Origin of the sequence: Aquabacterium sp. (genome assembly GCF_036273115.1) — a bacterium.
Taxonomy (GTDB): domain Bacteria; phylum Pseudomonadota; class Gammaproteobacteria; order Burkholderiales; family Burkholderiaceae_C; genus Aquabacterium.
This window is the reverse complement of sequence record NZ_DASUIN010000019.1, coordinates 57,031-114,701: the sequence shown is the minus strand read 5'-3', so window position 1 is coordinate 114,701 and position 57,671 is coordinate 57,031. Positions and strand designations below refer to the sequence as shown.

Sequence of the window (57,671 nt, the reverse complement as noted above, 5' to 3'; positions counted from 1 at the left end):
GATGATCTTGGTTTCCGAGTCGTTCAACTCCGCCAGGGCCGCGTACAACGTGGTGGTCTTGCCCGAGCCCGTCGGGCCTGTGACCAGGATGAGGCCCGATGGGGCGCTCAAGGCCAGTTTCAGGCGCGACAGGATGGCCTGCGGCATCTTCAGCGCGTCCAGCGACGCTTTCTGGTTGCTTTGAATCAGCAAGCGCATCACCACCGATTCGCCGTACTGCGTAGGCAGTGTCGAAATACGAATGTCGATGGGCGAGTTGTTGATGGCCGTCTGGAAGCGGCCGTCTTGGGGCAAACGCTTTTCCGAGATGTCCAGGTTGGACATCAGCTTCAAGCGCTGAATGAGGGCCGTACTGACCTTGGGATCGTAGGTGGAGTGCTGGTGCAGCACACCGTCGATCCGGAAACGGATGATGGTCTGGCGCTCTTGGGGTTCGATGTGGATGTCGGACACCGCTTGCGCGACCGCCGTCTCAAAGATCGATGCAATCAGCTTGACGATCGGCGCGTCTTCGGTGCCAGCCAGCATGTCCAGGGAGGCCACAGCCGGCCCCAGGTCGGCAGCCACTTCGTCGGCCAGGCCAGACACCTGCTCGCGGCGCTGGTAGATGCGGTCGACCACATCCATCAGAGACTTTTCTGTGACCACAACCGGATGGATGGTGCTGTGCAGCGCGCGAGCCACCTCGTCTTGCGCGAAGGTGTCCATGGGGTCGGAAAAAGCCACCAACAGGCCATCGTCCTGCTGCCCGATGACCAAGGCGCGATGTCGACGCGCCAGCGACTCGGGCAGTCGCATCACCAGTTCCGGACTCAGCTCACGACGGGCCAGATCCAGAAAAGGCAGCTTCATCTGCTCGGCAATCGTCAGGCCGATGGCCTGATCCGTCACCAGATTCATGTCAGACAGAACGCGCCCCAACTTACGCCCGGTGCGCTTTTGCTCGGCCAGAGCCTGCTCCAGCTGGTGCAAGCTCAGCAAGCCTTGCTGAACCAGCACTTCACCGAGACGGAATTTGCGAACTTGGTTCACGATCGCTCCTCGCGCATCACAATTGTTGTTCCAACCAGGCCTGTACATCGGGGCTCAACTGCCCCAGTCGATAGGCTCTGTAGAAAGCTTCTTTGGCTTGGGCCCCCTGCCCTTGAGCCTGCCAGGCCACGCCCAACCCCAGCCACCAAGTGGCGTTGTCTGGTCGGGTACGGAGAGCCTGCTCGTAGGCCTGTGCCGCGGGGCCATACTGGCCGCTTCGAGCCAACAAGCCCGCCTTCAGGCCGAGGGCTTCGCCAGTCGGGCGCTCCATGCCTTGCAGTACCTTCAAAGCCTGATCGGCCGCTCCCCCGCTCATCAGGCGACGCGCCTGCAAGAACTGCAAGTCTGGGTCGCGCGGGTCGACCTTGAGCCCTTCGTCCACGAGCCTGGAAGCCAGTTCGGCTTGCTTCGCGTCGAGCGCCAAAGTCACGGCCAGGCGGCGTGCCTGACTGTGTGTCGGGTCGAGCCGCAAGGTGCTCTGCAAGGCCTCCAGCGCTTGCCCATCCCGGCCCTGGTCCAGCAAGTCCAGGGCATGTCGGTAAGACTCTACAGCCTGCATTGCCGAGGTCTGTGCACGACCTGCGGCAGGTGGATCGATCATGAGTGGTGCAACACTGCTGGCCCCAGCCAGCGGGCGCTGCTGCAAGCCTGCCGCAGGCGTAGACGATGCCACCGCCAACGCTTGCGGCTGCTCATCAGTGGGGTGGCCGGCAGCATCAGACACCGCTTCGTCGCTTGGATCGAAAGGGGAAGACAAGCTGACCCGCGTCGCAGCCAGGTCACTCTCGCCAGGGAGAATGGGTTTGAGCAAACTCAAGGACAAGCGTGTGTCCATTTGCCAAACGCGCCATGCCGATTCCTGGACCGCCCTGCTTTGCGCCACGCCCTGAGTGGTCGCCACTGCGGCCTTGGCCAAAGCAGAGGGTCGCAATTCCTGAACACGCACGTTGGCAGTCTGAAGTGCCATGCCAGCAGCCAAGGACGCCAGCATGCCGGTAGACAGCAAAGCCCCCCGAATCCAGGGTGAAGCCCACATGGGCGATATCGGCCCCAAGTCACGAATGACACTCATGTCCTGTCTCCTTGCCAGACGCCAGCCAGATTCGGGCGCAGCAGATTTCCCACCAGACGCCAGCGCTCCAACCCAACGGTCAGGGCATCCTTGAACCACACACGGTGGGTACCTCGGCGGCACGCCTGCACCAAGCACTGATGGGCCAAGGCATTGGCTTGCCGAGGCACACCGCCGCTCATGCGCCACAAAAGCCAGCAAGCCCCTTCGGAAAACACCCGGGGGCCATGCCATCCTGCAACCGACATGCGGTGCTTGAGATAGCGTCTGAAATCGGCCAGAGGCAAGCCCTCCAGGCGCACCCCGCAACCCAATCGGCTGCGCAGTGATCGCAACTCGGGTTGCCCCAGCAATCGATCCAGCTCAGGTTGCCCGAAGAGGACAATCTGCATCAGCTTGCGCTTGTCGGTTTCGATGTTGGAAAGCAAGCGCAAGGCCTCCAGGCTGGCTGACGACATGGCATGGGCTTCATCAATGCAGCACACCACACGGTGCCCATGGGCCGCCAAGTCTTGCAAAGCCGATTCGATCAGACGATACAAGGCCTGTTCATCGTCCTGCTCGGGCGGCACGCACCCCAACTCCACAGCCAGTTCACGCAACAACCCTACCGGCTCCAGCCGTGGATTGAAGAGGCAAGCGGTCACCACACTGGCGGGCAAATGCGCCATCAATCGACGGCACAACAAGGTCTTGCCCGTGCCCACCTCGCCTGTCACTTTGACAAAGCCTTCACCTTGCGCCAAGGCTTGCACCAAGGTTTCCAGCGCAGCCTGATGCTGCTGATCCACATACACAAAGTCGGGATCAGGTGTCAGATTGAAGGGCTGCTCGAACAAGCCAAAGTGAGCTGCGTACATGCCGCATCACTCCCCTGCTCGTTCGCGCACGCTGTGTGAAGGCAAAACCATGCCTTCCAGCCGCGCCCCCACATCGGCCAGGTCCTGGCGCCAGTCGGCGTCTGACTTGATGACCGTGGGCTTGATCAGGAACACCAGCTCGCTCTTCTTCATATTGCGGTTGTTTTGCTTGAAGAGGTTGCCCACCACAGGCAGGTCGCCCAGGAAGGGCACCTGGCTCTTCGTGTTGTCCTGCTCTTGATGCATCAGGCCGCCAATGGCCACGATGTAGCCGTCTTGCACACGCACGATGGTGTCGGTTTCGTTGACACTGCTGGAGGCAAGCGGCAGGCTGAAGCTGCCCAGGGTGCCCAGGTTGATCACGTGAGCGCGCTCTGACACATTGCTGACCGAGGGCCGCACATGCATGGTCACCATGCCTTCGGCGTCAATCTGCGGTGTCACATCCAGAGAAATACCCGAGAAGAAGGGCTGCGCGGTGATGGTCGGTGTCGTCACCGTACCTGAAGCGCTGGTGGTGGTCGTCGTCGCAATGTTGGTAACGAAGAAGTCATCGGTTCCCACACGCAACACCGCCTTCTGATTGTTGATGGCGGCGACCCGTGGCGAAGACAGAACCTGCACCGAGCCCTGGGTTTCCAGGAAGCTCAGCAGGCCGTAGAAGCTGTCTGTCGAAAAGGCCAGGCCCAACACACCATTGGTCGCCTGGCTCAACGGTGTGGCCACCAGATCGGCCATGGACGTCGGTATCACCGTTGGCGGCGTGGTCGACGGATCCACAATGGTCTTGATTGCGCCATCAGGTACGCCATATTTACGTCCCAAGGCCCCAGGCACCCAGACACGGCTGGGGTCACTGCCAACCGAGATGCGGTGGTTGCCCTCGCCATTGAGCTGTGTCCAGTTGATGCCGGATTGGTAGCCGTCCTTGAGGGTGACTTCCACGATCTTGGCTTCCAACATGACCTGACGCTCGATCGACAGCTTCGACGACTTCAGAAACGACTCCACCTCGCGCAGTTGGCGTGGCATGCCACGCACCACCACCACACCGGTGTGCTGCGACAGCACGATCTGGCGCCCTTCGGCATCACCCACAATGGCCTTCAGCGCCGCATCGAGTTCCTTCCAGAAGTCGGTGTCGATCGATGTGGACACCTGACTGCCTTCGTTGGCCGTGGTGCTGCCCCCAGCCGAGCCACCACCTGAGCCACTGCTGTTGAGGTTGTTGGTGATCGACCCGGAGCTCACACGGGTGTCGCTGCGCCCCGAGCGCTTCGAGCTGGGGTAAGCCACCTGGAAAATACGGGTCTGCAAAGTAGGCGGTTCAACAAAGACCCGATTTCCCGACACCCGGTATTCGAATCCGTAGACCTCGCGCAGCACTTCCAGGGCCTCAATGGCCGTGACATCCTTGAGGTTCACCGCCACCGTGTTGGTGAAACCCGGCTGCACCACAAAGCTGTAACGAGAGCCCGCAGCAATCGCTTCAAAGACCTGGTTGATCGAGGCGTTGTTGAACACCAGATCAAATCGAGACTCTCGCTTGGCCACGCGCGGACGCTCGACCGTCGGCGGCACCAGGGCAGACATCACGTTGTCGGGCGTTTTGGCCACCGGGCGCTTTGCGGCTGCCGCCTTCATGGCCTCATCAATCGCCTCCTGTGTGACTGTGGGTGCCGGTGGCTTGCTTGCGCAGGCCGACAGCAGCACAGCGACCGCAGCCACCAGGGTCAGACGCCAGGTCTGGCGATGTTTCTGGGATGGGGTTTGCATCGGCTTCATGGTTTGACCGCCTCAGTTGATGCAGGTGCCGAAGCACCTGCTTGTCCGCCTTGTGGCGGATACATCTCGATGATTTCCTTGTGCCCGTCAGGATGCTTGAGCACAACCTTGCTCCGCTGCACGCTGACGAGCCGGGCGCCTCGAACCTGCGCCCCCAGGCGTACCCATTGGCCGTCGATCACAGCGCCGCCCTGACGCCCCAGCCGGACACCGGTCAGGCCACTGGCGGCCGCTCCGTTGGCCCCGGCGGATGCGCCATCGGCCCCCTGAGACAAACTGATCGGGTCGAGCATCGGGGGCACGAACGGTGCCCCCGGCCCAGCCGCCCAAGCAGTGCACACCGTGCCCAGCAGGACCAGGCACACAGGCAGCACCGTGGCGCGATAGCCCCCAACGATTGAAGCAATCACATGGCCAGCCATGTCGCCTCCTGACTGATCAACACCAGAGACAGCGTGGCCTCAACTTGCCGGGCATCGCCTTCCGCTGGCACCAGCTTGACTTTTTCGAGCTGCATCAGCTGCCCGCTCGATTCAAATTGCTTCAGCACCAGATTGACCTGCGCCAGACTTCCAGCCACACGGAGCTCTGCTCGATGCCGATACACCTTTGCTTCCGGAACCGGAGCGGGTGGCGGCACCACTTGCCCGGCATCGCTGGCGGCTTCGGCAGGCACATCCACCACCTCCGCGGTACTGGCTGCAGCCGCAGCCACCGGAGGCTTGATCGGGGCATCATCGGGCAAGGCCTTCAGGCTCACCACCTCGACCTCTTGCAAGGCCATGGCCTTGCGCAAGGCCGCAAACACCTCGCGCGGAGACCCCCCTTGAGTCGAGACGGCCTGGGCTGGCGTGCGTTTGGCCAACACCTGTTGCAGCCGCATCAATTCGGCCTGTTTCTGCTGCAAGGCCATGGCATCGGTCTGCTGCTGCAGTGGATCAATGCCTGGCTGAGTCAACAGCAGCGCGACACGGCGGTCGTGCACCGGCATCGTGACCTGAAAAACAAAGCCAACCACCAGAGCCAGGCCACCGGCCAACAAAGCCATGCGGTCGCGTTGCGGCAAGGCGTTGACACGACCCACCCAGCGCTTCCATGGCACCTTGGCGAGCCAATCGCGCGACAACTGTGCGAGACGCTGCTTCATGGCTGAACCTCCTGGGCTGGCAGGTTTTCCTGCCCCGAGAGCTCAAACACGTAATACGGCACCGCCTTGCGTGCAGCTTGGTCATCCACTTGAGAAGCTGGCTCCTGCATCAGCTTGCGCTCCACACTGAGGATGGCAATGGGCAAGCCCTCGAAGGCCTGACTGGCACTCAAGCCATCGGCGTAGCGCGCCAGATCAGCCTGGCGCAAGCCGCTGACGGTCAAATGCACCCCGCGCGCGCCCGAGAACTCCACGCTCTGCAGCCACATGGAAGAAGACAGCCCTCCCACGAGGCGATCGAAACGCGCCACCACCTCACGAGGTGGATCGATCATGGCAGCCGCGGCTTTGCGAATTTGCTCATCAGCATCCAACTGAGCCTGCAACTCGGCCACCTGAGCCGAGACTTGCTGCATCACCTGCCCGCTGGCCTCTTTGGCCGCTTCCGCAGCGGCCACATCCTGACTCGCGCGCTGCCAGAGCCACTGTTCATAGGCCCAGTGCCCCCCCGCAGCCAAGGCCGCCAAGGTCAAGGTCGAGATCACCACCACGCCATTGGCCCAGTCGCGCCCTTGCTTGAGGGTCTCGTCAATCAGATTGATTTGCTGAGTCATGCGGCGCCCCCGTCACGCGAGACGATGACCCGGCGCAGCGCCGCCCCTATGGCGACCAGACTCGGCCGAGGCGGCTTGCTGCGATTCATGGTGGCTGCGGCACGATGGCCCAGTTCCATTTGTTCAGGCAACTCGTAAGCGTGCAGTCGCATGCTCACATGGGGTGCCAGTTGCTGAACCAGATCCAGATCGGGTACGGACTGCTCAACCCAAACGCGCTCGATCGACGTGCCATAGAACTGGCGCTCGAAAGCATCGGCGGTGCGCTGCATTTCCAGCGCCAGACGCTCCAGCAGCGACTGGCGGGTCATCAGATCGGCCGCGGCGAAGTGGGCGATGTTGAGGTCGTTGAAGCGACGGAATGAACACAACTCGCCACGCCAAGCCACGATCAGCGCGCCCCCTGTGGAACTCAGTCGCAACAGCGCGGTGGCCTGGCTTTGAGGTGCCAAGACCAGCAAGTTACGCAACGCCAACTCAGGGATGTCGATCGAATCAAGCGGCAAACGGGCTTTCCGAGCCCGGCTCATCCACTCACCCACACGCTCTCGGCGCGCCACCACCGCCCAGGCGTGCGACCCCTCACCTTCGCCATCAGGCGAAGGCAAGACCAGGCAGTCAACGCAAGCGTCGTCAACCGGGAAGTCGATCATGTCCTTGACGCGCCAGCGCATGGCGTCGGCGCGCTCGGCCGCAGGCACCGATGGGGTGTCCATCGACAGCATCTGATAGTCGTCACCCGGCAATGTCAAATTGACCGACTCGATGCTCAAGCCTTCCCGCTTGAGCCATTTGCCGACTTCGGACAAGCTCGGATCATCAACAAACGACTCGTATGCCACCAGGATGGGCTTGCCCTGCGAGCCTTCGCGCACAACCGCCACTGCCAACCGCCCGGGGCTGAACACCACCCCCAGGTGGTTAGGCTCGCGCTTCTTGCGGGAAGCGGGCCATTTCGGCAAAGACAAGCGCAGCGGCATGGACGTATCTCCAGACAGTTAGCCACAGTCTAGGAGTCACGCCACCTCGATAATTGCGTGAAGTGAAACGCCCAAAGGCGCTATTTCTTCACACTAAGCGAGCCGCTTCACCTCGCCACATTCACCCCGAATCGACATGAAAAAGGGCCCCGAAGGGCCCTGCTGGCAAACACAGTGCGGCCCTGTGCCGCCTGCGATTGAGGTTCACCGCATCAAACGCGCTCGGCCACCCAAGCTTGCACGCTGGCCAGGGCCGCGGGCAAACCGGAGGCATCGGTGCCACCGGCCATGGCCATGTCGGGCTTGCCGCCGCCCTTGCCACCCACTTGCTGGGCCACAAAGTTCACCAGCTCGCCGGCCTTGACCTTGCCGGTGCTGTCGGCGGTCACGCCTGCAGCCAGTTGCACCTTGCCACCGTCCACGGCGGCCAGCACGATGGCAGCGGTCTTGAGCTTGTCCTTGAGCTTGTCCATGGTCTCGCGCAGGGTCTTGGCGTCCGCGCCTTCCAGCGTGGCAGCCAGCACCTTGATGCCGTTCACGTCCACAGCCTTGGCCATGAGCTCGTCGCCCTGGCTGGAAGCCAGCTTGCCCTTGAGGGCGGCGATTTCCTTTTCCAGTGCGCGGATCTGGTCCATCGCCGCGGCCACACGAGCGGGCACTTCCTGCGTGGTGGACTTGATCAGGGCGGCCACGCCGTTGAGCGTGGTTTCCAGGTTCTGGGTGTAGGCCAGCGCCGCGGAGCCCGTGATGGCTTCGACACGGCGCACGCCAGCGGCCACGCCGCCTTCGGCCACGATCTTGAACAGACCGATGTCACCGGTGCGCTTGACGTGGGTACCACCGCACAGTTCCTTGGATGACCCGATGGTCTGCACGCGCACGGTTTCGCCGTACTTCTCACCGAACAGCATCATCGCGCCCGACTTCTGCGCGTCTTCCAGTGCCATGACTTGGGCCAGGGCATCGGCGTTGGCCAGGATTTCAGCGTTGACGATTTCTTCCACTTCGCGGATTTCCTCGTCGGTCATCGGGGCGTTGTGGGCAAAGTCGAAACGGGTACGGTCAGCGGTGACTTGCGAGCCCTTTTGCTGCACGTGATCGCCCAGCACTTCGCGCAGGGCCTTGTGCATCAAGTGGGTGGCGCTGTGGTTGCGCACGGTCTTGGCGCGCAGGTCGCCATTGACCTTGGCAGCGAGGGTATCGCCCACCTTGATGGCGCCTTCGACCACGCGACCATGGTGACCAAACACATCGGCTTGGATCTTCTGGGTGTCTTCCACCAGGAAGCGGCTGGTGTTGTTGCGCAGTTCACCGGCATCGCCACATTGGCCGCCGGACTCGGCGTAGAACGGGGTGTTGTCCAGCACGATGACGGCATCGTCGCCCGCATTGGCTTGTTCCACCGCAGCGCCGTCCACGTACACGGCGGTGACCTTGGCGCCTTCCACGCTCAGGTGCTCGTAGCCGTGGAAGGTGGTGGCCGTGCCGGTGTATTCCAGGCCTGCGGCCATCTTGAACTTGCCTGCGGCACGGGCTTGCTCGCGCTGGCGTGCCATGGCGGCGTCAAAGCCAGCCTGGTCCACGGTCACGTCACGCTCGCGGCATACGTCGGCAGTCAGGTCAACAGGGAAGCCGTAGGTGTCGTGCAGCTTGAAGGCGGTTTCGCCGTCCACCTGCTTGGTACCCGAAGCCAAAGCACCTTCCAGGATTTCCATGCCGTTGGCGATGGTCTGGAAGAAGCGTTCTTCTTCGGTCTTCAGCACATCGGTGATGCGCTTTTCGTTCTGGCGCAGTTCAGGATAGGCGTCGCCCATCTCGGCCACCAGTGCGGTCACCAGCTTGTGGAAGAACGGGGTGCGTGCGCCCAGCTTGTAGCCGTGGCGGATGGCTCGACGGGTGATGCGACGCAGTACATAGCCACGGCCTTCGTTGCTGGGGATGACGCCGTCGGCGACGGTGAAAGAGCAGGCGCGGATGTGGTCGGCGATGACCTTCATCGATGGAACGACCTGCGAGCGGTCCGTGATCACAGCCAAGAACTCGTCGTTTGCCGCGACCTTGAAGAGTTCATTACGAACCGCCTCAATCAGGTTGGCGAACATGTCGATTTCGTAATTGCTGTGCTTGCCTTGCAGCACCGTGGCAATGCGCTCCAGGCCCATGCCGGTGTCCACCGAAGGCTTGGGCAGCGGGTGCATCACGCCGTCTTCCGTGCGGTTGAACTGCATGAAGACGTTGTTCCAGATTTCGATGTAGCGATCGCCGTCTTCATCGGGGCTGCCGGGAGGGCCGCCAGGAATTTCTGGGCCGTGGTCGTAGAAGATTTCGGTACAGGGGCCGCAAGGACCAGTGTCGCCCATCATCCAGAAGTTGTCGGACATGTAGCGGCCGCCCTTGTTGTCGCCAATGCGCACAATGCGCTCAGCGGGCACGCCCACGATCTTGTTCCAGATCTCGTACGCCTCGTCGTCTTCCTGATAGACAGTGACCCACAGCTTTTCCTTCGGCAGCTTGAACTGGGTGGTCAGCAACTCCCAGGCGTACTGGATGGCGTCGTGCTTGAAATAGTCACCGAAGCTGAAGTTGCCCAGCATTTCGAAAAAGGTGTGGTGACGCGCGGTGTAGCCCACGTTGTCCAGGTCGTTGTGCTTGCCGCCCGCGCGAATGCACTTTTGCGAGGTGGTGGCACGGGTGTAGGGGCGCTTGTCGAAGCCCAGGAACACGTCCTTGAACTGGTTCATGCCCGCGTTGGTGAACAGCAGCGTGGGGTCGTCGCCCGGCACCACGGGGCTGGACGCCACGATGGTGTGGCCCTTGGACTGGAAGAATTCCAGGAAGGTCTTGCGGATGTCTGCGGCTTTCATGAATGTTTCCGAAACTGGGGCTCGACGCACAACGCGTCAGGCGAAGCCTGCGATTATAGGATTGGCCTCTATCATTGACGCCTCTGTGATGCCCTGATCTGCGTGCCCAATATGAACTGGCTTTCTGCACTACCCCACCTGGAGACCCGCCACTGGGTGCTGATGATTTTCGTTGCCTCGGCACTGCACGCCCACTTGCGGGGCAAAGTGCGCTTCGGCTGGGTTCGCGCACTGACCGATTTCACGGTGCTGATTGCCCCTTTCAACTCCCTGATGGTGTTGTTTTCGAAGGTCGGCAGCCAGCCCTACCTGAACCCGAAAGACTTTCCCGAGCTGAAAGTGCTTCAGGAAAACTGGCAGGTCATTCGGGAAGAAGCCCTTCAGCTCGATGGCCACGGCCGCATCAAGGCCGCCGATGGCTACACCGACATGGGCTTCAACTCGTTCTTCCGCACTGGCTGGAAGCGCTTTTACCTGAAGTGGTACGGCACCGACATGCCCTCTGCTCAGCAGATGTGTCCCAAAACCGTGGCCTTGCTCAACCAGATTCCCGGCATCAAAGCGGCCATGTTTGCCTCGCTGCCCCCTGGCGCCACCCTGGTTCGCCACCGCGATCCCTATGCGGGCTCGTTGCGCTACCACCTGGGCCTGATCACCCCGAACAGCCCAGCCTGCTACATCGAGGTAGACGGCCAGCGCTATCACTGGAAAGACGGTGAAGTGGTGATGTTTGACGAAACCTACATCCACCACGCCGAAAACGCCACCCAGGCGCCACGCATCATCTTGTTTGCCGACGTGGAGCGCCCGGTTTACACCCCTGTGGTGCGCTGGATCAACCGCCTGTTCGCCCGCTTGGTGATGACGGCTTCGGCCACGCAGAACGTGGAAGGCGAGCGCATTGGGGCTCTGAACAAGCTGTTTGGCTATTTCTACGCCGTGCGCCTGAAAGCCAAGGCGCTCAAGCAGACCAACCGCACCGCCTATTACGTGGGCAAATGGGTGCTGATTGGTGGTCTGCTGGCCTGGCTGTTCGTCTGAAGGCTGTTGCTGAAAATCAAGAGGCCTTGCCGGCCAGTTTCAGAATTTCATTGCCGTCAAAGGTGCGGTTGCTGAACACCAGTTCGTCAATCGCACCCGGGAACACATAACCGAGCCCGGTTTTCGACTTCACCGCATTGGTGGTGCCAGAGGTAAAACCGTAGGTGGTGATGCCGCCCAGGAAGTACGGCAGACACGACTCATTGATTGCCGAGCGCTTGATCTTGTCATCCGGCTGTTGGCGATCGGCTTGTGCCACCACCAACCCGTCCACATACACCATGGCGTGAATGTCGTTGTAGGTCACGGCAATGTGGTGCCATTCACCCGCCGAAATGGCATTGGGCGCCTGAACGACAAAATCGGGTTCCCAACCAAAACCGCTGTCCGGATACATCGACAGGGTGGGCTTGCCATCGACCAAGCGCACATGGAACGAGGCGTCTCGCCCCTCGTAAACAGGCTCTTGCGTACCAAACAGGTGGTACACCGATGTCGTGTCAATCTTGTCTGCTCGCACCCACATGGCCACGGTCATGCGCGAGTCGGCGCGACCGGCTGCATTGAAGTATCCAAAGGGGTTGAACTGCAGCACGTTTCCCGAGCAAACGGCGGTCGACGACCCGCCCGCCAACCAGGCATAACTTTGCTCAGCAGCAGGGTCGAAATGCAGCGCCGTCCCGACTTTGCCCGGCACTTCCTGCACTTGGCAGGTAGGCGATGTGCTGATGCAAGTCGTCAGAGTACGAACCGCTTCGGCGCCCGGCGTGGGCAAGAACGTCCGCCCGGGGGCCACGTTGGCGCCGTTATCAAAACCCCAGGTGTAAGCCACGCGTCCGCTGCTGTCCGCGCCGGTGTAGTTGGTCGGCGAAGCCGGCGAACTCTTGTCTCCGCCACCGCCGCCACAGGCAGACAGCATCGCAGCCAGCAACAAACCAGCGCCAGCAAGGGCAGAGACTTTGAAGGAGGGTGAAAAAGCGTTCAGCGAGGCCATGGTCTGTCAGGAATCAAATGGCGCTCTGCAGCCCCTGGGTGCCGACATCAGAGGAGACATCAGCCGGGGGAACTGTGGAGCGGGTGATGGGAATCGAACCCACGTATCAAGCTTGGGAAGCTGGCGTTCTACCATTGAACTACACCCGCTCTGAGGGTGAAGCCGAGTTCGTCGTGAACTCAACCTCGGCGCATTCTAGCGTGTTCCAGCCACCCGACTCAGTTCGCAATCTTCCTGCGTGCCGCGCACGCCACGCCCACCAGGCCCAAGGCCATCATGGCCCAGGTGGAAGGCTCAGGCACCGCAGGCATATTCGCCACAGTGAAAGGCTTGTCGCTCACGGGCCAGCGCAGTGCACCTTGAATGTCGATGTTGATGGTGCCGAAATCCAGCGTTTTCAGCGGAGCCTGCAGCACCTTGTTCAGGTTCAGTGCCGACGCCATCGCAGTCAAGGCATCAGAGGTCAGCACCAGATGGTTCAACTGCTCCTTCATGGTCAGGGTCAAACCGTTGAGGCCGATGGTCAGGGGTGTGGCCACATCGAAGTCATAGATGGAGACCCCTTTGGTGACGATGCCGTTGGAGATGATGTCGGCATTGACCTTCTCCGCTGCAAAGTCGATCTGGAAATTGGCCAAGGCCATGCTGCGACTGCCCCGACTGATCAGCAATGCCGAGCCCGTCGCCTCGCCAGACAAGGGCTTGAGCGAGGGAGGAAACAGGCCTACCGACACGTCAACGTGGGTCACCGGCAAATCGAAGGCCTGCGTTGCACTGGCAACCCCGAAAGCATTCCCCAAAGGGGAAATGGTTGAACCCGATGCGGCCAACGCATCCACAGCCAGTTCCGACAACTGAAAAACCGAATCAGCCTTGACGAAGGTCGTGGGCAGCGACACCGTCAGTGCGGAAGCAGACGAAGCGGCCCCTGCTGCGACAAGCACCACCGCTGCAGCCCGCGCCCTGAACAGGAAAGACACCATCCACCCACCTCGAAAGAATTGTCATGTGTTCCCTTGATGATGCCGACATCACGAGAAATTCGGCACACAAAACACCCGGGATTGACCCTAGGGTGGAGTCAAAAAGGAATTTGGCACGACATATCACGACCCCCGTTTACGGGGGCGTGATACAGGGATGTTCCGCCCCTGCATACAAGGGGGCAGCTGATGAGACAATCTCTCCCCATGTCGACCTCTGAATCCCTTGACCCCTCTCTGCCCGGCGATACCACCTCTGGCGAAGCCGGCTTGCCTGAGCACCCCCGCACCATTCGCAGCTACGTGATGCGGGCTGGCCGCACCACCGAGGGCCAGGCGCGCGCCCTGGCGGAACTTGGCCCACGTTTCCGCCTGCCCTACCAAAACACCCTGCTTGACACCCAAGCGGTGTTTGGCCGCCAGGCTCCCGTGGTACTCGAAATCGGCTTCGGCATGGGCGATGCCACGGCCAAGATTGCCCAAACCCTGCCCGACACCGATTTCATCGGCTGTGAAGTACACGAACCCGGCGTGGGTGCGCTACTCAAGCACATTGGTGAAAAGGGCCTGACCAATCTGCGCATCGTCCAGCACGACGCCGTCGAGGTTCTGGACAACATGATCTCGCCCGCATCTCTGGCTGGCGTCCACATCTTTTTCCCCGACCCCTGGCACAAGAAGCGCCATCACAAACGCCGCCTGATTCAGGCACCCCTGGTGGCCAAATTGGTAGAGCGACTGGCCCCTGGCGGCTACATTCACTGCGCCACCGACTGGGAGCCCTACGCTCACCAAATTCTGGAGGTGCTCAGTGCCAACCCAGATTTGGTCAACACGGCCGAAGGGTTTGCTGAAAAACCCGCTTACCGGCCCTTGACCAAGTTCGAGAACCGCGGCCTGAAGCTCGGCCACGGCGTGTGGGATCTGGTTTTCAAGAAGCGCTGACCCCCAGGGCCTGAGGCAGACGGCCGCGACACTGCGCGGTTTGACACAGTCTGCCGCCCTCTCCCCGCATTTCTCTGGTGGACTTGGCCGCCGCAAGGCGCTAGGCTGTCTTCAGTCACTGACTGGAGCCCACCGTGAATGCGCCGCACCCGGAAATCCACCAGATTGATGACAGCGACCGTCTTCCCCTGCCTTGGGACGACGAAGACGAGGTCGTAGCCCAACTGGCCGCTCAAGGCTTGCACGAAGGCGATTGGCCACTGATCCGCACCCGATGTGCCCACTGGGTACAAGCCGTGCGGCAATCGCCGCCAGCGTTCTGGGCCATGGAGTCGCTCCTACAGGCCTTCCCGCTATCCAGCCAGGAGGGCTTGGCCTTGATGCGGCTGGCCGAAGCGCTGCTCAGGGTTCCGGATCAGGACACGATGGCCTTGCTGCTCTCCGATCAGCTCAAGCAGGCTGACTTCAGCCAGCACGCCAGTGAGGCCAACCACACCACTCACCCCCTGCTGGAAGGCTTCAGCGCTCGCCTGCTGCATCTGGCCAGCCAGATCATGCAAGGAGACCAGACCCAGTTCCTGCAGCGCCTGAGCCAACGCACCGTGGTGTCTGCCACCCTGCATGCCTTGCAAACGCTAGGGCAACAGTTCGTGCTGGGGCAAACCATTGAAGAGGCCACCGACCTGGCCTTGAAACAGTCTCGCATCGACCGCGAAGAGCGGCATCTGACCACCTGGAGTTTCGACATGCTGGGCGAAGGCGCCCGCACCTGGGCCGATGCCGACCGCTACCTTCAGGCCTACCAAGACGCCCTGAAACAAATCAGTCAGGTCGACTGGCCCGCATCCGACTCGCCTGCGCTACGCGAACGCCCCGGCTTGTCGATCAAACTCTCAGCGCTGCACCCACGCTTTGAGGCACCTCGGCGGCACCAGGTTCTACAAGAACTCATGCCACGCCTGCTGCCACTGGTCACCGAGGCGGCACGCCGAAACATCATGCTCACGATTGATGCGGAAGAATCGCATCGCCTCGAGCTGCAACTGGCGGTGCTGAGTGCCCTGGAGACCTCGCTGGAGCACGACACCACCTTGCGCGAATGGTCTGGCCTGGGAGTGGCTATCCAAGCCTACCAGTTGCGCGCCAGCGCCATGATCCAGGCAGTGGTGCACCTGGCTCAACGTCATCAGCGTCGACTCACCATTCGACTGGTCAAGGGCGCCTACTGGGACTCAGAAATCAAGCGAGCCCAGGAGCTGGGTCTACCCGGCTATCCCGTGTTCACCCGCAAGGCCCACACCGACCTGTCCTACCTGGCTTGCGCGCATCAACTACTGGCTCACACCGACCTCATCTACCCGCAATTCGCCACCCACAACGCGGCCACCATCGGCGCCGTGTTGCACCTGAGCGAGCAAGCGCAAGTTCCCCCAGACGCGTTCGAATTCCAACGGCTGCACGGCATGGGCGAGCGCATTTACCAGGCCATGCGCCTCAACGAAGCCCATGCCCCTGCGCTGAGGGTCTACGCCCCTGTAGGAGCTCACCGAGACCTCTTGGCCTACCTGGTCAGACGCCTGCTGGAAAACGGCGCCAACGCCTCCTTCGTACACCAATTGGCCGACCCGGCTGTCTCGATCGACATGCTGCTGATGTCGCCCTCGCACATGGCGCACATGCACAAGCAAGCCCAGGCTGAGTCGCTGCCCAGCCCCCATCGCCTGTACGGCCCGACCCGCCAGAATGCCGCCGGACTGGACCTGTCCACGCATCTTCATCGAAGTGCGGTGGAACACGCTTTGGCTCACCATCAGGCCTTGGGTACCAGCCACCCTGCCCCGATGACGTCTGGCGCTCAGGCGAGTGCCATCATGGCTGAACTGCATGCCGCCTGGCCGCAATGGGAATCCACCCCACTGGAGGCCCGATGCCAGATTCTCGAGCGAACGGCGCAAGCCATGGAACAGGATCTGGTGTCGTGGATGGCCGACCTCATGGTGGAAGGCAAAAAAACGGCAGCCGACGCGCTCGCAGAGGTACGCGAGACAATTGACTACGCCCGCTACTACGCTGAGCAAGCCCGCCTCAGCCTGAACGACACCGAACTCCCCGGCCCGACCGGTGAGCGCAACACCTGGCGCGCACGCGGCCGTGGTGTGTTCGTGTGCATTGCCCCCTGGAACTTCCCCCTGGCCATTTTTGGAGGACAAGTGATGGCCGCACTGGTGGCGGGCAACACGGTGGCCGCCAAGCCGGCCGAAGTCACACCTCGCATTGGCCTGCGTTTCGTCAGGTTGCTACATGCCTGCGGCGTGCCAGCACATGCAGTTCAGGCCGTGGCGGGAACCGGCGCCGAAGCAGGCGCCGCCTTGATTGACAGCCCGCATTGTGCGGGCGTGGCCTTCACCGGTTCGGTGGCCACAGCCAAGCGCATTCAGCGTCAACTGGCGCTGGCAGACCGCCCCATTCTGCCGCTGATTGCGGAAACCGGCGGACTCAACGCCATGGTGATCGACAGCACCGCATTACCCGAACAGGTGATCGATTCCGTCCTGTCCAGTGCGTTCGGCAGTGCCGGCCAGCGCTGCTCCGCACTGCGGCTGCTGTGCGTGCACTCGGCCATCGCCGACACGGTCGAACAATTGCTGGCAGGCTCGCTGGCCACACTGCACGTGGGCCCCGCCTGCGACTGGCACACCGATGTCGGCCCGGTCATTGACCAGGCGGCACAAGCTCGCCTGCATGCGCATCTGGATGAGCTCAATCACCTCGCGCATGCCCCCAACAGTGGCGTGCACCAGATCGCCCACGCAGCCGTGCCCGCGGGCGACTCCGAGACCTACATCCCGCCATGCGCCTACACCCTGCGCGAGGTCTCTCAACTGAAAGCCGAGCACTTCGGGCCGATCTTGCATGTGGTGCGCTGGGGCCCACACACCGCAGCGCCCGACCTGGACAGCCTGATGGCGCAAATCAATGCAAGCGGCTTTGGTCTGACATTTGGCGTGCACACGCGCATGGACGAACGCGCAGCCAATCTGGCCTCGCAATCTCGCGCAGGCAATGTGTACGTGAACCGGGGAATGACAGGCGCCGTGGTGGGCGTACAGCCCTTTGGCGGATCAGGGTGGAGCGGCACCGGGCCCAAGGCCGGAGGCCCCCACTACCTGCTGCGGTTCATCACCGAGCAGGTGGTATCAGTCAACACCACAGCTGCCGGAGGCAATGCCGCGCTGTTGACAGAAGGGGCCAGCTGAGAGCCGGCCCCTATCAAGATCAGTTGGCGCTGAACTTGTAGTCGGTCTTGGCCTTGTTCTTCAGATCTTCACGGAACTTCTGCAGCTTGGCCTGATTCTGGTGCTGCATGATCTGAGCCTTGACTTCGTCAAACGAGGGGAACTGAGCCGAGCGCACGTCTTCCAGCTCGATGATGTGATAGCCGAACTGCGACTTCACTGGCTCGGTGGTGTACTTGCCCTTTTCCAACTGAGTCAGCGCCTTGGAGAACTCTGGCACGTAGTTCTCGGGGTTGGCCCAGTCCAGATCGCCACCGTTTTCAGCGGAGCCGGGGTCCTTGGAGTGCTTGCGAGCCAGGTCGTCGAACTTGGCGCCCTTGTTCAGTTGGGCGATCAGATCCTTGGCCTGCTCTTCGGTTTCCACCAGGATGTGACGAGCGCGGTATTCCTTGTCACCCTTGCCGGCCTTGAACTTTTCATATTCAGCACGGGCTTCGTCTTCGGTGGTGCCATTCTTCTTTTCGAAGTCAGCGAACAGCGAGCGAATCAGGATGGACTGGCGAGCAAATTCCATCTGGGTGCGGTAGTCAGCCGAGGTCTGCAGACCACGCTTTTCCGCTTCCTGCACGTAGATTTCGCGCAGCACGACTTCGTCCTTGACCTTCTGAACCAGATCCGGGGTCTTTTCCTGAATCTGACCCTGTCCCTTGGTTTGCTTCAGGATCTGGTCAACCATGGCGTCCACACGGGCCTTCGGCACACCCTTGCCGTTGACCACAGCCACGTTTTGAGCCAGCACCAGGGGGGCAGTCAGCGACAGCGAGGCGGCCAGCACAGCAGCCTTGGCGATACGGGAAGTCTTCATGATGAGCGAAAAAACTTTCTAATGATTAAGTCAGACAGACTCTGCTTTGATGGCCAGAGCGTGAATGCCCTGTGGAATCAAATCGCGCAGAGCATCATACACAAGGCGATGTCGCTGAACGTGTGACAGCCCAGCGAAACATTCGGCACGAACGGTGACACTGAAGTGCCGACCATACTTGGCCCCCTCGTGGCCAGCATGCAGATGGCTGTCGTCTTCCACCACCAGCGAGGCTGGCTTGAGGGCGGCTTCCAGGGCAGACTGAATCTGCTGGGCGGTCACAAAAGAACTGGACATGGCGCGATGAGGTTGTGTGCGGTGACGATCAGGACTGGCTCTCGGCGGCCGGTTGCATGTGACGACTCAGGTAAAGCCCCTGCAGCAAGGCAAACACCAGCAGCAAAGCCATGGTGCCCCACATCTTGAAGGTCACCCAGGTGTCGGTGGAGAAGTTGAATGCCACGTAGAGGTTGAGAACGCCCATGGCCAGGAAGAAGGTCACCCAAGCCCAGGTCAGGCGCCGCCAGACTGCCTCGGGCACCTCGATCTGCCCCCCCATCATCTGGGACAACACATCTCGCTTCATGAAGACTTCGCCGATCAGCAAGCCTCCGCCCATCATCCAATAGACGATCGTGGGCTTCCACTTGATGAAGGTCTCGCTGTGGAACCACAGGGTCAAGCCCCCGAGAATGACCACCACGGCCAAACTGGCCCACAGCATCTTGTCGATGTGCTTGCGCATCGACTTCATGATGATGATCTGCAGCAACGTGCCCAATACGACCACGGTGGAGGCCAGCAACACCGGCGCTTCAGTGACGCCGACCACGCCTCCGGAAACCAGGAAGCCAAGGTGCTGGGTCATCCAATCGGCCACGGGGGCTTTGTGCCCTTCTGCCCATTTGAAGCTGACGAAAAACAGGAAAACGGGCAGCAGGTCAAGCAGGAATTTCATGTTGAGGGCCGAAAGGCTCAGGTTTCTTCCGGCGTGAAGTCTAGCGCGGCGGAGTTGATGCAGTAGCGTTCCCCCGTGGGCAGGGGGCCATCATCGAACACATGCCCCAGGTGGGCCCCGCATTGCTTGCAGCGCACTTCGACTCGAATCATGCCGTGGCTGGTGTCGCGCAGGCGCTCGATGCAATCCGGGTCCAGCGACTCCCAGAAGCTGGGCCAGCCACAGCCGGCGTCGAACTTGGTGTCCGACTGGAACAGATCCATCCCGCAGCACACACAGCGGTAGCGCCCCTTCTCGAAGTGATCCCAGTAACGCCCAGAGAACGGATGCTCGGTGGCGGCCTGTCGGGTGACTTGGTAATCGAGTGGTGCCAGTTGGGCACGCCACTCGGCGTCGGTCTTCTTGAAGGGGTAATCGCTCATGATGAACAAGACACCTCAATGGCTTGTGCCCAGTCGGGCGGGAAACCGGCATCGGCCTCGGCACCCGCTTGCTCGACAAACGGTTGTCTCAGCAAACGCTCGAGCCGGTGAACCTCGGAGTAGTCGCCCGATTGTGCCCGGCGAATGGCCGTTTCGGCCATGTGGTTGCGCAAGACATAGACCGGATTGACAGCTCGCATGCGATCTCGTCGTTCAGAATCAGAGCTGTTTTCCTGGCCCAGGCGCTGGGCATATCGCTGGGCCCAGGCGTCAAACTCGGCGCGGTCGAGGAACAGGTCACGCAGGGGGGCATTGTCCTCATGCTGTGCAGGCGCATCGGATCGGAAATCACACAGGCGGCGAAACGCGATGGTGAAGTCGGTCTGGTGCTTGGCCAGCATCTGCAGGAAGTCGATCGCCAGCGCGCCGTCGCCCTCCTGCTCGCTTTGCAAGCCCAATTTCGCTCGCCAGCGTGCGCGCATGGCATCAGGGAATCGGGTTTCGTAGCGCTGCAGCACTTCGAGCACTGGCGCTGGATCCTCCTTGACCTCAGGCAAGAGCGGCACGAGGGCATTGGCCAAGGCGCGCAGGTTCCAGTACCCGATCTGCGGCTGGTTGTTCCAGCTGTAGCGCCCCTGGGAATCAGAATGGTTGCAGATGTGATCAGGGTTGAACCCATCCAGGAAGCCGAAGGGGCCGTAGTCGATCGTCAAGCCCAGAATCGACATGTTGTCGGTATTCATGACGCCATGACAGAACCCGACGGCCTGCCAGGCTGCCATCAAATCAGCCGTTCGATCTACCACCGCGCCGAGCAAGGCCAATGGGCGGTTGGGTGCATCGATCAACTCGGGGTAATGGTGTGTGACCACAAAGTCAACCAGCGCCTGCAAAGTGGCCTCAGCCCCCTCGTCGCCGCAGTAGGCAAAGTGCTCGAAGTGGCCAAAGCGAATGAAGCTGGGGGCCACCCGCGTCACCACCGCAGCAGTTTCCATGGTTTCGCGACGCACGGGCAGCGGCGAAGCCGTCAGCGCCAGCGCCCGCGTGGTGGGAATCCCCAGGCCGTGCATGGCTTCGCTGCACAGGTATTCTCGAATGGAGGAACGCAACACCGCGCGGCCATCACCTCGGCGCGAGTACGGCGTGGCACCTGCCCCTTTGAGTTGCAGTTCGAGGGGCCCCAAATCGGTTTGCACCTCGCCCAACAGCAGCGCGCGGCCATCGCCTAACTGTCCTGCCCAGACGCCAAACTGGTGGCCGCTGTACACCGTCGCCATGGGCAGCATTCCCGGCCAGAGCCCATTGCCCGACCAGACCCGTACCGACTCCTGGCCCTCGTGTGACTGGCTATGCCAATCGTCTGGCCATCCCATTTCGCGGGCCAAGGCAGCGTTGTACGCCACCCAGTGGGGGGCAGGCACAGGGTCACCCTGCCAGGGCTGCCCCAGGCCCGGCAGCCCTCTCTGCACCAGTTGCTGGTGCAGATGGGCCAATCGGTTGGGCCATGAACCCGGTTTGCGGCTTTCGTTCAGCCGCGCTTGCTCGGTGCGTACATCCAACATGCGACGCAGTGTAGTCAGCCCCCTGCGGCTGAGGGGGCCTGCGCCAAATTGCCCCTGCTGAAAGCTGGCCTAAGATGCCGACTTCCGAGTTAACCCTGGATCAACACCGTGGACCTTGTGCTGTTCATCAAAGCCGCCCTGATGGGCATCGTGGAAGGCCTGACCGAATTCCTGCCTATTTCCAGCACGGGTCACCTGATCTTGGCCGGGTCACTGCTCGATTTTTCAAGCAACATCGGGGCCGACAAGGCCAAGGTGTTTGACATTGCCATTCAAACGGGCGCGATCTTCGCTGTCATTCTGGTCTACATGCAACGCATCCGCGAAACGCTCAGCGGGCTGACCAGTGAACCCAAGTCTCAGCGCTTCGCCCTGAACGTGATCGTGGGCTTCCTGCCTGCCGTGGTGATGGGCCTGCTGTTCGGCAAAGCCATCAAGGCGCACCTGTTTACCCCGGTGGTCGTGGCCACGACCTTCATTCTGGGCGGGTTCATCATCATCTGGGCCGAGCGCATGGCCAGCCGGGTGCAACGCTACCGCGTAGAAACAGTAGATGACATGACCGTGCTCGACGCATTGAAGGTAGGCCTGGTTCAATGCCTGGCCCTGGTGCCAGGCACCAGCCGATCGGGCGCCACCATCATCGGCGGCATGATGCTGGGCCTGTCACGCCAAGCGGCCACTGAGTTCAGTTTCTTCCTGGCCATTCCCACCCTGATTGGTGCGGGCGCCTACAGCCTCTACAAGGAACGCGCGCTGCTGTCGATGGCCGATGTGCCCTTGTTCAGCGTGGGCCTGGTGCTGTCCTTCCTGTCGGCATGGGTGTGCGTGCGCTGGCTGATTCGCTATGTATCCAGTCACAACTTCCTGCCTTTTGCCTGGTACCGCCTGGCCTTCGGCGCGCTGATTCTGGTCACCTGGTACACCGGCGCGATCACCTGGGCGGAATGATGGTCAGCGCCGCTCAGCACGGGCACCAAGATCTGCGGCATGAGGCCCTACGCATTTTGCTGGAAGCAGAGCCGGGCGCCAAAGCTGCGGCTGCGCTGGCCCTACCCGAGCCTGGGGCTGCCTATGGTGAACTCGACACCGAAGCGCACATCACGCTGACAGCCGACCAGCTGGCCCGACTGCCTGGCCGGCCTGAACGCCCTCGCCTCGTTGAGGCCAAGCAGGTACCGACCCGCTCGCCGTTCACGCTGGAGGGGCGTGCAGCCTTGTTGCATGCCATCTGTCACATCGAGTTCAATGCCATCAATCTGGCGCTGGATGCGGTCTGGCGATTTGCAGAAATGCCCGCCGCCTTCTATCTGGACTGGATTCAAGTGGCGCGGGAGGAAGCCTTGCATTTCAACCTGCTGCGCGGTCACTTGCAGACATTGGGACATGACTACGGCGACTTCGAGGCCCACAACGGGCTGTGGTCCATGTGCGAAAAAACGCAGGAGGACATCCTGGCTCGCATGGCACTGGTGCCACGCACCCTCGAAGCACGTGGCCTCGATGCAACCCCGCTGATTCAAAACAAGCTGACACGAGCCGGCGACACCGCTGCGGTCGAGATTCTGGACATCATCTTGCGCGAGGAAGTCGGCCATGTCGCCATTGGCAACCGCTGGTTTCACCACCTGTGTCAGCAACGCGGACTCGACGCCCGCACGCTGTATCCGGAACTGGTAAAGCGTTATGAAGCGCCGCGATTGAAGCCTCCGTTCAACGAAGCCGCGCGTCTGGCCGCAGGCTTCACCGAAGACGAACTCGCCTTCCTGCTCGGAACCGACTGAGGCCTCCCCCCCGTCAAGCTCGCGGGTGATGCCTTTCGTGCAACTGCCGCAAGCGCTCTCGCGCCACATGGGTGTACACCTGCGTGGTCGAAATATCAGAGTGCCCCAACAGCATCTGCACCACACGCAAATCGGCACCGTGGTTGAGCAAGTGCGTGGCAAATGCGTGACGCAAGGTGTGCGGCGACAAGGGTTGGGTGATACCCGCCTTGATCGCGTACTTCTTGATGAGCTTCCAGAACATCTGGCGTGTCATGGGTCCGCCGCGCGAGGTCACAAACAAAGCATCGCTGCTCTGGCCATCGAGAATGTCGCCACGTGCGTAAGCGGTGTAGCGGGTCAACCATTCGGCTGCCTGGGCACCAAAGGGCACCAGACGTTCCTTCGAGCCTTTGCCGATGATGCGAAGCACCCCGTCTGACAGGCTGACGAATACCGACTTGAGCGAAACCAGTTCGCTCACGCGCAAGCCGCTGGCATAGATCAACTCCAGCATGGCCCGATCCCGAAGGCCAATGGGCTCGTCCACGTCGGGTGCTTCCAGCAAGGCTTCGACCTGCTGCTCGGTCAGCGAATGAGGCAAACGCTGGCGCTGCCGGGGCGCATCCATACGCACGGTGGGGTCAGCCTGAATGCGGCCTTCACGAACCGCCCAGCGATAGAACCGCCGGAACACACTGAGCCGGCGCCCAACAGACGAGGGCTGAGAGCTCCCATGCCGGTGGACCATGTAGCCCTGCAAATGCAGTTCGGTGGCATCAATCAACCCTGGTTCGCCCGGCTGAGCATGCAACCACACCGCCAACCCGTTCAAGTCGCGACGATAGGCAGCCAAGGTATTCTGGCTAAGCCCATCTTCCAGCCAAACCGCATCGAGAAATCGATCCAGATCCGGATCGTTGGACGCTTCACTCGCCTGCACCGTGCACTCCTTTCGCTCGGTTCAACGCAGCAAGTCTCGTTCCCGCCGACAGGATTTGTCGCAATCGCACACCAAACTCAGCCAAAGAGGGCAACCGTAACACATCGTTACCAGAGATCGGGGAACGTTGGATTGACGTCATTCATCCCGCTTCCTAAGCTGTCCGGAACTACAAACGCATCAATTCAGGGAACGCTCTCATGCGCGCAGCCAAACTCTCCGCCTCAGTACTACTGGTTTTGTCTCCGCTGGCCTCCATGGCTGCCAACGAGGTGCCAATCGACAAAGCCTTGGTGGGTGAATGGCGCGGCCAGCATGACGCCAAGCCTGGCTGCAAATTTGAATCGCACACGATCAAGCGCTTGCCTGATGGCCGATTCGTGATCAGCTATTTCAGCGACGCGGCCCAAACTCGGCAGGTCAGCGAAATCAAGGGGCTGTGGTGGGCTGCCGACCAGACTTTGTTCATGCAAACGCCTGGCTCAGGCAACAAACCCGAGACCTATCGGTATTACATGGTCGACCGCAACACGGTGCGCATGGAAAACGTCGACGTGGACCTGAGTGCCGAATGTCCTGACGACAGCACCCAGGTCGACACCCGGGTGGTCATGCAACAGGATTGATCTGACGTCTGCCCAGGCCGCTGCCCCACACGGCCAGCAGCCCGGCCAACATCAACGACAGGGTTGCTGGCTCTGGAACGGCCTGCACCTGCAGCCCCAGGTCTTTCGCGATGGCCAGGTCGAGCGGCGAGATGTTGTAGCGCACACCGCGTGCGAACGACACCCCATTCATCACGTCGTCAAGCAAGTCAGCGCCTGCGCCCCATCCATTACCGATGTGGTAGTTGTTGCCGATGGTGACGGGCACGTCATCACCGTAAATAGACCGCGCGTTGGCCCCGGTGAAAAACAGCTCGCTGCCATCGAAGCGAGTCTGGATGTCCCACGTCGACGCGTAGTTGGCCGGCAGAGCACCGTCCACATGCCCGCCCCAGCCATTGAAGCCCAAAGCATGACCGATCTCGTGAATGAAGAGGGACATGGCATCGGTCTTGTCCTGCGGAACCAAAGCCTGACGCAGGTAGGGATCAGGATCAAACCAGAGCTCGTTGCGCAAATAGTTCGGGTTGAACAGGATCTCCACATCGGGCGTGCTGCCGTTCACGTCTAGACCCTGATTGATCTTCACGGCCATGCCGGCTTCATAAACGTACACGCTGCCGACTTGCCCCACATAGCTGCTGGCGCGCGATGACGCCGCTGCAGCGGGCACGGAATCGGTGACTTGAACTTCAACGTCGATGTGGGCATCGCCTACGAGATAGCGCCCCCAAGTGGCCATGGCGGCATCAACGTGCTGGGCGATTTCGTCATACAACCCCAAGGCCAGACTGGCGCCATCCACAAACTGAACCGAAGAATCGAGTGCCGCTTGCGCGGGACTGGCAGCAACCGAGGCCGCAGCCACCAACACCGCGGCACGACAACCGTGCAGGCAGCGAGAATATCGAGTTGGCAAGAAACGAGGCAGCACAGTCGGACCTGTTTACGGTGGGTTCACGAAGCCGCACAGCATCTCGTAAATCAAGCGGAATGACAATCCCACATATTAGGAATTTGACAACAGACGATCTCTCAACGGTATGTGAGATCCAGTCTGCGTGCTATGGCCCTGCCTGGCTGGAACCGATTGAAGCTTTTACGCGCAAGCTGGAAGCGGCGCCGGGCTGGAGTTGGATGGCTTGGGTGAACGACGTCCCGGCGGGCTACTTGATCGGCTTGCCAATCGAAGAGATCGCGTCCCCTCGCCTTCCCGCGCTCGGCTCGACCGAGCCGATTGCCGCCGTCCACCGCGCCACTGGCTTCTATTTGCATGATCTGGCCATTGCGCCCCAGCACCGAGGCTGTGGCGTTGCCCCGGCCTTGTTCGCCACCGCCCAGCAATTCGCTCAATCCATTCAATTGCGGCAGATGGCATTGGTGGCCGTGCAGGATTCGGTCCCGTTCTGGCAACGCTTCGGTTTTACGCTGACCCCAGCGGATTCCCCCGCACTGAAGGCAAAACTCCTGACATTCGGAACGGACGCCGAGTTCATGATGCGCCGAGTTCAGGAATGATTGCGGCTAGCTTGAGTCAGATCAATTCATACGATTGACTGAATTAAAAAGGCGCGGCATGCTCGGTCCCATCGCCCGTTGTGAGCCCCACCGTGAACGCCGCAGCCCTACCCACAGATCTGGACACATCCGACCACAGCAAAGGCGCCCTGGCGCGCGAAAAAATGTTGCAGGCGGCCCTGGAGGTCTTCGGCCAACATGGCTTTGACGGCGCCACGACCCGCATGCTGGCGCAAGCCGCCAACATGAATCTGGGAGCCATTCCTTACTACTTCGGCTCCAAGGAAGACCTGTACACACAAGCGGCTGACTATCTTGCTGGCTTCATCGAGGCAAGGCAGGCCGAACGGCTGACGGCACTACGTCAGGCTGCCTCTCAAACACAAGATCGTGTCGCACTGTGCGACCTGGTGATCGACTTCCTGATGGGACAAGCGCAAACGGTGCTGACAGAAAACATCCCTACGAGCTGGATGCACTTCTTTCTGAAGGCTCAAGCGGAACAAGGCGCGGCCTTTGACTGCCTGTATCGTCGGGTGATCGAGCCCAGCCAGTCGGTGCTGACCGAGATCGTGGGCCGCATCATCGGCCGCCCCAGTGACGATGCGGTGACACACGCACTGGCCTTCCTGGGTATTCATCAAGCTTTGTACATTCGTCTGGCCGACTCGATGCTTTTGCATCGCATGGGGTGGAATCAGATCACCTCAGAGAACATGACCGCATTGCTGCAGACGATTGGCCAGGCCATTCGGGCTCAGTTGTTGCATTACCCCGCACCATGAACGCCAAGAAACTTGCATGGCCCCTGGCTGGGCTGACCCTATTGATCGCAGCCGGCTGGCTGATGTGGAACCAATCTCATCGCCAAGACACTCCGGAAGGCTTGGTGCGTGGAAATGGGCGCCTGGAAGTGGAACGCATTGAAATTGCGGCCAAGTACCCCGGTCGCATTGTTGAACTGCCGGTCCAAGAGGGAGACCTTGTCAAAGCCGGGGACCTGATCGCCCGCCAGGACAGCACCGAGCTGACCGCCCAGAAAGCCGCCGTAGCCGCCGCCATGGAGCGCGCCCAACAAGCGATTGCCCGCGCCAAGGCGGAAACCCAGGTGCGGCAGGTACAAGCCCGACTCGCGCAACTCGAGCTGGACCACACTGTGAAACTGCGGCAAGACACCTTGGTATCTCGTGCCGAGGTCGAACGGCGCGAGGCCCAACGCGATGGCGAGCGAGCTGGCGTGTCGGTGGCACAAGCTGCGATTGGCGAGGCCACTGCAGCCCGCTCCGAGGCGCAAGCCCAGATTCAGCGCCTGGATGTGGCCATTGCCGACATGAGCTTGCGCGCCCCGGTCAGTGGGCGAATTGAATACCGTGTGGTGGAACCGGGCTCGGTCATCCCCTCAGGTGGGCGGGTGGCCACACTGCTCAACACCTCCAGCGTGTACATGACCGTGTTTCTGCCCACCTCCGCCGCGGGTCGTTTGAAGGTCGGCGACGAGGCGCGTCTGGTGTTAGACGCTGCGCCACAGTTCGTCATCCCTGCGCACGTTTCCTTCGTCGCTGCCGAAGCTCAGTTCACCCCTAAATACGTGGAAACCGCAACTGAACGTGACAAGCTGGTTTACCGCGTGAAGCTGCAAGTGCCCACCGAAGTTGCCAGCCGGTATGCGCAATACGTGAAGGCTGGCCTGACGGGCAACGGCTATGTGCGCAGCGACACACAGAAGCCCTGGCCTGCCGCCTTCGACATCAAGCTACCCAAACTGTGACGCACGCGGTCGAGATCCAGTCACTCAACCACCGCTACGGCGAGGTGGTGGCTGTGCGCGATGTTCATTTGCAGCTCCCTGCGGGTCGCACCATTGGCCTAGTGGGGCCTGATGGCGTGGGCAAATCCACCCTGCTGGCCTTGATTGCCGGCGTCAAGCGACTGCAAAGTGGACGCATCAAGGTACTGGGCTGCGATGTGGCCGAGGCCGACATGCGCCAGCAGTTGGCACCACGCGTGGCCTTCATGCCCCAGGGCCTGGGCAAGAACCTCTACCCCACTCTGTCGGTGTTTGAAAACATCGACTTCTTTGCACGCCTGTTCGGTCAAGCCGCGCACGAACGCGAGCAACGCATTGACCGCTTGCTGCTGGCTACGGGGCTGGCGCCCTTTCGCGATCGCCCCGCGGGCAAGCTGTCTGGCGGGATGAAACAGAAGCTGGGCCTGTGCTGCTCTCTGGTACACGACCCTGACCTGCTGATCCTCGACGAGCCCACGACTGGGGTGGACCCGCTATCGCGTCGGCAGTTCTGGTCGCTGGTTGAAACGCTGATGGCCGAACGCCCCAACATGACGGTGATTGTGGCCACGGCTTACATGGAAGAAGCCCAACGCTTCGACTACCTCGTGGCCATGGACGAGGGGCGTGTGCTGGTCTATGACGAGACGCGATCGGTCTTGGCACGCACACCCAGCGGATTGCTGGAAGACGCATACATCGCGTTGCTGCCCCCGGACAAACGCGGCAGCGGCGATGCGCTGACCATCCCCCCGTTTCAGCCCAGCACCGGGCCGGCTGCCATCGAAGCCAAAGGACTGACACGCCGCTTTGGCGACTTCGTGGCAGTGCAAGACGTGAGCTTCCGCATCGAGCGCGGTGAAATCTTCGGCTTTCTGGGCTCGAATGGCTGCGGTAAGACCACCACCATGAAGATGCTGACTGGCTTGCTCGACATCAGCGAAGGCGAAGCCTTCCTGCTTGGGCAGCCCATCGACGCGCGGGACCTGACCACACGCATGCGTGTGGGCTACATGTCTCAAGCGTTTTCCCTGTACGACGAGCTCAGCGTCAGACAGAACCTTGACCTGCATGCCAAGCTGTACCGACTGGAAGGCCAATCAGCCCGTACCGCCATTGACGATGCACTGACACGATTTGATCTGCTCGACCATGCCGAGGCCAAGCCTTCCGAGCTGTCTGTGGGCATACGCCAGCGTTTGCAGTTGGCCGCTGCGTGCTTGCACAAGCCAGAAGTCCTGATCCTCGATGAGCCGACCTCGGGTGTCGACCCGGCTGCACGCGATCTGTTCTGGCGCCAGTTGATCCGACTGTCTCGGCAGGAACAGGTCACCATTTTCGTGTCAACTCACTTCATGAACGAGGCCGAGCGCTGCGATCGCATCTCGCTCATGCACCGCGGTCAGGTGCTGGCCGTCGGTGCACCCCGCGCCTTGCGGGAAAGCCAGCGAGCCGACTCATTGGAAACCGCCTTCATCGCCTACCTGGAAGCGGCCGATGACACCGTCGAAGCGGCGCGTCAGGCCAGCTCTGCAGCACCCCGTCAGGGCCCCTCGGCAGCCAGTCAGCCATCCCACACGCCAAGCCAGTCGGGCTGGATGGACTGGGCCTCGCGCATGTGGGCGTTCGCACGGCGCGAAGCGATTGAATTGAAGCGTGACCGCATTCGACTGACCTTTGCTCTGCTGGGCCCCATCATCTTGCTGCTGACTGCCGCCCTGGCGATTTCCTTTGACATTCAGCGCATTCACTTCGCCGTGTTGGACCACGACCAAACGTTCGACAGCCGACAGTTGATCGAACATTTCAACGGTTCGCGCTACTTCAAGCAAAAAGCCGAACTGAGAGACACCACGGACATTCAAGCCCGCTTGCGCACGAAAGACGTGAGCCTCGTCATCGAAATTCCGTCTGGCTTCGGACGCCAGTTGATTGCTGGCCAACGGCCTGAAGTGGCCCTGTTCATCGATGGCGCACAACCTTTCACCGCCGAGAACATTCGGGGCTATGCCCGCGGCATCTTGCTTGAACACGCCATGCGTTTTGCGCGCGAGCAACCCGGATTGAGCCTGCCCAAACTGCCGGCCACACTCGAACCCCGCTTCACCTACAACCAGGACTTCCGCAGCATCTACGCCTTCACACCAGGCTTGATCATGCTGGCACTCATCATCATTCCCACCATGCTCACCGCCCTGGGCGTGGTGCGAGAGAAAGAGATGGGCTCGATCATCAATCTGTATGCCTCGCCCGCCAGCGTGGGGCAGTTTCTGATCGGCAAACAATTGCCTTACATCGGACTGGCCATGCTGAGTTACCTCACGCTGGTCTTCCTCAGTGTGGTGGCTTTGGGTGTGCCTTTGAAAGGCAGCTTTCTGGCCCTGTCCATCGGGGCTCTGGCCTTCGTGTTCGCTGGCACCGCCTTGGGCCTGCTGATTTCCGCTTTCCTGAACTCCCAGGTAGCCGCGACGTTTGCAACCGCCATCATCTGCCTGATTCCTTCCATCAATTTCTCGGGCCTGCTGTACCCCGTGTCCACCTTGAGTGGCGCCGCCTTGTGGGTTGGGAAGGGCTTTCCATCGTCGTGGTTTCAGCTCATCAGCCTGGGTGCCTTCACCAAAGGCCTGGGGGTGGAGAGCTTTGGCCCCATGTACGCCGCCTTGGTGAGCTTCGGGGTGGTGTACCTGATGGGCGCACGCTGGCTGGTGCGCAAGCAGGAGGGCTGAAGCATGCGGCAATGGTTGGCCAATGTGATGCGACTGTCCATGAAAGAGTTGCGCAGCCTCTTTGGCGACGTGCCTTTGATGGCGCTGATTCTGTTTGCCTTTTCGGTGGCCATTTACAGCACGGCCAAAGGGGTCAAGGCAGAGGTAGCCCATGCCTCCGTAGCCATCATCGATGCCGACCATTCCGCGCTGTCTCGGCGCTTGCGCGATGGCATTCAACCGCCCTATTTCACCCCCCCGGTTGACATCGACCGGCGCGACGCCCGAGCAGCCCTGGACCGGGGCGAGTTCATCTTCATCATTGAAATCCCTCCACGCTTCGAAGCCAGCGTGCTGGCCGGCACCACACCAGCCTTGTCGCTCACGGTCGATGCCACGGCCATGACCCAAGCGGGGTTGGGCGTGCTGTATCTCAATGACATCTTCACGCGTGAACTGCTCGACTTCTTCCATGCCAAGGGCATTGAATCGTGGTTGCCCACGCGCCCTGTCATCCACATTCTGTTCAATCCCAATAACCAGGGGCACTGGTTCACCGCGGTGATGCAGATCATCACCAATGTCACTGTGCTGGCCATCATCCTCGTGGGGGCCGCCGTGATCCGCGAGCGCGAGCACGGCACCATTGAGCACTTGCTGGTCATGCCCGTGCGCCCCAGCGAAATCGCCATGGCCAAGATTCTGGCCAATGGGGGCGTGATCCTGGTGGCCGTAGCCTTGTCGTTGTGGTTGGTGGTGCACCTCATTTTGCAAGTGCCGCTGGCGGGATCGGTAGGCTTGTTCCTGCTGGGCACCGCGCTGTATTTGTTTGCGGCCACCGCATTGGGCATTTTCCTGGCCACCATGGCCTCGTCCATGCCACAGTTCGGTTTACTGGCGGCGCCGGTGTATGTGGTGCTATACCTCTTGTCTGGTGCAGCCACCCCGGTCGAAAGCATGCCCCTGGGCATTCAGAATGTGGTTCAAATTTCACCCACCACACAGTTCGTCAAACTGACTCAAGCCGTGTTGTACCGGGGCGCTGGCATCGACATCGTCTGGCCTCAGTTGTTGGCTGTGGCAGCCGCTGGTGCTTTCTTTCTCGTCATCGCCCTGGCTCGATTCCGAGCCATGCTCGCCCGTCAGGGCTGACACCAGGAGACTCGTTTCATGGATACACCGACCCCATCCCCTTCGGAACCGCAAGCCGACCTGGTGTCGGAATTGCTGCGCAATGTGGACCGCACCGTTCACGCGCAAATCGGTCAGATGTTCAAGGGACTGTCGCCTGTGCAGGCTGCCCTGGTGTACCTCGATTGGGCCGCGCACCTGACCCTCTCGCCGGGCAAGCAAATGGATGTCATGTGGAAGATGCTGCAAGACATGATGCAAGTCTGCCCGGATCTCGCCACCCACGCTCTGCCCTTCCAGGCCGCACATCACGATGGCACCACAGGTCCGATTTCCTGTCACCCCGGCGATAAACGCTTCCAGGCGCCCGCCTGGTCGCAGTGGCCATTCAACCTGTACGCCCAGAACTTCCTTGTTCTGGAGCGCGCCTGGGAACGTGCCACCCATGATGTCCCGGGCATGAGCCATAAGACCGAAGATGTCGCCTCCTTTGCCGCTCGAAACTGGCTGGACATCATGGCTCCGTCGAACATTCCGTGGATGAATCCGGAAGTGCTCAATGCCACCATGCAGGAAGGCGGTCTCAACTGGGTGCGCGGCGCCATGAATTTTGCCGACGACTACCAGCGGCTGATTCGAGGTTTGCCTGAAGCCGGTGTGGACCGATTCAAAGTGGGCGAGAACGTCGCCATCACGCCAGGCAAGGTGGTGTTCCAGAACGACCTGATCGAGCTGATCCAGTACACGCCCACGACTGAGAAGGTTCACGCCGAACCCATACTCATCGTGCCAGCATGGATCATGAAGTACTACATTCTGGATCTGTCGCCTCAGAAGTCACTGGTCAAGTACCTGGTTGACCAAGGCCACACGGTGTTCATGATCAGCTGGAAGAACCCCACCAGCCACGAGCGCGACAAAGGCATGGAAGACTACCGCCGCGATGGCGTGATGGCGGCCATCGACACGGTCTCGGAGATCGTTCCCAAGCGAAAAATTCACGCGGTCGGCTACTGCCTGGGCGGCACCATCTTGATGATCGCGGCTGCCACCATGGGCCGCGATGGCGATGATCGTCTGGCTTCCATGAGCCTGTTTGCGGCACAAGGTGACTTCACTGAGGCGGGCGAGTTGCTGCTGTTCATCAACGAAAGCGAGGTGAACCTGATAGAGGCCATGATGTGGGAGCAGGGCTACCTCAAAGGCGCGCAGATGGCCGGCACCTTCCAGCTACTCAACAGCAACGACCTGATCTGGTCTCGCATTCTCAAAGAGTACATGCTGGGCCAGCGCTACCAGCCCAACGACTTGATGGCCTGGAATGCCGACACCACGCGCATGCCCTATCGCATGCACTCCGAGTACCTGCACCGATTGTTCCTGCACAACGATCTGGCCACCGGGCGTTACGAGGTCAATGGCCACCCCATCTGGTTCACCGACATCCAGGTGCCCTGCTTTGCCGTGGGCACCAAGACCGATCATGTGGCCCCCTGGAAATCGGTCTTCAAGCTGCACCTGCTGCCGGTTGACCTGACCTTTGTGCTGACCAACGGTGGCCACAACGCCGGCATCGTCAGCGAACCCGGACACCCCCATCGCAGCTACCAGATTCGGTATCGACCCGCTGGTGGCAAATACCTGTCACCCGAGGCTTGGTTGGAGCAGGCCCCCGCGCACGAAGGCTCGTGGTGGCCGGCCTGGCAACAATGGTTGGCCGACCACTCGTCTGGGCGGGTTTCCCCCCCCAAGACGGGAAAACCCGGAAACAAAATGATACTTTCTGACGCGCCAGGCAGTTATGTTCGTGAGCACTAAAAAAACCTGCAGTCTGAACAGACAACACGAACATGACGCTGACCATCAAACCCCAACTGCTTGAGAACCGGACCTTCGAAGAAATCGCCGTGGGCGATTCCGCTTCCATCACCCGCGTTCTGAACAAGGACGACATTGACCTGTTCGCCATCCTCAGTGGCGACGTCAACCCCGCCCACCTGGACGAAGCCTACGCAGCGCAGACACCATTTCACAAAGTGATTGCCCACGGCATGTGGGGTGGCACCTTGATCTCGACTGTGCTGGGCACCAAGCTGCCTGGCCCTGGGACCATCTACCTGAGCCAGCAGTTGAAATTCCAGCGCCCCGTCTGCCTGGGCGACGTCATCACGGTCACCGTGACCGTCTCCGCCAAGAGCCCAGAAAAGAATCTGGTTTCGCTGGACTGCGTGTGCACCAACCAGGCGGGCAAGACCGTGATCTCCGGCTCGGCCGAAGTGATGGCCCCCACCACCAAGGTTCGTCGCGAGTCGGCCCCCTTGCCCGACCTGCAACTGCGTCGCCACCCGCACTTCCATCAACTGCTCACCCACTGCGAGCAGCACGAGGCCATTCCCGCTGCGGTCGCATTCCCCTGCGATGTGAGCTCGCTGACCAATGCCCTGCAAGCCGCGCAAGCTGGCCTGATCAAACCCATTCTGGTGGGCCCCAGCGAGCAGATCAAACGCGTCGCGGAAGACAACCAACTCGACCTGACTGGTTGCTCCTGGGTGGAGGCCACCACCCCTTCGGCCTCGATCGAAGCAGCCATTCAACTGGCCCGCAGCGGCGACGCCAAGGTGCTGTTCCAAGGCGCCATGCCTTTGGACGAAACCTTGCATGCGGTGCTCAATCGCACCACCGGCCTGCGCACCGATCGCCGCATGAGTCATGTCTATCTGGTGGACTCGCCTGACTACAGCCAGCCTCTGGTCATCACCGACGGGGCTCTCATCATTCAGCCCACCCTGGAAGACAAGCGCCACATCGTTCAAAACGCCATCGATCTGGTCAACACCCTGGGCATGAAGCCCAAGGTCGCGATCCTGTCGGCTGCCGATTCGATCAGCAGCGCCTTGCTGTCGTCGACCGATGCCACCGCTCTGTGCAAGATGGCCGAGCGCGGCCAGATCCAGGGTGGCGACATCGATGGTCCTCTGTCGTTTGACTCGGCCATCAGCCCGGCCGCCGCCCACGCCAAGGGCCTGAAGTCGAATGTCGCTGGCCAGGCCAATGTGCTCGTGGTGCCCAACATCGAGGTGGGCGACATGCTGGCCAAGCAACTGACCTTCATGGCTGGTGCCGTGGCTGCCGAAATTCTGCTCGGCGCCCAAGTGCCCATCATCCTCAACAACGCCGCGGCCAGCGAGCGCACCCGGGTGGCTTCGGCTGCCATTGCGCTGGTACTGGCCAACGCCTCCACCGCTGCAGCCCCGCTCGCAGCGGCCTGATTCACGCTGGACCCCATGCTCTCCCCTGCCAAGTCCCCCCTTCAACTTCGCTACTTGCCTTTGATCCTCGCTGCCAGCCTGACCACGGCCTGCAGCACCGTTGAAGTGGCCTTGCCGCAGGGGCCAGATACCCCCACATCCTTCGAGCAGGCACAGGGAGACCAAGCCCCTGTTGCCCTGGCGCGTTGGTGGGAAAGCATTGGCGACAGCTATCTGACCCAGCTGATCGAACAAGGTCTGCACACGAATGCAGACATCCGGATTGCCATGGAGCGGGTCAAGGAAGCTCGCGCCACCGTGACCATGGCCGAATCGGCCTTGTATCCCACGGTGGATCTGGTCGGGCTGACCAGTCGCAATCGCCTGGACTACCCGGAAACAGGTCCTATCGGCCCCATCACGGTTCCGGCCGACACCCGATACGCATCGCTGTCTGCCGGCGGCCTGAGTGCGGCCTGGGAGGTCGACCTGTTCGGTGCTCGGCGCAGCGACCGAGATGCTGCCCGGCAGGCTGTTCTGGGTATGCAGGAGAAGCAGCATGGTGCCCAGATGCTGGTGGCCGCCGACATTGCGAGCAACTATTTCGAAGCACGCAGCCTGGAGCGCCGGCAACAGGTGCTCGATAACAGCATTGCCGTGGCGCAACGCCTCCAGCAATACGCACAAGGACGCTTTGACGCCGGCCATGCCACACGCTTTGACGTCGACCGCGCTCGCACCCAGGTCGAAACACTGCAATCACTCAAGGCCCCGCTGCAAAGTCTGCTTTCGGCCCGCATCAGACGCCTGGCCGTGCTGACTGGTCGCACCCCGGAATCGATCAACCGCCTGCCTCCGCAAATTCCGCTGCCTGCCCCGGGCAGCAGCCTGATCCCTGATCCACTGCCAACAGTCCTGCCCGCAGAGGTACTGGAGCGACGCCCGGATGTGCGCGGCACAGCCAATCTGGTTCGGGCCCAGGCTGCCCGACTGGGTAGCGCCAAAGCCGACTTGTTGCCCCGCTTCTACATGGGGTTTGTGGCACAGGAAGGGCACATCGAGATTTCCGGCCTGCCTTCCACCACGCCCAATCTGCTGGGTTTGAGTGCCGGGGTGAAGCTACCGCTGTTTGATGCTGGACGCATTCGCGCCCACATCGCTGCCAGCGATGCCCGTCTGCAAGCTGCTGGCATTCAGTATGAGCAAGCCGTGCTCAGTGCGCTGGAAGACGTTGAAAACGCCTACAGTGCCCGACGCGCGCTGGACCACCGCACCGACAAATTGCGATCGGCTTGGCAAATCGCGCAGGAAGGGGCCGAGCACGCCGACCACCTGTTCCAGGAGGGTTCAGGCCTGCTGCAACCCGTGCTGGAAGCCAAGCTGCAAGCCCTGCAAAAGGAAGACGAGCTGATTCAAACCCAGACCGCCCGCGCGCTGACCACCGTACTGCTGTACAAGGCCATTGGCGGCGGCTGGCAGCAAGGGTCCTGAATCAACTTCGCCGCAGAAAACGTCAGACCAGCGCGTAGTGGTCCTGCGTCATCAGATCAATACCGCACTCCAGATCCTGCACCCACTCGATGAACTCAGGCACGGCTGAACCCACCAGCGGACGGCCATGCTGGGGCACGATCATCTGAATATCCAGCTTTTTGACCATGCGGGCCCACAACCGCAGGATCTTGTTGGACACCATGTAGCGCTTGTGGAAGCCCTCCATCGAGGCCAGCATGGGTGGCAAAGAGGGAATCACCGTGCCGGCCGGCATATCCGGGCCGACAAAGTTCGCAGCCAGATCACCCGAGAACAGAATCTTGCTGATCGGATCGTAAAACTGGAAATTGCCTTCCGCATGCAGGAAGTGAGCAGGTAGCGCCAGCAAAACACTGTCACCAATGGGAATGCGCATGCCCTCGTCGGGAATGCCAATCACACGGTTGGTCGTTTTACCGGGCTTGCAGAAATGCGGCGCAAAGCGCTCCCAGATCCTGGAGATGTATAGCGGGGCGGCTGTACCAGTCATCCAACGATCCAGCGAAGCGATGATGTCAGGGTCAGCATGCGAGGCCAGGATCGCCGCCAGTCTCTGGGGCGGGAAATACTTCATCATGCCCATGTACAGCTCGTTGTAAGCCACATTGCCACCCGGATCGATGATGGCACCCGTATCGCGATTGACGATCAGGAACTGGTTGGACGGCACCGCGTCACCGTGTTCACGGCTGAGATCCGTGAACATCAGGCATTGGTGATGGGCGTCTTTGTATAGCTCGATGGCCATGTTGAATCACCTTGGTTCGACTGCACGTAACAGCCACAATCGACGAAAGGCGCCAGAATGCCGGCTGGCCAGTTTTCACGATTTGATACGGGACAAACCCTGCCAAGGTACAGGTTTCTTGATGCAGGTAAATGTTGCAAACCGCACACTTGATCCTGTTCAAGACGACTCGCCATTGCCCAAATAAAAAAGCCCGGCATGGCCGGGCTTTTGTGTGCAAGCAAGCGAAATCGACAGATTCACGCCATCAGCGAATGCGCATGCCTGGTTGTGCCCCAGGGAAAGGCTCAAGCACAAACACCCCAGGGTTGGCCTTTTCATCGGCATGTGACGCGGCCAGCACCATGCCTTCCGACACGCCGAACTTCATCTTGCGCGGAGCCAGGTTGGCCACCATGACCGTCAGCTTGCCGATCAGGTCTTCAGGCTTATAGGCTTCCTTGATGCCGCTGAATACATTGCGTGTACGGCCCTCACCCACGTCCAAGGTCAGGCGCAACAGCTTGGTGCTGCCTTCCACGTGCTCGGCATTCACGATCTTGGCCACCCGCAAGTCCACCTTCACAAAATCATCGATGGTAATGACCGGGGCAATGTCCTCTCCGCCTGGTTTCGGCAATTCAACAACCGGGGCAGGAGGCGGCTCGAACAGCGCATCCAGCATCTTCACGTCCACACGCTGCATCAGGTGCTTGTATTCGCCAATCACATGGGCGCCCAGCAACTTGGCTGCATCATCAAAGCCCATGGCATCCACCTTCAGGAAGGCTTCCACATTGGCAGCCAATGCCGGCAAAACCGGCTTGAGGTAGATGCTCAACAAGCGGAAGGCTTCAATACAGACCGTGCACACCTCTTGCAAACGGGCATCTTGACCTTCTTGCTTGGCCAGTTCCCAGGGCTTGTTGGCGTCAACGTATTCGTTGACACGGTCGGCCAGCAGCATGATCTCGCGCAGCACCTTGCCCAGTTCACGTTGCTCGTACTGCTCTGCAATGGCCGTGCGACCCGCCTGCAATTGGCTCAACAGCGCTTGCCCATCGGCCCCAATGGCGGCCGTCAACTGCCCAGCAAAACGCTTGGCAATGAAGCCTGCAGCGCGGCTGGCGATGTTGATGTACTTGCCCACCAGGTCCGAATTGACCCGGGCCATGAAGTCGTCTTTGTTGAAGTCCACGTCTTCCACGTTGGCATTCAACTTGGCGGCAATGTAGTAGCGCAGCCATTCTGGGTTCATGCCCAGGCTCAGGTACTTCAAGGGGTCCAGACCCGTGCCACGGCTCTTGGACATCTTTTCACCGTTGTTCACGGTCATGAAGCCGTGCACGTTGACCTGATTCGGCAGCTTGCGGCCGCTGAACTTCAGCATCGCGGGCCAGAACAGGGTGTGGAAGTAGGTGATGTCTTTGCCGATGAAGTGGACCTGCTCCACATTCGGGTCAGCCATGAACTCGTCAAAACTGCGGGTCTCGCCATACCTGGCTTTTGGTCCCCCTGCGGCAAAGTAGCTCTTCAAAGAGGCCAGGTAGCCAATTGGCGCGTCCAGCCACACATAGAAATACTTGCCCGGCGCATCCGGGATCTCAATGCCGAAATAAGGCGCATCGCGGCTGATGTCCCAGTCGCCCAAGCCGCCTTCGCCGTTTTCATCCTTGGTGAACCACTCGCGAATCTTCTTGGCCACAGCAGGCTGCAACTTGCCGTCTTGTGTCCAGCTTTGCAGGAAGTCGAAGCAGCGGGGATCAGACAACTTGAAGAAGTAGTGATCCGAGGTTTTCAGAACAGGCGTGGCGCCAGACAGCGCCGAGAACGGGTTCTTCAACTCGGTGGGGGCATACACCGCACCACACACCTCGCACGAATCGCCATACTGGTCCTTGGCACCACACTTGGGGCACTCGCCCTTGATGAAGCGATCGGCCAGGAACATGCCCTTTTCTGGGTCAAAGAATTGCTCGATCGGGCGCACATCGATCAGGCCTTCGGCCTTCAATGCCCTGTAAATGCTCTGTGCCAGTTCATGGTTCTCGGCACTGTCGGTGCTCGACCAGTGGTCAAAACTGATGTGAAACCCATCCAGATAGGGCTTGCGACCCGCTGCAATATCAGCCACGAACTGCTGCGGGGTTTTGCCAACCTTCTCGGCGGCGATCATGATGGGGGCACCGTGCGCATCGTCGGCGCCGACAAAATGCACCTGATTGCCCTGCATGCGCTGGAAACGCACCCAGATATCGGCCTGGATGTATTCCATGATGTGGCCAATGTGGAAATGGCCGTTGGCGTAGGGCAGCGCGGTGGTGACAAAAAGCTGGCGTGGCATGGTTCGGCAATTTGGGGGGAGACCCTGATTTTAGGGCGCGCTAGACTGACTACCCTGGCAACTTGCCTCAAACTTGCATCTTCGCCCTTGTTTTACGAGCTGGCCGTACACCAGCTTTCTGTTTTTTGCATGAATTCGACCGCTTTTACCCCCTCCTCCCCCCTGGAAACCGCTGCAGTCGAGGCCCTGCGCGCGGTCAACGACCCTTTGACAGGGCAGGACTGGGTCAGTGGGCGGCAATTGCGCTCGCTGAAAGTGAGCGACGGCGTGGCTCAGGTTCACATCACCCTGGGCTATCCCGCTCGTTCCCGTTGGGCTGAGTACGCCGACTTGATCGAACAAGCTTTGAAGTCGATCCCCGGCATCAGTACCGTCGAAGTCAGCTGGAGCACCGAAGTACAAACGCACGCGGCGCCTCGTGGGCAAGCCCCCCTGCCTGGCGTACGCAATGTGATTGCGGTGGCATCAGGCAAAGGCGGCGTCGGCAAAAGCACCACCGCCGTCAACCTGGCCCTGGCTTTGGCCGCCGAGGGCGCCAGCGTCGGCTTGCTGGATGCCGACATCTACGGCCCCAGTCAGCCCCTGATGCTGGGCCTGAGCGGCAAACCCGAAAGCCCCGACGGCAAGACCATCAACCCACCAGTCAATCACGGCATTCAGATGATGTCGATCGGCCTGCTGATTGACGAAAACGCCCCGGCCATCTGGCGCGGCCCCATGGCCACCCAGGCCCTGGATCAGTTGCTGCGGCTGTCCAACTGGGGGCAGCCCAATCACCCGCTCGACTACCTGATCGTCGACATGCCCCCCGGCACGGGCGACATCCACCTGTCGCTGAGCCAGCGTGCGCCCCTGACGGCCGCGGTGATCGTGACCACCCCACAAGACATCGCGCTGCTCGACGCCCGCAAAGGCTTGACCATGTTCGAGAAAGTCAGCGTGCCCGTTCTGGGTGTGATTGAAAACATGGCGGTGTACCACTGCCCCAACTGTGGCCACGAAGCTCACATTTTTGGCGAAGACGGCGGCAAGCGCCTGGCGCAGGAAACCGGGGTACCCGCCTTGGGTGCCATGCCATTGGATCTGAACATTCGCGTGCAGGCCGACAGCGGCCGCCCCACGATGGTGACAGAGCCCGATGGCCGCGTGGCCCAGCTCTACCGCGGCATGGCACAGCGTCTGGCCGCAGGCCTGTCGCGCCTGCCCAAAGACTATTCAGGCAAGATGCCTGGTGTTGTCGTTCAACCCAAGCCCTGAGCACCAATGAACCCAGCAGTGCACGCCGACGATGCCTGGTTTGATCTGGTGCCCTTGGCCATGCTTGAATTCAACGAGCATGGTCAGGTGCAGCGCAGCAATGCGGCATTGAGCCGTTTGCTGGGTCATGCCGTTCCGCCCGGGACCACCTTGGCACAGGCCAGCCCCGCACTGCAACGGCTCTGTGGCTGGGATGCCCCCTTGACCCTGCTAGCCCTCGGCCCCGAGGATGGCCCCCTCAAAGGCCAGGCCACGCTGCCCCGACAAATGGGGCAAGGCCCGGGCAAACCGGTGAACAGCCAGGTCTGGAATCAGGCACAGGTTGACCCGGCGCGCCCACGCCGATACCTGTGTGCAATCCAGGAAGCCCAGGGCTCTACCTCCATCGCCTCGGGCCAGGCCAGCATGACCATTCAAAGCGGGGCAGACAAAGGCTTGAACCAGGAACAGTTGCTGCACGAACTCAGCACGATTCTGGACAGCACGCCCGCGGGCATTGCCTACATGCGCGGCGATGTGGTGCTGCGCTGTAACCGCCGCTTCGAACGCATGCTGGGGCTCACGCCCGGCACCACAGCCGGGCAACGCATCGACACCCTGGTCACCAAAGATCCCCGCATCAACCGGGTCATGACGCAGTCCACATCCGAACTGCGAAGCGGGGGGCAGTATGAAACCGAGCTCGAAATCGTGGTGCCCGGGCAAAACCCGCGCTGGTACGGACTGTCCTTGCGCCGTATTGGTGATTCGCGCGCCCAGCTTGAAGTCATCGCTGTCTTGTCCGACATCACCCGCATTCGCGCTCAGCAAGCCCAGTTGCAAGCTTTGGGGCGTGACCGCGACCTGATGTTTTCGCTCTCCGGGGTGGGCATTGCCTTCGTGCGCGACGGCATCATCCAGAGCGCCAACCCCGCCTTGTCGCACCTGATCGGCGACGAGTCGGGCAGCCTGGTGGGCCGCAACCTCACCGGCTTGTATGCCACCGAGGTCGACACCAACTCCGAGCCAGACGTCATGAGCGTGCTGCGCAGCCTGGGCCACTGGCAAGGCGAGCGCGCCCTGCGCCATCGCCGCGGCACACCGCTGTGGGCGGAAGTGGCGCTGCGGCTGGTGAACCAGAACCGCGCCGAGGAAGGCTTCATCGCCTCTTTCGTGAATGTGGATGACCGCCACCGCGCTGAGCAGAACCTGACCTTGCAGGCTGACCGTACCCGCGCGATTCTGGACTCGGTATTCGTGGGCATCGTGACCCTCGACAACCAAGGCATTGCCTGGATGAACCGCTCGGCCCGGCGCATGTTTGCGGGTGATCTGGCCGATTTCGTGGGCCAGCCGCTGAGCACGGTCGCCACCTCCGATATCGACCATCCATTCCGGATGACCGACTATCTGGAGCACCTGCAAGACGGTCAGACCCACACCTTCGAATGCCAGGTGGTAGGCCGCGATGGCCGCGTGTTCTGGGTGGTGGGCAATGCCGTTGTGACCCTGGGCGAGTTCAACCAGCGGCAGATCACCTACGCCCTGCTCGACATTGATCGTCGCCGCCAGGCCGAAGCCCAGACGGCAGAAGCACAGGCCACCCTGCAGCGCATCATCGAGATGGCGCCCATGGCCATCACCCTGATGGATGCCCGCACCCTGAAAGTCGTTCAGACCAATCAGGCGGCATCGGCGTTCCTGCAAATGGACTCGTCCAAAGCCTTGGGCATGGGTCCCGAAGACCTCTTCGAGACCAACCGTGCCCGCGTGATGCGCGACGACATGCATGCCAGCCTCGACAACGGACAGCCCTTGCACCGTGAGTATGTGGTTGCGGGCAAAGCCGCCAACCAGATCTGGGACGTGAACTATCAACCTCTCCACCGCGAGGGGCAGGCCGTTGACCAGCTGTTGCTGGTGGCCACCGATGTCACCGAACAACGCAAGGCTGAACAGGCCCGACTCGATGCCGCCATTGCTCAGCGCGAAATGCTGGTCAAGGAAGTGCACCACCGCATCAAGAACAACCTCCAGGGTGTCGCGGGGTTGCTACAGCAAATCGCCGCCCGCAAGCCTGAGGTCGCGGCAGTGATCTCCGAGGTGGTCGGGCAGGTACAGGCCATCGCCCAGGTCTACGGCCTGCAGGTTGGCGCAGGTGGCCCCCTGCGGCTGAAAAACGTGATCGAGGCGATCTCCAATTCCGTGCAGCGCACCTTCGGCCGCCCGATTTCACTGACCTTCGAAGGTGAGCATGTCGGGGAATGGCTGCTGCCCGAAGCCGAGTCGATCCCGATCGCCTTGAGCTTGAACGAACTGCTGACCAACGCTCACAAGCACGGCAACCAGGCCACACCGCTGGTCTGCCATGTTCACAGCCAGGAATCCCAGGTGAGCATTGACATTCACAACCAAGGCAAACTGCCCGAAGGGTTCAACCTTGCCAGGGTGCCTGGAGGTGTGTCGGGATTAGGCCTGGTGCGCGCCCTGCTGCCTCGCCGCAGCTCCAAATTCAATCTGAGCCAGGAAGGCGAGCACGTTCTGACCCACATTGAATTGACGCCACCGGGTATTCATTTACCGCAAATCCCCCACGCATCAGGTGCAGCCTCTGGCCATCAGATCGCTCTTTGGCCACAATAGGCGTTACAGGGAATACCTCGCGAATATTCAATCCGTTAAACGGCGATAATAACAGCCCGCAAAATCAGCGGACGGGCAGTCACAGAGGGTGTGCGTGGAGAACAAAGGCAAAATTTTGGTGGTGGACGATGATCGGCTGGTCTTGGCTACGCTGACGCATGGTCTGTCCCAAGCAGGGTACGAGGTCATCGACGCCGATAACGGGGACGACGCCATTTTGCTTGCACGTCAGCACCGCCCTGAACTGGCCCTGCTCGACATCCGCATGGAAGGCAAGTCCGGCTTCGACGTCGCCGCGTACCTGCGCGAGTATTGCCAGATCCCGTTCATGTTCCTGTCGGCTTTCACCGACGAGGCCACCGTCAACCAAGTCAAGAAGCTGGGGGCCTTGACCTATCTGGTCAAGCCGCTGGACATTCAGCAAATCGTCCCGGCGGTCGAAGCGGCTTTTGCAAACCGAGCCAAAGCCCCTTCTCTGCAGGCTGTCCCCGCCACCGGTGGCAGCGAATCCTCCGGGGCTGACGCGAAAGTGGCCGCGGCGACGCCGGCTGCCTCACCCGCGCCATCCGCACCTGTGATTGCCACTCAGGCTGAGTTACTTGCGCCTGCCGCACCCGTTGTGGTGACCGCGGCGCCCCCCAAGCCCGCAGTCGCGCAAGCCCCCACGCCCCCTGCGGTGCCCGCTCCTGCCACGCCCAGCAACAACCCGCTGGACCAACCGGTCGCGCTCGCAGTGGGCATCGTGATGCATCGCCACTCGCTGACGCGACAAGCAGCGCTAGACAAGCTCACGCAACAAGCCACTCAGGAAGGTCGCACCCTCGATGCCTTGTGCGATCGGCTACTGGGCGCGCAAGAAGTCCTGGCGGGACTCGGATCGATTTGATCGGAGTGGTAAGGGCGGCGCGAATCAACCGCCCTCACCCAGCCCATGAGGGCTGACCAAGGTCAAGCAGCCTGGCGGGCTGCTCGCTGCTGAGCCTCCGCAGTTCCCATCAAGGTGAAATAGAAACAAGCGCCTTTTCCAGGGCTGGCTTCAGCCCACACCTGGCCGCCGTGACGTCGGATGATGTTGTGCACGCCAGCCAAGCCCACCCCCGTTCCCGGAAATTCCTTGGCGCTGTGCATGCGTTGGAACAAACCGAATAGTTTGTCAGCCCGCTGCATGTCGAACCCTGCGCCGTTGTCTCGCACGAAGAACACGGCGGGGTTCGTGGCTGGCATGACGCCCACTTCGATCAAGGGCGACTCCACCTTGGCGCTGTATTTGAGGGCATTGCTCAGCAGGTTTTCCAGCACACGCCTGACCAGGATGGGATCGGCCTCGACCGACAGGCCTGGCGCAATGTCAAATTTCGCTGCACCAGCTCCTCCCGCCATGCCCCCCATCTCGGAGACGATGTCTTCGCACAACGCGGTCAGATCAATGTATTCGCGCTGAAGGGGCGCGCCGGCCAACTGAGCTTGCGCCAGGATGGCATCGATCATCCCGTTCATGCGTGCCGCGGCCGACAAGACGCGATCCAGGTGATCCATGCCCATTCGATCGAGCACCTTGGCATAGTCTTCCTTGACGATGCGAGTGAAGCCATCGACCACCCGCAGCGGCGCACGCAGGTCGTGCGACAAGGCATAGCGCAGTACTTCCTGGTCCGACTCGGTCATGGGGGTGGGCACGACCGTTCCGTTGGACGGCGAGTCGGCCTCGACTTGCGAAACGGCAGGAGCAGACACCTTCACCGAGACAGGCTCGATCACACCGTGGTATCCGGCAAAGGCACCATCGGCGCTCCAACGAGGATGCGCTTTGACCAGGCATTGCCCCTGACTGCAACCCAATTGCTGAGGCAATTGCAATTCGACGGCCTCGACCAAGGGCTGCTGGTGCTGCATGGCAAAACGCATGCGCCCAAGCGAAGCCGCACAGGGCAACGCATCGCAATGCTGCCAGCAGTCAAACCAATTGGGGTTTTCGATCACCCATTGATGCGCCCCGTCCCAATTGGTCGAGTCGGAATCCAGCCCCATCCCGGGTTTCAGCAGTTGCAAACGATGACTGCTGTCGGTTTGCCAATACCAGCCTGTTATCCATTCGGACCAGACCGGCAGTGTGTCTGGCGGCAATACAGGTGCGGCATCATGGCGGGCCGACGATTCAGGCTCAGCGGCATGCACGGCGTCGCGCTGCAGCCACAAGCCACCCAAGCCCAGCCAGACCATGGCAATCGCCACCAGTACCCACGCCTCCAGGCCCAGCGCAGACGCGCCCGCCAGCACCCCTATTCCAAGCAGCACCCAGCAGACCCATGCTGCCAAATGCCCTTGGAAATATCGACCAAACAGGGAGGAAAAATCTTCGTCGCTCCGCATCCAAATCATTGTAAGGACGTCTGCAAGGGGTTTGTTCTGCTGGTTAAAGTTTTATCGGGCACGGTAAAGTTCGTGAAATAACTGACGATTGTTTCAAGTATGCCCCGCCGTAATCCTGGCGGTGCGGGTAACTTCCCAAGGATTGACAAGGCAATGCCGCAGGATCTGAATTCGACGCGCTCTCCCTGGCCTGTATTTTTTGGCCTGGGTGCACTGGTCATGACCACACTGTCTTACTGGCTATGGGGTTGGGCTGGTCTGGGCCTGGCTTTGTCAGGTTGGGCATCTGCCGGTATTGGGTATTTAGCCAGACAGCAGTTCGAACCGGCCCCGGATCAACCCGGAAGTACGCATCCTCCTGACAACACCTTGGTGATGTCAACGGAAGAGGATCTGGCACGCGAACGACTGGCTGCCACCGAGAGATGGCTGACGCTGAGCCGTGACATCGCCGAACTGGCCCAGCACGCGCCCTCGCTGGCGCAGGCCCTGAACCAGGTCGGCTCTGTTTTGCATCAATATCTGGGCTCTCGCGCCTGGATTTGTCTGCGCGTCGAAGGATGGAACAAGGAAGCGGCCTTGCTTCGCCCCTGGCTGGACGTCACCAGCGCCACCGGCGACCTGATCGATGTGTCGTCCCTGGCCGCGACTCAACGCGACGAACGCCCGCTGGGCCAGGCCCTGTCATCTCTGCGCCCCACGGTCAGTTCCGTCCCGGCGCAGCCCTCGGCCAATTGCCCCTGGCGCGCGCCCAACACACGCCGCGTTCTGGCCCTGCCCGTTTCGGTAGACGGCTGGCCCGTGGCCCTGCTCGAGTTTGATGACCCAGCCCAGATCACGCACGAGATCACACCGGTGCTCGACATCGCCGCCGTGCAATTGGGGTTTGTGGCACAACGCGAAGCAAACCTCACCCACATGGCGCACAGCGCCGAACATCTGGGCCGCCTGACCCTGGTGGCAACGCGCATCAGCAGCGGGGTCGCCCTGACCGATCGCGATGGCACCGTCGAATGGGTCAACACCGCGTTCAGCACCCTGACGGGCTGGCCTGAGGAAAAAGTCATTGGCCGCAAGCTGTCCGAACTGCTGTCCAAGGAAGTGACCGATGGCCGCGCGGTCAAGGAGCTGGAGGAGCAATTCGCTAAGGGCGTGCCGTTCCGTCTGCCCTATGAAGCGTCGCGCCAGGATGGTCAGGTCATCACCCGCTACTGGGGTGAGATCGATGCCATTCAGATGCTGGACGAGACGGGCTCGCGCAACCAATACGTGTGCCTGTTCACCGACATCACCAAGCGCAAGGCACAGGAGCATGTGCGCGAACAGGAACGAGAATTCCTGGAGGCCCTGCTGGGCAACCTGCCCGTCAGCTTGTTCGTGCTCGACCCAGTCAACTTGAATGTGGTGGCGATCAACCGCTACACCGAGCTGGAATTCAGTATCAAGCGCGACCGCGTGGTGGGCAAATCGATTGCGAATGCATTGGGCAATGATGTGTTACGAATGACACAGCCTTATATGCAACAAGCCGTCGAATCTGGCCAGACCATCGAACACGATTTCACATGGCAAAATGAGCAAGGCAACCGTGTCGTCAACGCGCGCCACTTCGCGCTGCGACACAGCAATGGCCGCCCCCGCTTGCTCATTTCACTGGTGAGAGACATCACAGCTTCGCGTCAGGCTCAGGCCGATCTGGAAGAATCTGAACGTCGATTCCGCGAACTGGTGGAGTCGATGGAAGACTGTGTCTACGTGGCCAGCGAGCATCGCAACCACTTCCACTACCTCAGCCCGCGTACGCAAGAGGTTTGGGGGGTGCCACCCGATCAGATTCTGTCCAACCCTGCTCTGGTTCGTTCGCTCCTGGTGCCAGAAGACCAACCGTTGCTGGCCGAACAGGAAATCAAGGAAGCCAACAACGAGCCCACCGATGCGCTGCTGCGCCTGCAGCACCCCACCAAGGGGCTGCGTTGGGTGCGTCATCGCACCCGCGCGCGCCGCCTGGCCGATGGTCAATCGCGCATCTACGGTCTGGTCTCTGATGTGACAGACGAACACCGGCAGGCCATGGAACTGGAGCGCGCACGCGACATGGCCGAGGCCGCCAGCCAGGCCAAGAGCCAGTTCATGGCCAATATGAGCCATGAAATCCGCACCCCCATGAACGGCATTCTGGGGATGACCGAATTGCTGTTGGGCACGCCCCTGAATGACAAACAGCGACGCTTCGCCCAGGCGGTGTACCGCTCTGGCGAAAGCCTGCTGGAAATCATCAACGACATCCTCGACTTTGCCAAGATCGAAGCCGGTCGACTCGAGCTGGCCAACAGCGATTTCGTTCTGCGCACGCTGGTTGAAGACACGCTGGAGTTGATGGCTCCGCGCGCCCATGAAAAGGGCCTGGAGCTGAGCTTCCGCGAACAGCCCGGCTTGCCTGCGGTCATTCATGGCGACCCGCTGCGCCTGCGTCAGATTCTGACCAACCTGGTGGCCAACGCCATCAAGTTCACCGAGCATGGTGAGGTGGTGGTCGACATCCGTCGCGCCATTGGTTCCTCTGACACGCGCTCGGCTGGCTCCGAATCAATGGAACTGGAATTCATGGTGCGCGACACGGGCATTGGCATCCCGTCCGACATGATTCCGCGCCTGTTCAGCGCCTTCGTGCAGGCGAACGTGGGCATGGCCCGTCGCTACGGCGGCACCGGCCTGGGGCTGGCCATTTCCAAGCAGTTGGTCGAATTGATGGGCGGTCAGATCGAAGCCCACAGTGCGCCAGGGGTAGGCTCCGAGTTCGTGTTCCGCATTCCCGTGACGGTGGGCGTGACCCAAGCCGACATGGCCATGCTGGAAGAGCCTGAGATGCCCTCTTTCAACGTGCTGGTGGTCGATGACAACGAAACCAACCGCACGGTGCTGGAAAACATGCTGTCGGCCTGGGGCATGCGTGTCACGCTGGCCCACGATGGCCAGGATGCCCTCGACATTCTGATGGCCCACCCGCGTCAGGACGCCGATTTCGACCTCGCCTTGGTCGACATGAACATGCCGCGTCTGGACGGCCAGGGGCTGGCCGAGGCCCTCAAAGCCAGCGGTCGCTACCCCAATCTGAAGATGGTGCTGCTGTCGTCCGTGTCCTCGCCCGACGATGTGCGCCGCGCCCAGGAAGCCGGTTTCCAGCGCTTCGTGCCCAAGCCTTTGCGCAAGGGTGAACTTCGCCAGGCCATCTTGGGCATTTCCGCCGAATTGGGCGACACCCCGCACGAGTCGGTTCGCCTGAACAAGCACGTGCTGGTTGTGGAAGACAACGCGGTCAACCAGGAAGTGTGCAGCCAGATGCTGCGTCGCCTGGGCTGTGAGGTGAAGGTGGCCAACTCGGCCCTGGAAGGTCTGCGCCGCCTCGGCGAGCAGCGCTACGACCTGATCCTGATGGATATTCAGATGCCCGGCATGGACGGCATCGAGGCTCTGACGTGGTTCCGCAAAGGCTCGAACAACCGCTTCACCTTTGTCACCCCACCCCACACCCCGGTGATCGCTGTCACAGCCAACGCGCTGGAAGGCGATGAACAACGTTTCCTGGACCAAGGCTTTGACGACTACCTCTCCAAGCCTTTCCGCCAGAGCCAACTGCAGAAGGTCTTGTTGGAACACGCCGGCCCGGCCAATCCCGCGCCTGTGCCCGTGCCCGCCACAACCGCGGCGCCCGCAACGGGGGCAAAGGCCTTGGCTCCAACACCTGCCACCCTTCCTGTTCCCCCTGCGGTCACAGCCGCAGCGGCAGCCGCTGGCGGCATTGAACAGCCTGCGGCAACCGCCGCGGCCCCGGAAGTGTCGGTTGAAGCGATTTTTGACACCGAATCACTGCGCCGTCTGCGAGAACTCGACCCCAAGGGGGATAACAAATTGATCGAACGGGTGGCCAAGGCGTTTGAAACCTCGGTCGGCCGATTGATCCCACAACTCGAAGAATCGATCCAGGCACAGGACAATGCGGGCATTCTTCACGTCGTCCACACTCTGAAATCGTCTTCAGCCAGCATTGGGGCACTCAAGTTGTCTCAGCAGTGTGCCGAAGTGGAAACCATGATCCGTCGTCAGTCAGGCGAAGACCTGAGCCCTCGCATTCGAGACATCCCGCTTGAAGTCAACCGGGTGCTGGCGGGTTTGCGCCTGCTGCTGGAGCCCAAAGCATGACTTTGGACAACCCATTCCTGGACGACATCAACGAGCAACAGCCTCGGGTTCTTCTCGTCGATGACGACGAGGTGAACTTGCTGCTGACCTCCATCGCCTTGCGCGAGCGGGGTTTCTCGATCACGGAAGCCAGCTCAGGTGAGCAGGCTTTGCGACTGATTCCGGAATGCACCCCCGATGTGGTGGTGCTGGATGCGGTCATGCCTGGCCTGGATGGCTTTGCCACCTGCCTGGAGCTGCGTCAGTTGCCAGGCTATGAATCGGTGCCCGTGTTGATGCTGACAGGTCTGGACGACGAGGCGTCCATCACCCGCGCTTATGAAGTCGGCGCGACCGACTTTTTCGTCAAGTGCAATCAGTGGAGCCTGTTGGCCGGTCGCCTGCGGTATCTGTTGCGTGCCTCTCGCACCCGCGTCGAGCTGGAGCGCAGCAAGGCCAAACTGGCTCGCGCCCAGGATCTGGCCCGCATGGGCAGCTTTGACTGGCGCAGAGGCGCCGGTGATCTGGTGTTTTCTCTCGAGGGCATGCGGGTGTTCGGCCTGCGCCCCAATGAAAAAATGGGGCTGCGCCGCATCGTGCGCCTCATGCCAAAAGAAGAGCAACGTGGTTTCCTGCGCATCTTGCGCGAGGTGGTTGACCACGGTACGGTGCTGTGCAACGACATCCAGATCAGCTTGCCTGACGGCCGCCAGCGCATCCTGCACATTGAGGCCGAGCCCGAATTCAACGAACTGGCGAATCTGATCGGTTACACCGGCATCGTGCAGGACGTGACCGACCGGCGCGTCGCGGAAGACAAGATCAAGCACCTGGCCAATTTCGACACCCTCACCGGCCTGCCCAATCGCCGTCAGGTGTTCTGGCGCAGCGAGCGCGCCATTGAGCACGCCAAACGCTTGAATCACTGCGTGGCCTTGCTGCAAGTCGGCCTGGATCGCTTCAAGATCATCAACGAGAACCTCGGCCACCACGCTGGCGACGAACTGTTGGTGGAAGTGTCTCGCCGCCTGCGCAACTGCGTTCGCCACTCGGAACAGGTCATGGAAGGCAGCCTGGACATGAATGGCCAGCGCGTGCACCGGACCTTGGAAGCGGTGGGGCGCCTGGGTGCCGACGAGTTCGTGGTGTTGCTGCCAGAAGTGGCCAACGAGGCCGAGGCCATGGAAACGGCTGCACGCATCCTGCAGGCGCTGCGCGCGCCCATGGTCGCGTCCGGTCAGGAATGTTTCATCACGGCCAGCGTGGGCGTGGCGGTGTTCCCGTCTCATGGTCTGACGGTCGCCGACTTGCTTCGGCATGCCGATGTGGCGATGGACCTGGCCAAAACCCAAGGGCGTAACACCGCCCTGCTCTACGACCCATTGCAAGCCAGCAAGGGCCGAGTTCGACTGGACCTGGACACCGCCTTGCACAAGGCGCTGGAGCGCAAGGAACTGGTGCTGTACTACCAGCCCAAGATCGACGTTCGCACCAGCAAGATGGTGGGCGCCGAAGCCCTGATGCGCTGGGTTCGCGATGGCCAGATCATTCCGCCTAACGATTTCATTCCTTTGGCCGAAGCCACTGGCCTGATCAACGAGATGAGCCTGTGGGCCATCGGCGAAGCCGCACGCCAGGCCCAAATCTGGGAACAGCGCTTTGGCTTCAATGCGTCCATCGCCGTCAACCTGCCCAGCCGTTTGTTCGAACAACCCGACCTGGTTGACAAGATACAGGGCATCCTCAGCGACCTGGGAGTGGCTCCCCGCTCCATCGAGCTGGAAATCACTGAAACCGGCCTGATGAAGGACTTGCAGGGCGTCGTGCCCTCGCTGCACCGACTCAACCAGTTGGGCACCGAAATTTCGATTGACGACTTCGGCACTGGCTATTCGTCGTTGGCCTACCTGACCACCTTGCCCATCAGCGAGGTCAAGATTGACCGCTCGTTCGTTCGCGACATCGGTGTCACACCACAAAGCTCCGCGGTGGTGTCGGCCATCATTGCCTTGGCCCGCGCGCTGGGTTTGCGGGTCATTGCAGAAGGTGTGGAAAACATCTCGCAAATGGAAGTTCTGTTCAATCTGGGATGCCATATCTGCCAGGGATTCCTGTTTGCGCGCCCCATGCCACCGGCACAAGTGGAACAATGGCTGGCCGATACGCGCTCAGGCTTGGCCTTGCCCCGCATCGGTGGTCATGACGACACTGTCGTGATGGCCTCACACACGAATCTGTAAAAGCCTTCCTGTTCATCAGACTGGGCCATGCGCAAATCTCCGATTCACACGCCCCCGGTCAAAACACCGGCCCAAGCCCAAGCAGCCAACAAAGCGCCCAACGGTGTCAAACCCGTTGCGCCAGTCGCACCCGCCGCCAACACGCCAGCCGCCTATGCCAAGGCCGCCCTGCGTCGCATGGCAGAGCAAAGACTCGAACCCACGCCGGAAAACTACCGCAAGGCGTATGAGGCCGAGTCAGGCATCGTCGAAGAACCTGCGACCACACCGCCGGCAAGCACACCAGCCGCAACACCCGCCGCACCTGAGGTCGATACCCCCGCCAAAGAGCCCGTGGCAACGACTGCCTCGGGCGAGCACAACGAGCCCATCAGTGGCGAACGGTGGTCCAGCCTCATTACCCGGATCCTCAAGGGCTCGGAACGCGGTGGCCGTCAGTGGACGGCAGCGCGCAAGAAAGACAGCCTGCAGCGTGTGTTGCAAAGCAGTCGCAGCTCGGGTGAATTGCTGCACCAGCGCCTGAACCAGTTGGTCAGCAGCTGGGACAGCGACACCCTCGACTCCAGCCTGATCGATGCGGTGGCAGAGACACCCGATGCCCCTTCTTCTTCGGCGGCAGTCGGTTCAGCTGGCACCCACAGCGCCAGTAGTCCGACCACGGCCAGCCCCAGCGCAAATGCGGGAACCTCGACGACTGCCGCACCATCGAGCACGCAGCCCCAGGCTGCTGCGGCATGGCCTGAAATCGCCACCCACGCACTCAAACAGCTGCACGCCACCATTTCTGTGGCGCTACCAACCCAGAACATTCAGGCCGCAGAAGCCTCACTTGACCTGACCCGTGCGCTGGAGCACAGCCAGGAAGTGCCCATGCCAATGACCCGCTATGAGCTGGTGCGCGGCGAGGTCACCGACGCTTGTCACCAGGTGCGGCGCATCATCGAGCACCGCCATCATCTACTCGATCAGCTCACCGACTTGTGTCACTCACTGACCGACAGCCTGGTGGACCTGTCGGAGGACGATTCCTGGGTGCAAGGCCAATGCACTACCATGCGCCACCAGTTGACCGAGGGCCTCAACAGCCGCGGGGTGCGCCACGTGCAGCAAATGCTGGCTGACACGCGTGAGCGTCAACATGCATTGAAGCAAGAGCGCATTGCCGCGCGAACCGCCCTGAAGCAACTGATTCACCAGATGCTTCAGGAGATCGCCGAACTGGGATCGACTACCGACCGCTTCCAATCGAATCTGACGCGCTATGCCGACACCATTGGCGCCGCCGACAGCCTCGAAAGCCTGGCTGGCGTGGTGCGCGAAATGGTGGAGGAAAGCCGCGCGGTGCAGTCGGTTGTGGCCCAAACCCAATCGCGCTTGAATACCGAGCATTCGCGCGCCACCGAACTGACTGAGCGCGTCAAGCAACTGGAAGACGAAATTCGGCGCCTGTCTGACGAAGTCTCAACCGACCCATTGACGCAGATTGCCAACCGCCGCGGCATGATGCGTGCCTTCGAAACCGAGAAGGCCCGCATGGAGCGCTCAGGCGGAACCTTGTCGATCGGCTTGCTCGATGTCGACAACTTCAAGAAGCTCAACGACCAGATGGGCCACCAGACGGGCGACGAGGCCTTGAAGTTCCTGGCACGTCGCGTGGGCGAGTTGTTGCGCCCCGGTGATGTGGTGGCGCGCTACGGCGGCGAAGAGTTCGTTGTGATCCTGCCTGAGACCTCTGTAGACGAGGGGCAGCAGATCTTGACCCGACTGCAGCGCACCTTGAGCGCCGAATTCTTCACCCACGAAGACAAGAAGGTGTTCATCACTTTCTCCGCGGGCGTCACCTTGTACCGTACCGACGAGCCGATCGAAGGCGCACTGGAGCGGGCCGACATTGCCCTTTACGAAGCCAAGCGCACCGGCAAGAACCGAACCTGCACGGCGTGACCTCTAACTGATCAGGCCCAGCCGTGTAGCGATCGCAGCACGGCAGGCAGCTGCTCTGACAAGTCGTCGGCAATCAGGCCGGGACCAAACAATCGCGCGGCTTCACCGTGCACCCAGGCCGCTGCACAAGCGGCCTCCCACGCAGGCATGCCTTGGGCCAACAAGCCCGTGATGATGCCGGCCAGCACGTCGCCAGCCCCAGCGGTTCCCAACCAATGGGGCGCATTGCCATTGATGGCTGCACGCCCGTCTGGCGAGGCCACCACGGTATCAGCCCCCTTGAGCAGCACCACCGCGCCACTGCGCTGTGCGGCCCAGCGCGCACGCGCCAGCTTGTCTTGCTCCAGTCCTTGATCTTGGGGCAGGACACGACCAAACAGCCTTTGGAACTCGCCTTCATGTGGTGTCAGCACCACCCGACCCTGACACCGACTGATCGCCTCGAACAGCTCGGCAGAACGATCCTGGAAGGCTGTCAGCGCATCCGCATCCAGCACCACATTCCGACCGCTTCGCAACACGGCCAGCACGGCTTGGCGAACCTCGGCCCCTGCGCCGGGCCCAATCAACACAGACGACAGCCGAGGATCGGTCAACCATTCGGCCAGGTCATCGGCCTGCGCACGCGCCGAGTGTCCTTGGATGGCATGCACCATGATGCAGTCGAGCGACGCGGCATACACAGGCCAAGCCACTTGAGGGGCAGCCACCGTGGTCAACCCCGCGCCGATGCGTGCTGCCGCTTTCGCCGCCAGGCGCGCTGCGCCGGTCATGCGAGCGCCTCCCACCACCACAGCATGCCCACGCTGATATTTGTGCGCCTGCGCACCGTGTCCTGGCCAGGCCGAGCGCCACAACTCAGGCGTGTTCTCAAAGGTCTGTACAGCCAACTCAGGCAAGACCGCTGGCGCAATGCCAATGTCAGCGACCACGGTCCAGCCACACAAAGCCCGCCCGGGGTAAAGCCAATGGGCCGGCTTCTTGCGAAAGAAGGTCACCGTCAGGTCGGCGGCCAACGCGCCCTGCGGCTCAGGATCACTCCAACCACTGTCGCCCCACACGCCACTGGGCACGTCAATGGCCACCACTGGCACCCCGGTTTGCCTGACTTGATTGAACACGGCCACGCAGTCGGCAGGCAGTGCTCGAGCGAGCCCCGCGCCAAACACCGCATCAACCACCAGGCCCACCTGTGCAATCAGGGCCGGTGTCAGATCCGCCCACGGCAGCACCGCCTGAGGCTCACTCAGTCCTCGACCACGGCAATGAGCGAGCCAATCGTGCGCAGCCCAAAGCGCATCGCCCTTGAGCAGCGAAACCTGCCCGAACAGCGCCACTTGCACCGGCCACCCGGCCCGAGCAAGCAAACGCGCCACCACAAAGCCATCGCCACCGTTGTTGCCCGGCCCACACAGAACCAGCACTGGTCTGACAGACCATCGCGTCACCAAGGCATCGAACACGGACTGCCCTGCACGCGCCATCAATTGGGTGCCGGGAATGCCGGAGGCGATGGTCAAGGCATCGGCCCGCCCCATCTGGGCCACGCTCAAAAGCTCCACGTCGGGTTCCTTCATTGCAGAGAAAGTGACAAATTCGAGCCTATCACGATGCACCACAGCGAGGCAGTTGCTGCCTACAATGCGTCCCCTGTCTTAGCAACGAACGGAAAGAATCTCCATGGCCAAACAACGCAGCCGCCGCCTTCGCAAGAAGCTCCACGTTGGCGAATTTCAGGAGTTCGGTCTCGCCTACAAAACCGCCATCAAGGCGGGCAGCAATGAAGTGCTGTTTGTCGATGCCCTGCTCGATGAGCTGATCGACCCACGCGGCCTGGAATTCGGCGGCTGGGCGGCTGGCGGTTTCGTGTCCAAAGCCGGGCGCGGCAGCGTGACCGAAGAGGATCGTCAAGCACTCATTGATTGGCTCAAGCAACGCCCCGAAGTCGAATCCATTCGCATCAGCGGCCCGCTGGATGCCTGGTATACCGACTTCGTGACCGACGACCAACTCACGCAAGTTGCCGGCTGACCGGCTTCACTCGAACAGAGTGACTCGATTGCGCCCCGCAGCCTTGGCCAGGTACATGGCCTGATCGGCCTGTTTCTGCAGCGATTCGAGATTGCCGCCAGCACGCCCCGGTGCCACACCGATGCTGGCGGTCACACGCAAGGGCTGCTCATGGCCAATTCGTGGGCAGCTCGCCTCAATGTCTCGACGCAGGTCCTCAGCCAGGCGCATAGCCCCAGTGGCATCGGTATCGGGCAGGAAAATCACAAACTCCTCGCCCCCCACGCGGCCCAGCACATCGCTTTGACGCAGCCGTTGTCGCATCACTTCCGCCACGGTTCTCAGCACACAGTCGCCGGCATCGTGCCCGTACTGGTCATTGACTCGTTTGAAGTGGTCCAGATCGACAAACAGCACGGCGTAGCCGGTTCCGTGTCTTTCAGCCAAACGAACCAGTCGGTCGCAGGCCTGCGCAAAGGCCCGGGCATTGAGCAAGCCGGTCAAAGGGTCCTGCTCCGATAGCTGCCGCAAACGTTCATTCGACCTCAACATGCCCAGAAAGAACGAGGTCGTTTGCTGAGTGAAGACATGAAAGATCACACTCAGCGATACCAGGCTGGTGATGAAAGTCCCCAGCCCTCTGCTGGAAATGGGGGCAGGCTGATGCGGATTGCAAGCCAGAACAAGGGCCACTGACGCCACGGTAAACAAGGCACCCGCTCTGCGGCCGAGCAAGATGTAGACGCCAGCAATGAGCGAATAGAACCACACCAGGCGCAACTCATCTTGCGGCACAAACATGAAGCCCGACAGATGCACGCCCAGCGAGGCAACAGCAAACACCCACACGGCCGGAGCAAACCACTGCTTGCGCCCACGCAGTAGTGCGATCAATAAGCAACTCAGCAGGAAATAGGCTCGCACGGTCCACCGGTGCAGACCAATGCTGTTGGCGCCGGTCAGATCCCCCCCGATGAACAAGGCCAGCAAGGGCAGCCCAGCCCACATCAGAATCAGCGCGAACGCGTATTTGAAGGCCAGGTACTCTTCGGCTGCGTCAAACTGCACCCGGCCCAAAAGAACGTGCTTCCAGTTCATTGCTGCAGGTCCACCCTCACGCGCCAAACTGGTTGATCGCGGCATTCTCCAGATTCGCAGGCAGCGAGTCGGCTCGACTGAGCTGCACCATGGCTTGCCCCAATGCACGTGTGGTCGTGAACATCGATGGAACCAGCTTGCCAAACAAGCCAAGAACCGGGGCACTCAATCGGTAGGCCACTTGCCGCATGCCATGAGGTGAGACCTCGTCTTGAACCGGGCGAATGATGCCGGGGCGAAGGTTGCAGCACGCAATGCCAAGTCGTTTCAGCGCTTCTTCGGCCTCGC

45 protein-coding genes and 1 tRNA gene (2 of these 46 only partly in view) are annotated in these 57,671 nt (G+C 61.2%); 21 read left to right on the top strand and 25 right to left on the bottom strand.

Going from position 1 to position 57,671, the window contains the following annotated elements:
• The 9 genes from VFW72_RS07460 to alaS all read right to left on the bottom strand — a co-directional run.
• Window positions 1-1,032, bottom strand: the 5' portion of a protein-coding gene (locus VFW72_RS07460; RefSeq protein WP_329673653.1) for a GspE/PulE family protein. It extends 678 nt beyond the left edge of the window; 1,032 of the gene's 1,710 nt are visible here — the first part of the coding sequence; it begins with the start codon at window positions 1,030-1,032; the stop codon falls past the left edge of the window.
• 16 nt (window positions 1,033-1,048) lie between these two features.
• Window positions 1,049-2,104: a tetratricopeptide repeat protein gene (locus VFW72_RS07455; RefSeq protein ID WP_329673652.1), complete on the bottom strand. Its 1,056-nt coding sequence runs from the start codon at window positions 2,102-2,104 to the stop codon at window positions 1,049-1,051.
• The gene (locus tag VFW72_RS07450) at window positions 2,101-2,964 is read right to left on the bottom strand and encodes an ExeA family protein (protein ID WP_329673651.1); all 864 of its coding nucleotides are present in this window, start codon (window positions 2,962-2,964) and stop codon (window positions 2,101-2,103) included. The genes VFW72_RS07455 and VFW72_RS07450 overlap by 4 nt, the downstream gene beginning before the upstream one ends.
• A gap of 6 nt (window positions 2,965-2,970) precedes the next feature.
• A complete protein-coding gene (mshL, locus tag VFW72_RS07445) occupies window positions 2,971-4,749 on the bottom strand; it encodes a pilus (MSHA type) biogenesis protein MshL (protein WP_329673650.1) in 1,779 nt (592 codons plus the stop codon).
• The gene (locus VFW72_RS07440) at window positions 4,746-5,171 is read right to left on the bottom strand and encodes a hypothetical protein (protein WP_329673649.1); all 426 of its coding nucleotides are present in this window, start codon (window positions 5,169-5,171) and stop codon (window positions 4,746-4,748) included. Before VFW72_RS07440 ends, mshL begins: the two co-directional genes overlap by 4 nt.
• Window positions 5,156-5,896 (bottom strand): hypothetical protein, encoded by a 741-nt coding sequence (locus VFW72_RS07435; protein ID WP_329673648.1) that lies wholly within the window; start codon window positions 5,894-5,896, stop codon window positions 5,156-5,158. Before VFW72_RS07435 ends, VFW72_RS07440 begins: the two co-directional genes overlap by 16 nt.
• Window positions 5,893-6,510, bottom strand: a complete 618-nt coding sequence (locus VFW72_RS07430; protein WP_329673647.1) for a hypothetical protein — start codon at window positions 6,508-6,510, stop codon at window positions 5,893-5,895. The genes VFW72_RS07435 and VFW72_RS07430 overlap by 4 nt, the downstream gene beginning before the upstream one ends.
• On the bottom strand, window positions 6,507-7,490 hold the full coding sequence (locus VFW72_RS07425) for a hypothetical protein (protein WP_329673646.1): 984 nt from the start codon (window positions 7,488-7,490) through the stop codon (window positions 6,507-6,509). Before VFW72_RS07425 ends, VFW72_RS07430 begins: the two co-directional genes overlap by 4 nt.
• Before the next feature lie 212 nt (window positions 7,491-7,702).
• Window positions 7,703-10,354 carry an alanine--tRNA ligase gene (gene alaS, locus VFW72_RS07420; RefSeq protein ID WP_329673645.1) on the bottom strand — a complete coding sequence of 884 codons (2,652 nt, stop codon included), beginning with the start codon at window positions 10,352-10,354 and terminating at the stop codon, window positions 7,703-7,705.
• A gap of 111 nt (window positions 10,355-10,465) precedes the next feature.
• Here alaS and VFW72_RS07415 point away from each other — a divergent pair, with 111 nt between their 5' ends.
• On the top strand, window positions 10,466-11,395 hold the full coding sequence (locus VFW72_RS07415) for an aspartyl/asparaginyl beta-hydroxylase domain-containing protein (RefSeq protein WP_329673644.1): 930 nt from the start codon (window positions 10,466-10,468) through the stop codon (window positions 11,393-11,395).
• Window positions 11,396-11,411: 16 nt separating this feature from the next.
• On the opposite strand, the gene VFW72_RS07410 is transcribed toward VFW72_RS07415, so the two are convergent.
• From VFW72_RS07410 to VFW72_RS07400, 3 genes are all read right to left on the bottom strand, one after another.
• Entirely contained in the window at window positions 11,412-12,389 is a 978-nt protein-coding gene (locus VFW72_RS07410; RefSeq protein ID WP_329673643.1) for a LamG-like jellyroll fold domain-containing protein, read from the bottom strand.
• Window positions 12,390-12,464: 75 nt separating this feature from the next.
• Window positions 12,465-12,538 (bottom strand) — tRNA-Gly (locus VFW72_RS07405).
• A gap of 69 nt (window positions 12,539-12,607) precedes the next feature.
• The gene (locus VFW72_RS07400; RefSeq protein WP_329673642.1) at window positions 12,608-13,372 is read right to left on the bottom strand and encodes a PEP-CTERM sorting domain-containing protein; all 765 of its coding nucleotides are present in this window, start codon (window positions 13,370-13,372) and stop codon (window positions 12,608-12,610) included.
• A 306-nt stretch (window positions 13,373-13,678) separates the two neighbouring features.
• On the opposite strand from VFW72_RS07400, the gene trmB reads away from it, so the two are divergent.
• On the top strand, window positions 13,679-14,317 hold the full coding sequence (gene trmB, locus VFW72_RS07395; RefSeq protein WP_414638785.1) for a tRNA (guanosine(46)-N7)-methyltransferase TrmB: 639 nt from the start codon (window positions 13,679-13,681) through the stop codon (window positions 14,315-14,317).
• A gap of 134 nt (window positions 14,318-14,451) precedes the next feature.
• Entirely contained in the window at window positions 14,452-17,574 is a 3,123-nt protein-coding gene (gene putA / locus VFW72_RS07390; RefSeq protein WP_329673640.1) for a bifunctional proline dehydrogenase/L-glutamate gamma-semialdehyde dehydrogenase PutA, read from the top strand.
• 19 nt (window positions 17,575-17,593) lie between these two features.
• On the opposite strand, the gene VFW72_RS07385 is transcribed toward putA, so the two are convergent.
• Genes VFW72_RS07385 through VFW72_RS07365 form a run of 5 tightly spaced genes read right to left on the bottom strand, consistent with a single transcriptional unit; the run spans window position 17,594 to window position 21,360 of the window.
• Window positions 17,594-18,418 (bottom strand): peptidylprolyl isomerase, encoded by an 825-nt coding sequence (locus VFW72_RS07385; protein WP_329673639.1) that lies wholly within the window; start codon window positions 18,416-18,418, stop codon window positions 17,594-17,596.
• A 30-nt stretch (window positions 18,419-18,448) separates the two neighbouring features.
• Window positions 18,449-18,715 carry a BolA family protein gene (locus VFW72_RS07380; RefSeq protein WP_329673638.1) on the bottom strand — a complete coding sequence of 89 codons (267 nt, stop codon included), beginning with the start codon at window positions 18,713-18,715 and terminating at the stop codon, window positions 18,449-18,451.
• A 28-nt stretch (window positions 18,716-18,743) separates the two neighbouring features.
• Window positions 18,744-19,376, bottom strand: coding sequence for a septation protein A (locus VFW72_RS07375; protein ID WP_329673637.1), 633 nt, complete (start codon window positions 19,374-19,376; stop codon window positions 18,744-18,746).
• Window positions 19,377-19,393: 17 nt separating this feature from the next.
• A complete protein-coding gene (gene msrB / locus VFW72_RS07370) occupies window positions 19,394-19,798 on the bottom strand; it encodes a peptide-methionine (R)-S-oxide reductase MsrB (protein WP_329673636.1) in 405 nt (134 codons plus the stop codon).
• Window positions 19,795-21,360 (bottom strand): protein adenylyltransferase SelO, encoded by a 1,566-nt coding sequence (locus tag VFW72_RS07365; protein WP_329673635.1) that lies wholly within the window; start codon window positions 21,358-21,360, stop codon window positions 19,795-19,797. Before VFW72_RS07365 ends, msrB begins: the two co-directional genes overlap by 4 nt.
• 108 nt (window positions 21,361-21,468) lie before the next feature.
• Between VFW72_RS07365 and VFW72_RS07360 the strand changes: the two genes are divergently transcribed.
• Window positions 21,469-22,311: an undecaprenyl-diphosphate phosphatase gene (locus tag VFW72_RS07360; protein WP_329673634.1), complete on the top strand. Its 843-nt coding sequence runs from the start codon at window positions 21,469-21,471 to the stop codon at window positions 22,309-22,311.
• Window positions 22,308-23,144, top strand: a complete 837-nt coding sequence (locus tag VFW72_RS07355; RefSeq protein ID WP_329673633.1) for a ferritin-like domain-containing protein — start codon at window positions 22,308-22,310, stop codon at window positions 23,142-23,144. Before VFW72_RS07360 ends, VFW72_RS07355 begins: the two co-directional genes overlap by 4 nt.
• Before the next feature lie 13 nt (window positions 23,145-23,157).
• Here VFW72_RS07355 and xerD read toward each other — a convergent pair whose 3' ends face one another.
• A complete protein-coding gene (xerD, locus tag VFW72_RS07350; RefSeq protein ID WP_329673632.1) occupies window positions 23,158-24,066 on the bottom strand; it encodes a site-specific tyrosine recombinase XerD in 909 nt (302 codons plus the stop codon).
• 200 nt (window positions 24,067-24,266) lie between these two features.
• Between xerD and VFW72_RS07345 the strand changes: the two genes are divergently transcribed.
• Complete coding sequence (locus tag VFW72_RS07345) at window positions 24,267-24,692, top strand: hypothetical protein (RefSeq protein ID WP_329673631.1); 426 nt, start codon at window positions 24,267-24,269, stop codon at window positions 24,690-24,692.
• Here the strand turns inward: VFW72_RS07345 and VFW72_RS07340 are convergent.
• Window positions 24,676-25,590 carry a PEP-CTERM sorting domain-containing protein gene (locus VFW72_RS07340; protein ID WP_329673630.1) on the bottom strand — a complete coding sequence of 305 codons (915 nt, stop codon included), beginning with the start codon at window positions 25,588-25,590 and terminating at the stop codon, window positions 24,676-24,678. The two genes, VFW72_RS07345 and VFW72_RS07340, sit on opposite strands and share 17 nt — an antisense overlap.
• A gap of 74 nt (window positions 25,591-25,664) precedes the next feature.
• On the opposite strand from VFW72_RS07340, the gene VFW72_RS07335 reads away from it, so the two are divergent.
• From VFW72_RS07335 to VFW72_RS07300, 8 genes are all read left to right on the top strand, one after another.
• On the top strand, window positions 25,665-26,189 hold the full coding sequence (locus tag VFW72_RS07335) for a GNAT family N-acetyltransferase (protein WP_329673736.1): 525 nt from the start codon (window positions 25,665-25,667) through the stop codon (window positions 26,187-26,189).
• A 92-nt stretch (window positions 26,190-26,281) separates the two neighbouring features.
• Entirely contained in the window at window positions 26,282-26,974 is a 693-nt protein-coding gene (locus VFW72_RS07330; RefSeq protein ID WP_329673629.1) for a CerR family C-terminal domain-containing protein, read from the top strand.
• Complete coding sequence (locus tag VFW72_RS07325; protein ID WP_329673628.1) at window positions 26,971-27,957, top strand: HlyD family secretion protein; 987 nt, start codon at window positions 26,971-26,973, stop codon at window positions 27,955-27,957. Before VFW72_RS07330 ends, VFW72_RS07325 begins: the two co-directional genes overlap by 4 nt.
• Window positions 27,954-30,701, top strand: a complete 2,748-nt coding sequence (rbbA, locus tag VFW72_RS07320) for a ribosome-associated ATPase/putative transporter RbbA (RefSeq protein ID WP_329673627.1) — start codon at window positions 27,954-27,956, stop codon at window positions 30,699-30,701. The genes VFW72_RS07325 and rbbA overlap by 4 nt, the downstream gene beginning before the upstream one ends.
• Before the next feature lie 3 nt (window positions 30,702-30,704).
• Window positions 30,705-31,832 (top strand): ABC transporter permease, encoded by a 1,128-nt coding sequence (locus VFW72_RS07315; RefSeq protein WP_329673626.1) that lies wholly within the window; start codon window positions 30,705-30,707, stop codon window positions 31,830-31,832.
• An 18-nt stretch (window positions 31,833-31,850) separates the two neighbouring features.
• Window positions 31,851-33,629: a PHA/PHB synthase family protein gene (locus tag VFW72_RS07310; RefSeq protein ID WP_329673625.1), complete on the top strand. Its 1,779-nt coding sequence runs from the start codon at window positions 31,851-31,853 to the stop codon at window positions 33,627-33,629.
• Window positions 33,630-33,661: 32 nt separating this feature from the next.
• Window positions 33,662-35,080, top strand: a complete 1,419-nt coding sequence (locus VFW72_RS07305) for a bifunctional enoyl-CoA hydratase/phosphate acetyltransferase (RefSeq protein ID WP_329673624.1) — start codon at window positions 33,662-33,664, stop codon at window positions 35,078-35,080.
• Window positions 35,081-35,095: 15 nt separating this feature from the next.
• Window positions 35,096-36,550, top strand: coding sequence for an efflux transporter outer membrane subunit (locus VFW72_RS07300; protein ID WP_329673623.1), 1,455 nt, complete (start codon window positions 35,096-35,098; stop codon window positions 36,548-36,550).
• Window positions 36,551-36,572: 22 nt separating this feature from the next.
• On the opposite strand, the gene VFW72_RS07295 is transcribed toward VFW72_RS07300, so the two are convergent.
• Entirely contained in the window at window positions 36,573-37,340 is a 768-nt protein-coding gene (locus VFW72_RS07295; protein ID WP_329673622.1) for an MBL fold metallo-hydrolase, read from the bottom strand.
• A gap of 247 nt (window positions 37,341-37,587) precedes the next feature.
• Window positions 37,588-39,663, bottom strand: a complete 2,076-nt coding sequence (metG, locus tag VFW72_RS07290; RefSeq protein ID WP_329673621.1) for a methionine--tRNA ligase — start codon at window positions 39,661-39,663, stop codon at window positions 37,588-37,590.
• 129 nt (window positions 39,664-39,792) lie between these two features.
• Here metG and apbC point away from each other — a divergent pair, with 129 nt between their 5' ends.
• The 3 genes from apbC to VFW72_RS07275 all read left to right on the top strand — a co-directional run bounded on the left by apbC (window position 39,793) and on the right by VFW72_RS07275 (window position 44,428).
• A complete protein-coding gene (gene apbC, locus VFW72_RS07285; protein ID WP_329673620.1) occupies window positions 39,793-40,920 on the top strand; it encodes an iron-sulfur cluster carrier protein ApbC in 1,128 nt (375 codons plus the stop codon).
• 6 nt (window positions 40,921-40,926) lie between these two features.
• Window positions 40,927-43,542, top strand: a complete 2,616-nt coding sequence (locus tag VFW72_RS07280) for a PAS domain S-box protein (RefSeq protein ID WP_329673619.1) — start codon at window positions 40,927-40,929, stop codon at window positions 43,540-43,542.
• 121 nt (window positions 43,543-43,663) lie between these two features.
• On the top strand, window positions 43,664-44,428 hold the full coding sequence (locus VFW72_RS07275; protein ID WP_329673618.1) for a response regulator: 765 nt from the start codon (window positions 43,664-43,666) through the stop codon (window positions 44,426-44,428).
• A 62-nt stretch (window positions 44,429-44,490) separates the two neighbouring features.
• Here VFW72_RS07275 and VFW72_RS07270 read toward each other — a convergent pair whose 3' ends face one another.
• Window positions 44,491-45,912: a sensor histidine kinase gene (locus VFW72_RS07270; RefSeq protein WP_329673617.1), complete on the bottom strand. Its 1,422-nt coding sequence runs from the start codon at window positions 45,910-45,912 to the stop codon at window positions 44,491-44,493.
• A 219-nt stretch (window positions 45,913-46,131) separates the two neighbouring features.
• On the opposite strand from VFW72_RS07270, the gene VFW72_RS07265 reads away from it, so the two are divergent.
• The 3 genes from VFW72_RS07265 to VFW72_RS07255 are packed head-to-tail and all read left to right on the top strand — an operon-like array spanning window position 46,132 to window position 54,275.
• Window positions 46,132-50,112 carry a response regulator gene (locus tag VFW72_RS07265; protein WP_329673616.1) on the top strand — a complete coding sequence of 1,327 codons (3,981 nt, stop codon included), beginning with the start codon at window positions 46,132-46,134 and terminating at the stop codon, window positions 50,110-50,112.
• On the top strand, window positions 50,109-52,331 hold the full coding sequence (locus tag VFW72_RS07260; protein ID WP_329673615.1) for a putative bifunctional diguanylate cyclase/phosphodiesterase: 2,223 nt from the start codon (window positions 50,109-50,111) through the stop codon (window positions 52,329-52,331). The genes VFW72_RS07265 and VFW72_RS07260 overlap by 4 nt, the downstream gene beginning before the upstream one ends.
• Before the next feature lie 27 nt (window positions 52,332-52,358).
• The gene (locus VFW72_RS07255; protein ID WP_329673614.1) at window positions 52,359-54,275 is read left to right on the top strand and encodes a GGDEF domain-containing protein; all 1,917 of its coding nucleotides are present in this window, start codon (window positions 52,359-52,361) and stop codon (window positions 54,273-54,275) included.
• 11 nt (window positions 54,276-54,286) lie between these two features.
• Here the strand turns inward: VFW72_RS07255 and VFW72_RS07250 are convergent, their stop codons facing one another.
• A complete protein-coding gene (locus VFW72_RS07250) occupies window positions 54,287-55,837 on the bottom strand; it encodes an NAD(P)H-hydrate dehydratase (protein ID WP_329673613.1) in 1,551 nt (516 codons plus the stop codon).
• Window positions 55,838-55,955: 118 nt separating this feature from the next.
• On the opposite strand from VFW72_RS07250, the gene VFW72_RS07245 reads away from it, so the two are divergent.
• Window positions 55,956-56,306 carry a YggL family protein gene (locus VFW72_RS07245; RefSeq protein ID WP_329673612.1) on the top strand — a complete coding sequence of 117 codons (351 nt, stop codon included), beginning with the start codon at window positions 55,956-55,958 and terminating at the stop codon, window positions 56,304-56,306.
• A gap of 6 nt (window positions 56,307-56,312) precedes the next feature.
• On the opposite strand, the gene VFW72_RS07240 is transcribed toward VFW72_RS07245, so the two are convergent.
• Entirely contained in the window at window positions 56,313-57,383 is a 1,071-nt protein-coding gene (locus VFW72_RS07240; protein WP_329673611.1) for a GGDEF domain-containing protein, read from the bottom strand.
• Between the two features lie 16 nt (window positions 57,384-57,399).
• A protein-coding gene (locus VFW72_RS07235) for an NAD(P)H-binding protein (protein ID WP_329673610.1) crosses the window boundary here: on the bottom strand, window positions 57,400-57,671 show its end. The gene runs 391 nt beyond the window's last position; the window shows 272 of its 663 coding nt (coding positions 392-663); its start codon lies off the right edge, out of view; it ends in the stop codon at window positions 57,400-57,402.

What these genes read in the sequence shown, in the direction of transcription:
- VFW72_RS07315 (WP_329673626.1), top strand. Translation starts at nt 30,705, where the DNA reads ATGCGGCAATGGTTGGCCAATGTGATGCGACTGTCCATGAAAGAGTTG.
- VFW72_RS07260 (WP_329673615.1), top strand. Translation starts at nt 50,109, where the DNA reads ATGACTTTGGACAACCCATTCCTGGACGACATCAACGAGCAACAGCCT.
- VFW72_RS07385 (WP_329673639.1), bottom strand. Translation starts at nt 18,418, where the DNA reads ATGAAGACTTCCCGTATCGCCAAGGCTGCTGTGCTGGCCGCCTCGCTG.
- VFW72_RS07240 (WP_329673611.1), bottom strand. Translation starts at nt 57,383, where the DNA reads ATGAACTGGAAGCACGTTCTTTTGGGCCGGGTGCAGTTTGACGCAGCC.
- VFW72_RS07255 (WP_329673614.1), top strand. Translation starts at nt 52,359, where the DNA reads ATGCGCAAATCTCCGATTCACACGCCCCCGGTCAAAACACCGGCCCAA.
- VFW72_RS07450 (WP_329673651.1), bottom strand. Translation starts at nt 2,964, where the DNA reads ATGTACGCAGCTCACTTTGGCTTGTTCGAGCAGCCCTTCAATCTGACA.
- VFW72_RS07375 (WP_329673637.1), bottom strand. Translation starts at nt 19,376, where the DNA reads ATGAAATTCCTGCTTGACCTGCTGCCCGTTTTCCTGTTTTTCGTCAGC.
- VFW72_RS07425 (WP_329673646.1), bottom strand. Translation starts at nt 7,490, where the DNA reads ATGCCGCTGCGCTTGTCTTTGCCGAAATGGCCCGCTTCCCGCAAGAAG.
- VFW72_RS07335 (WP_329673736.1), top strand. Translation starts at nt 25,665, where the DNA reads ATGACAATCCCACATATTAGGAATTTGACAACAGACGATCTCTCAACG.
- mshL (WP_329673650.1), bottom strand. Translation starts at nt 4,749, where the DNA reads ATGAAGCCGATGCAAACCCCATCCCAGAAACATCGCCAGACCTGGCGT.
- VFW72_RS07435 (WP_329673648.1), bottom strand. Translation starts at nt 5,896, where the DNA reads ATGAAGCAGCGTCTCGCACAGTTGTCGCGCGATTGGCTCGCCAAGGTG.
- VFW72_RS07245 (WP_329673612.1), top strand. Translation starts at nt 55,956, where the DNA reads ATGGCCAAACAACGCAGCCGCCGCCTTCGCAAGAAGCTCCACGTTGGC.
- VFW72_RS07345 (WP_329673631.1), top strand. Translation starts at nt 24,267, where the DNA reads ATGCGCGCAGCCAAACTCTCCGCCTCAGTACTACTGGTTTTGTCTCCG.
- alaS (WP_329673645.1), bottom strand. Translation starts at nt 10,354, where the DNA reads ATGAAAGCCGCAGACATCCGCAAGACCTTCCTGGAATTCTTCCAGTCC.
- VFW72_RS07365 (WP_329673635.1), bottom strand. Translation starts at nt 21,360, where the DNA reads ATGTTGGATGTACGCACCGAGCAAGCGCGGCTGAACGAAAGCCGCAAA.
- VFW72_RS07310 (WP_329673625.1), top strand. Translation starts at nt 31,851, where the DNA reads ATGGATACACCGACCCCATCCCCTTCGGAACCGCAAGCCGACCTGGTG.
- trmB (WP_414638785.1), top strand. Translation starts at nt 13,679, where the DNA reads ATGCGGGCTGGCCGCACCACCGAGGGCCAGGCGCGCGCCCTGGCGGAA.
- VFW72_RS07455 (WP_329673652.1), bottom strand. Translation starts at nt 2,104, where the DNA reads ATGAGTGTCATTCGTGACTTGGGGCCGATATCGCCCATGTGGGCTTCA.
- VFW72_RS07440 (WP_329673649.1), bottom strand. Translation starts at nt 5,171, where the DNA reads ATGGCTGGCCATGTGATTGCTTCAATCGTTGGGGGCTATCGCGCCACG.
- VFW72_RS07295 (WP_329673622.1), bottom strand. Translation starts at nt 37,340, where the DNA reads ATGGCCATCGAGCTATACAAAGACGCCCATCACCAATGCCTGATGTTC.
- VFW72_RS07305 (WP_329673624.1), top strand. Translation starts at nt 33,662, where the DNA reads ATGACGCTGACCATCAAACCCCAACTGCTTGAGAACCGGACCTTCGAA.
- msrB (WP_329673636.1), bottom strand. Translation starts at nt 19,798, where the DNA reads ATGAGCGATTACCCCTTCAAGAAGACCGACGCCGAGTGGCGTGCCCAA.
- VFW72_RS07280 (WP_329673619.1), top strand. Translation starts at nt 40,927, where the DNA reads ATGAACCCAGCAGTGCACGCCGACGATGCCTGGTTTGATCTGGTGCCC.
- VFW72_RS07325 (WP_329673628.1), top strand. Translation starts at nt 26,971, where the DNA reads ATGAACGCCAAGAAACTTGCATGGCCCCTGGCTGGGCTGACCCTATTG.
- VFW72_RS07265 (WP_329673616.1), top strand. Translation starts at nt 46,132, where the DNA reads ATGACCACACTGTCTTACTGGCTATGGGGTTGGGCTGGTCTGGGCCTG.
- VFW72_RS07415 (WP_329673644.1), top strand. Translation starts at nt 10,466, where the DNA reads ATGAACTGGCTTTCTGCACTACCCCACCTGGAGACCCGCCACTGGGTG.
- VFW72_RS07355 (WP_329673633.1), top strand. Translation starts at nt 22,308, where the DNA reads ATGATGGTCAGCGCCGCTCAGCACGGGCACCAAGATCTGCGGCATGAG.
- VFW72_RS07380 (WP_329673638.1), bottom strand. Translation starts at nt 18,715, where the DNA reads ATGTCCAGTTCTTTTGTGACCGCCCAGCAGATTCAGTCTGCCCTGGAA.
- VFW72_RS07400 (WP_329673642.1), bottom strand. Translation starts at nt 13,372, where the DNA reads ATGGTGTCTTTCCTGTTCAGGGCGCGGGCTGCAGCGGTGGTGCTTGTC.
- VFW72_RS07410 (WP_329673643.1), bottom strand. Translation starts at nt 12,389, where the DNA reads ATGGCCTCGCTGAACGCTTTTTCACCCTCCTTCAAAGTCTCTGCCCTT.
- apbC (WP_329673620.1), top strand. Translation starts at nt 39,793, where the DNA reads ATGAATTCGACCGCTTTTACCCCCTCCTCCCCCCTGGAAACCGCTGCA.
- VFW72_RS07300 (WP_329673623.1), top strand. Translation starts at nt 35,096, where the DNA reads ATGCTCTCCCCTGCCAAGTCCCCCCTTCAACTTCGCTACTTGCCTTTG.
- metG (WP_329673621.1), bottom strand. Translation starts at nt 39,663, where the DNA reads ATGCCACGCCAGCTTTTTGTCACCACCGCGCTGCCCTACGCCAACGGC.
- VFW72_RS07430 (WP_329673647.1), bottom strand. Translation starts at nt 6,510, where the DNA reads ATGACTCAGCAAATCAATCTGATTGACGAGACCCTCAAGCAAGGGCGC.
- VFW72_RS07270 (WP_329673617.1), bottom strand. Translation starts at nt 45,912, where the DNA reads ATGCGGAGCGACGAAGATTTTTCCTCCCTGTTTGGTCGATATTTCCAA.